The sequence below is a fragment of the Nonomuraea sp. PA05 genome (assembly GCF_008086045.1).
Lineage (GTDB): Bacteria > Actinomycetota > Actinomycetes > Streptosporangiales > Streptosporangiaceae > Nonomuraea > Nonomuraea monospora.
In genome coordinates, this window is record NZ_VSEY01000007.1 from 221022 (window position 1) to 278184 (window position 57163).

General features: G+C 72.0%; 56 protein-coding genes and 1 riboswitch (2 of these 57 only partly in view). Of the genes, 47 read left to right on the plus strand and 9 right to left on the minus strand.

The genetic code is table 11. The annotated features are described in order from the left end of the window. A protein-coding gene (gene arcC, locus FXF51_RS13685; RefSeq protein ID WP_148434769.1) for a carbamate kinase crosses the window boundary here: on the minus strand, positions 1–523 show its 5' portion. The gene continues 413 nt to the left of window position 1, outside the view; only the first 523 of its 936 coding nucleotides appear in the window; it begins with the start codon at positions 521–523; its stop codon lies beyond the left edge, outside the window. 25 nt (positions 524–548) lie between these two features. Further along, the gene (locus FXF51_RS13690) at positions 549–1793 is read right to left on the minus strand and encodes an arginine deiminase (RefSeq protein WP_148434771.1); all 1245 of its coding nucleotides are present in this window, start codon (positions 1791–1793) and stop codon (positions 549–551) included. A 250-nt stretch (positions 1794–2043) separates the two neighbouring features. Here FXF51_RS13690 and pyrR point away from each other — a divergent pair, with 250 nt between their 5' ends. From pyrR to FXF51_RS13835, 29 genes are all read left to right on the plus strand, one after another. Continuing rightward, a complete protein-coding gene (pyrR, locus tag FXF51_RS13695; RefSeq protein ID WP_148434773.1) occupies positions 2044–2601 on the plus strand; it encodes a bifunctional pyr operon transcriptional regulator/uracil phosphoribosyltransferase PyrR in 558 nt (185 codons plus the stop codon). Then, positions 2598–3515: an aspartate carbamoyltransferase catalytic subunit gene (locus FXF51_RS13700; RefSeq protein WP_148434776.1), complete on the plus strand. Its 918-nt coding sequence runs from the start codon at positions 2598–2600 to the stop codon at positions 3513–3515. The genes pyrR and FXF51_RS13700 overlap by 4 nt, the downstream gene beginning before the upstream one ends. After that, positions 3512–4798 (plus strand): dihydroorotase, encoded by a 1287-nt coding sequence (locus FXF51_RS13705; protein WP_148434778.1) that lies wholly within the window; start codon positions 3512–3514, stop codon positions 4796–4798. The genes FXF51_RS13700 and FXF51_RS13705 overlap by 4 nt, the downstream gene beginning before the upstream one ends. Next, on the plus strand, positions 4795–5901 hold the full coding sequence (carA, locus tag FXF51_RS13710; protein WP_148434780.1) for a glutamine-hydrolyzing carbamoyl-phosphate synthase small subunit: 1107 nt from the start codon (positions 4795–4797) through the stop codon (positions 5899–5901). The genes FXF51_RS13705 and carA overlap by 4 nt, the downstream gene beginning before the upstream one ends. Beyond that, complete coding sequence (gene carB, locus FXF51_RS13715; RefSeq protein ID WP_148434781.1) at positions 5888–9175, plus strand: carbamoyl-phosphate synthase large subunit; 3288 nt, start codon at positions 5888–5890, stop codon at positions 9173–9175. The genes carA and carB overlap by 14 nt, the downstream gene beginning before the upstream one ends. A gap of 23 nt (positions 9176–9198) precedes the next feature. Beyond that, positions 9199–10065: a dihydroorotate dehydrogenase electron transfer subunit gene (locus tag FXF51_RS13720; protein WP_148434783.1), complete on the plus strand. Its 867-nt coding sequence runs from the start codon at positions 9199–9201 to the stop codon at positions 10063–10065. After that, complete coding sequence (locus FXF51_RS13725; RefSeq protein WP_148434785.1) at positions 10055–11032, plus strand: dihydroorotate dehydrogenase; 978 nt, start codon at positions 10055–10057, stop codon at positions 11030–11032. The genes FXF51_RS13720 and FXF51_RS13725 overlap by 11 nt, the downstream gene beginning before the upstream one ends. Before the next feature lie 25 nt (positions 11033–11057). Continuing rightward, a complete protein-coding gene (gene pyrF / locus FXF51_RS13730; RefSeq protein ID WP_148434787.1) occupies positions 11058–11750 on the plus strand; it encodes an orotidine-5'-phosphate decarboxylase in 693 nt (230 codons plus the stop codon). Between the two features lie 454 nt (positions 11751–12204). Further along, entirely contained in the window at positions 12205–12528 is a 324-nt protein-coding gene (gene mihF, locus FXF51_RS13735; protein ID WP_020541698.1) for an integration host factor, actinobacterial type, read from the plus strand. Between the two features lie 100 nt (positions 12529–12628). Beyond that, entirely contained in the window at positions 12629–13237 is a 609-nt protein-coding gene (gene gmk, locus FXF51_RS13740; protein ID WP_148434922.1) for a guanylate kinase, read from the plus strand. A 4-nt stretch (positions 13238–13241) separates the two neighbouring features. Beyond that, positions 13242–13511: a DNA-directed RNA polymerase subunit omega gene (rpoZ, locus tag FXF51_RS13745; protein WP_080041099.1), complete on the plus strand. Its 270-nt coding sequence runs from the start codon at positions 13242–13244 to the stop codon at positions 13509–13511. An 8-nt stretch (positions 13512–13519) separates the two neighbouring features. Continuing rightward, positions 13520–14710 (plus strand): bifunctional phosphopantothenoylcysteine decarboxylase/phosphopantothenate--cysteine ligase CoaBC, encoded by a 1191-nt coding sequence (coaBC, locus tag FXF51_RS13750; protein ID WP_148434789.1) that lies wholly within the window; start codon positions 13520–13522, stop codon positions 14708–14710. Between the two features lie 98 nt (positions 14711–14808). Beyond that, positions 14809–15171, plus strand: a complete 363-nt coding sequence (locus FXF51_RS13755; RefSeq protein ID WP_187414357.1) for a hypothetical protein — start codon at positions 14809–14811, stop codon at positions 15169–15171. Positions 15172–15299: 128 nt separating this feature from the next. Beyond that, positions 15300–16487 (plus strand): methionine adenosyltransferase, encoded by a 1188-nt coding sequence (metK, locus tag FXF51_RS13760; RefSeq protein WP_148434793.1) that lies wholly within the window; start codon positions 15300–15302, stop codon positions 16485–16487. A 274-nt stretch (positions 16488–16761) separates the two neighbouring features. After that, positions 16762–19191, plus strand: coding sequence for a primosomal protein N' (locus FXF51_RS13765; RefSeq protein WP_148434795.1), 2430 nt, complete (start codon positions 16762–16764; stop codon positions 19189–19191). Positions 19192–19240: 49 nt separating this feature from the next. Then, positions 19241–20710, plus strand: a complete 1470-nt coding sequence (locus FXF51_RS13770; RefSeq protein WP_148434797.1) for a hypothetical protein — start codon at positions 19241–19243, stop codon at positions 20708–20710. Positions 20711–20747: 37 nt separating this feature from the next. After that, positions 20748–22085, plus strand: coding sequence for a hypothetical protein (locus FXF51_RS13775; RefSeq protein ID WP_148434799.1), 1338 nt, complete (start codon positions 20748–20750; stop codon positions 22083–22085). Positions 22086–22167: 82 nt separating this feature from the next. After that, positions 22168–22716, plus strand: coding sequence for a peptide deformylase (gene def, locus FXF51_RS13780; RefSeq protein ID WP_148434800.1), 549 nt, complete (start codon positions 22168–22170; stop codon positions 22714–22716). A gap of 4 nt (positions 22717–22720) precedes the next feature. Beyond that, complete coding sequence (fmt, locus tag FXF51_RS13785) at positions 22721–23647, plus strand: methionyl-tRNA formyltransferase (protein ID WP_148434802.1); 927 nt, start codon at positions 22721–22723, stop codon at positions 23645–23647. Positions 23648–23677: 30 nt separating this feature from the next. Further along, positions 23678–25168, plus strand: coding sequence for an RsmB/NOP family class I SAM-dependent RNA methyltransferase (locus FXF51_RS13790; protein WP_148434805.1), 1491 nt, complete (start codon positions 23678–23680; stop codon positions 25166–25168). A gap of 33 nt (positions 25169–25201) precedes the next feature. Then, complete coding sequence (locus tag FXF51_RS13795) at positions 25202–26194, plus strand: phosphatase PAP2 family protein (protein WP_187414358.1); 993 nt, start codon at positions 25202–25204, stop codon at positions 26192–26194. A gap of 20 nt (positions 26195–26214) precedes the next feature. Then, positions 26215–26877, plus strand: a complete 663-nt coding sequence (gene rpe / locus FXF51_RS13800) for a ribulose-phosphate 3-epimerase (protein WP_148434809.1) — start codon at positions 26215–26217, stop codon at positions 26875–26877. 58 nt (positions 26878–26935) lie between these two features. Continuing rightward, positions 26936–27745 carry an oxygenase MpaB family protein gene (locus FXF51_RS13805; RefSeq protein ID WP_148434810.1) on the plus strand — a complete coding sequence of 270 codons (810 nt, stop codon included), beginning with the start codon at positions 26936–26938 and terminating at the stop codon, positions 27743–27745. 77 nt (positions 27746–27822) lie between these two features. Then, positions 27823–27953, plus strand: a riboswitch (FMN riboswitch). A 119-nt stretch (positions 27954–28072) separates the two neighbouring features. Continuing rightward, positions 28073–29332 (plus strand): bifunctional diaminohydroxyphosphoribosylaminopyrimidine deaminase/5-amino-6-(5-phosphoribosylamino)uracil reductase RibD, encoded by a 1260-nt coding sequence (gene ribD / locus FXF51_RS13810; RefSeq protein ID WP_148434812.1) that lies wholly within the window; start codon positions 28073–28075, stop codon positions 29330–29332. Beyond that, complete coding sequence (locus FXF51_RS13815) at positions 29332–29922, plus strand: riboflavin synthase (RefSeq protein ID WP_148434814.1); 591 nt, start codon at positions 29332–29334, stop codon at positions 29920–29922. The genes ribD and FXF51_RS13815 overlap by 1 nt, the downstream gene beginning before the upstream one ends. After that, on the plus strand, positions 29919–30581 hold the full coding sequence (locus FXF51_RS13820) for a nicotinamide riboside transporter PnuC (protein ID WP_148434816.1): 663 nt from the start codon (positions 29919–29921) through the stop codon (positions 30579–30581). The genes FXF51_RS13815 and FXF51_RS13820 overlap by 4 nt, the downstream gene beginning before the upstream one ends. Then, positions 30578–31795, plus strand: a complete 1218-nt coding sequence (locus FXF51_RS13825) for a bifunctional 3,4-dihydroxy-2-butanone-4-phosphate synthase/GTP cyclohydrolase II (protein WP_148434818.1) — start codon at positions 30578–30580, stop codon at positions 31793–31795. The genes FXF51_RS13820 and FXF51_RS13825 overlap by 4 nt, the downstream gene beginning before the upstream one ends. A gap of 94 nt (positions 31796–31889) precedes the next feature. After that, entirely contained in the window at positions 31890–32357 is a 468-nt protein-coding gene (gene ribH / locus FXF51_RS13830) for a 6,7-dimethyl-8-ribityllumazine synthase (protein WP_148434820.1), read from the plus strand. A 19-nt stretch (positions 32358–32376) separates the two neighbouring features. Further along, the gene (locus FXF51_RS13835; RefSeq protein ID WP_262379503.1) at positions 32377–32829 is read left to right on the plus strand and encodes a PH domain-containing protein; all 453 of its coding nucleotides are present in this window, start codon (positions 32377–32379) and stop codon (positions 32827–32829) included. On the opposite strand, the gene FXF51_RS13840 is transcribed toward FXF51_RS13835, so the two are convergent. After that, positions 32826–33074, minus strand: coding sequence for a hypothetical protein (locus FXF51_RS13840; RefSeq protein ID WP_148434822.1), 249 nt, complete (start codon positions 33072–33074; stop codon positions 32826–32828). The two genes, FXF51_RS13835 and FXF51_RS13840, sit on opposite strands and share 4 nt — an antisense overlap. A 122-nt stretch (positions 33075–33196) precedes the next feature. Between FXF51_RS13840 and FXF51_RS13845 the strand changes: the two genes are divergently transcribed. From FXF51_RS13845 to FXF51_RS13860, 4 genes are read left to right on the plus strand one after another with little or no spacing between them, the layout of a single operon-like run. Then, entirely contained in the window at positions 33197–34063 is an 867-nt protein-coding gene (locus FXF51_RS13845; protein ID WP_148434824.1) for an AAA family ATPase, read from the plus strand. Next, positions 34056–35138: a vWA domain-containing protein gene (locus FXF51_RS13850; RefSeq protein ID WP_148434825.1), complete on the plus strand. Its 1083-nt coding sequence runs from the start codon at positions 34056–34058 to the stop codon at positions 35136–35138. The genes FXF51_RS13845 and FXF51_RS13850 overlap by 8 nt, the downstream gene beginning before the upstream one ends. After that, positions 35131–36222 carry an XdhC family protein gene (locus FXF51_RS13855; RefSeq protein WP_148434826.1) on the plus strand — a complete coding sequence of 364 codons (1092 nt, stop codon included), beginning with the start codon at positions 35131–35133 and terminating at the stop codon, positions 36220–36222. The genes FXF51_RS13850 and FXF51_RS13855 overlap by 8 nt, the downstream gene beginning before the upstream one ends. Then, entirely contained in the window at positions 36219–36815 is a 597-nt protein-coding gene (locus FXF51_RS13860) for an NTP transferase domain-containing protein (protein ID WP_148434827.1), read from the plus strand. The genes FXF51_RS13855 and FXF51_RS13860 overlap by 4 nt, the downstream gene beginning before the upstream one ends. On the opposite strand, the gene FXF51_RS13865 is transcribed toward FXF51_RS13860, so the two are convergent. Beyond that, complete coding sequence (locus tag FXF51_RS13865; RefSeq protein ID WP_262379504.1) at positions 36801–37688, minus strand: endonuclease/exonuclease/phosphatase family protein; 888 nt, start codon at positions 37686–37688, stop codon at positions 36801–36803. The two genes, FXF51_RS13860 and FXF51_RS13865, sit on opposite strands and share 15 nt — an antisense overlap. Before the next feature lie 93 nt (positions 37689–37781). Between FXF51_RS13865 and FXF51_RS13870 the strand changes: the two genes are divergently transcribed. The 3 genes from FXF51_RS13870 (at position 37782) to FXF51_RS13875 (ending at position 40324) form a co-directional block, all read left to right on the plus strand. After that, the gene (locus FXF51_RS13870) at positions 37782–38822 is read left to right on the plus strand and encodes an LLM class F420-dependent oxidoreductase (protein ID WP_148434828.1); all 1041 of its coding nucleotides are present in this window, start codon (positions 37782–37784) and stop codon (positions 38820–38822) included. Between the two features lie 81 nt (positions 38823–38903). Next, positions 38904–38966 carry a putative leader peptide gene (locus FXF51_RS63745; RefSeq protein ID WP_350729229.1) on the plus strand — a complete coding sequence of 21 codons (63 nt, stop codon included), beginning with the start codon at positions 38904–38906 and terminating at the stop codon, positions 38964–38966. A 77-nt stretch (positions 38967–39043) separates the two neighbouring features. Next, a complete protein-coding gene (locus FXF51_RS13875) occupies positions 39044–40324 on the plus strand; it encodes a dicarboxylate/amino acid:cation symporter (protein ID WP_148434829.1) in 1281 nt (426 codons plus the stop codon). Positions 40325–40364: 40 nt separating this feature from the next. Here FXF51_RS13875 and FXF51_RS13880 read toward each other — a convergent pair whose 3' ends face one another. Both FXF51_RS13880 and FXF51_RS13885 read right to left on the minus strand, forming a co-directional pair. Further along, positions 40365–40574 carry a helix-turn-helix domain-containing protein gene (locus FXF51_RS13880; RefSeq protein ID WP_080041076.1) on the minus strand — a complete coding sequence of 70 codons (210 nt, stop codon included), beginning with the start codon at positions 40572–40574 and terminating at the stop codon, positions 40365–40367. Beyond that, positions 40574–41179 (minus strand): DUF2975 domain-containing protein, encoded by a 606-nt coding sequence (locus tag FXF51_RS13885; protein WP_148434830.1) that lies wholly within the window; start codon positions 41177–41179, stop codon positions 40574–40576. The genes FXF51_RS13880 and FXF51_RS13885 overlap by 1 nt, the downstream gene beginning before the upstream one ends. 124 nt (positions 41180–41303) lie before the next feature. On the opposite strand from FXF51_RS13885, the gene FXF51_RS13890 reads away from it, so the two are divergent. The 7 genes from FXF51_RS13890 to FXF51_RS13920 all read left to right on the plus strand — a co-directional run bounded on the left by FXF51_RS13890 (position 41304) and on the right by FXF51_RS13920 (position 48117). Continuing rightward, positions 41304–42926: a serine/threonine-protein kinase gene (locus FXF51_RS13890; protein WP_148434831.1), complete on the plus strand. Its 1623-nt coding sequence runs from the start codon at positions 41304–41306 to the stop codon at positions 42924–42926. A 59-nt stretch (positions 42927–42985) separates the two neighbouring features. After that, positions 42986–44035, plus strand: a complete 1050-nt coding sequence (locus FXF51_RS13895; RefSeq protein ID WP_148434832.1) for a M24 family metallopeptidase — start codon at positions 42986–42988, stop codon at positions 44033–44035. 26 nt (positions 44036–44061) lie between these two features. After that, a complete protein-coding gene (efp, locus tag FXF51_RS13900; RefSeq protein ID WP_148434833.1) occupies positions 44062–44622 on the plus strand; it encodes an elongation factor P in 561 nt (186 codons plus the stop codon). A gap of 1 nt (position 44623) precedes the next feature. After that, positions 44624–45034, plus strand: coding sequence for a transcription antitermination factor NusB (gene nusB / locus FXF51_RS13905; protein ID WP_148434834.1), 411 nt, complete (start codon positions 44624–44626; stop codon positions 45032–45034). Between the two features lie 432 nt (positions 45035–45466). Further along, positions 45467–46186, plus strand: coding sequence for a methyltransferase domain-containing protein (locus FXF51_RS13910; protein ID WP_187414359.1), 720 nt, complete (start codon positions 45467–45469; stop codon positions 46184–46186). 60 nt (positions 46187–46246) lie between these two features. Next, positions 46247–47488: a DNA polymerase IV gene (locus FXF51_RS13915; RefSeq protein ID WP_148434835.1), complete on the plus strand. Its 1242-nt coding sequence runs from the start codon at positions 46247–46249 to the stop codon at positions 47486–47488. Positions 47489–47718: 230 nt separating this feature from the next. After that, entirely contained in the window at positions 47719–48117 is a 399-nt protein-coding gene (locus FXF51_RS13920; protein ID WP_148434836.1) for a DUF3040 domain-containing protein, read from the plus strand. A 224-nt stretch (positions 48118–48341) separates the two neighbouring features. Here the strand turns inward: FXF51_RS13920 and FXF51_RS13925 are convergent, their stop codons facing one another. From FXF51_RS13925 to FXF51_RS13935, 3 genes are read right to left on the minus strand one after another with little or no spacing between them, the layout of a single operon-like run. Next, positions 48342–50789: a transglutaminaseTgpA domain-containing protein gene (locus tag FXF51_RS13925; protein WP_148434837.1), complete on the minus strand. Its 2448-nt coding sequence runs from the start codon at positions 50787–50789 to the stop codon at positions 48342–48344. Further along, complete coding sequence (locus FXF51_RS13930) at positions 50786–52048, minus strand: DUF58 domain-containing protein (protein WP_148434838.1); 1263 nt, start codon at positions 52046–52048, stop codon at positions 50786–50788. Before FXF51_RS13930 ends, FXF51_RS13925 begins: the two co-directional genes overlap by 4 nt. Continuing rightward, positions 52045–53076, minus strand: coding sequence for an AAA family ATPase (locus tag FXF51_RS13935; protein ID WP_411268357.1), 1032 nt, complete (start codon positions 53074–53076; stop codon positions 52045–52047). The genes FXF51_RS13930 and FXF51_RS13935 overlap by 4 nt, the downstream gene beginning before the upstream one ends. Before the next feature lie 415 nt (positions 53077–53491). Between FXF51_RS13935 and mraZ the strand changes: the two genes are divergently transcribed. The 4 genes from mraZ to FXF51_RS13955 all read left to right on the plus strand — a co-directional run. After that, positions 53492–53923, plus strand: coding sequence for a division/cell wall cluster transcriptional repressor MraZ (gene mraZ / locus FXF51_RS13940; RefSeq protein ID WP_148434840.1), 432 nt, complete (start codon positions 53492–53494; stop codon positions 53921–53923). 222 nt (positions 53924–54145) lie between these two features. Then, positions 54146–55111 carry a 16S rRNA (cytosine(1402)-N(4))-methyltransferase RsmH gene (gene rsmH, locus FXF51_RS13945; protein ID WP_148434841.1) on the plus strand — a complete coding sequence of 322 codons (966 nt, stop codon included), beginning with the start codon at positions 54146–54148 and terminating at the stop codon, positions 55109–55111. Next, positions 55101–55922: a hypothetical protein gene (locus FXF51_RS13950; RefSeq protein WP_148434842.1), complete on the plus strand. Its 822-nt coding sequence runs from the start codon at positions 55101–55103 to the stop codon at positions 55920–55922. Before rsmH ends, FXF51_RS13950 begins: the two co-directional genes overlap by 11 nt. An 887-nt stretch (positions 55923–56809) precedes the next feature. Further along, a protein-coding gene (locus FXF51_RS13955) for a peptidoglycan D,D-transpeptidase FtsI family protein (RefSeq protein WP_262379506.1) crosses the window boundary here: on the plus strand, positions 56810–57163 show its 5' portion. The gene runs 1434 nt beyond the window's last position; the window shows 354 of its 1788 coding nt (coding positions 1–354); it begins with the start codon at positions 56810–56812; the stop codon falls past the right edge of the window.

Consider the following 57163-nt stretch of genomic DNA (forward strand, 5'->3'; position numbering starts at 1 on the left):
CGGCCACCATCCGCCGGATCAGCCGGGTCTCGACGACGCGCTGCGGGGTGGGAGAGGGCACGACGCGCCGCCAGTGCGGGCCGTCCTGCCGCACCGTCCAGCCGTGCTCGGCGGCCAGCTTCTCGGCCTCCTCCTGCTCGTAGACCCGGCCGACGAACTTGGCGGGGTCGGCGAAGGCCGGGTCGACGGCCGACACGAGCGTCTGCGTGACCATGGCCAGCACCTGCCTGCCGGGCAGCGCGTTCTGCAGGGCCTGCTGCATCCAGTAGCCGATCAGGCCCTGCGTCTGCGCGCCGAGCGCGTCGAACGGGTACGGCCCGCTCAGGCCGGGGTCGGCGGCGCTCTGCAGGGCCAGCATGCCGACCTGCGGGCCGTTCCCGTGGGTGATGACCAGCTCGTGCTCGCCGGCCAGGCCGGCCAGCGCCCTGGCGGCGGCGCGCACGTTGACGAGCTGCGCGTCGGCGTCGGGCCGCTGCCCGCGCCGCAGCACCGCGTTGCCGCCCAGCGCCACGATGACCCGCATGCCGATCCTCCTTCGGAACCGCCCGTCAGACGGCGTCGCGCTCCAGCGGGCAGCTCATGCAGCGCGGCCCGCCGCGCCCCCTGCCGAGCTCGCTGCCCCTGATCGTGATCACCTCGATGCCGTTGTCGCGCAGGTAGTGGTTGGTGGTGGCGTTGCGCTCGTAGGCCACGACCACGCCTGGCTCCAGCGCCAGCCCGTTGCAGCCGTCGTCCCACTGCTCCCGCTCGGCGGCGTAGACGTCCTGGCTGGGCGTCAGGACCTTGATGCCGGGCAGGTCGAGGGCGCGCGCGATGGCCTTGTGCATGTCCTCGGGCGGGTGGTCGGTGACCTTCAGCTCCTTGGACGTCTCACCGGGCTCGATCGTGTACGCCGGCAGCATGCCCAGGCCGGCGTACTTGGTGAACACGCCCACGTCGAGCATGGTCATCACGGTGTCGAGGTGCATGAACGCCCGCGCCTTCGGCATGTCGAGCGCCACGATCCGCCGCGCGGAACCGGCCGTGAACAGCCGCTGCGCCAGCATCTCGACGGCCTGGGGCTGGGTGCGCTCGCTCATCCCCACCAGCACCGCGCCCCGGCCGATGACCAGCACGTCGCCGCCCTCCATGGTGGCGGGGGCCACCGACTGGCCGGGCATCCAGCAGTGGTAGCCGCCCTGCCCGGGCCGGTCGAAGCCGCCGGCGAACGTCGGGTGGTACATGTAGACGGCCTCCATGTTGACCGTCTCCCGCATGCGGGCCTTCTTCTTCATCGCGTTGATCGACACGCCGTCGTAGATCCAGCACGAGGTGTCCCGCGTGAACAGGTGGTTGGGCAGGGGCGGCAGGATGAAGCCGTCCTCGCCGGTGGCGTGGAAGGTCACCGACTTGGGGTCGCAGCCCATGGAGACGAGCTCGCGCTTGGTGATGCCGCCGGTCAGGTAGACCTGGAGGGTGGCCGCGTCCATCCCGTCGAGGGTGTTGCGGATGTCGTCGATGGCGACCGGGCCGAGCCAGCGCTCGTCGATGACCGCGTCCAGGATGTGCTTGCGCGCCTCGGGGATGTCGACGGTCTCCCTGAGCAGGTCGGCCAGCAGGTGGACGCGGATGCCGCGGCTCGTCAGCACCTGCTGGAACTCCTCGTGCTCCTCGACCGCGCGCTGCACCCACAGCACGTCGTCGAAGAGGAAGGCGTCCTTGCTGGTGGGCGTCAGCCGTTTCAGTGCCAGGTCGGGCTTGTGCAGCAGGACCTGCCGCAGGTGCCCGACCTCGGAATCGACATGGAACGTCATCTGTGCTGTATCCCCCTCAAAAGAGCGGAAGTCACGCTCGACCGCCGCCCCGCGCGCCGGGTGATCGTGCCCGGCGCGAACCGCGCCGACACCGCGCGGCGCGGGAAATTACCTGATCAGGAAGGTCCCCGATCCGCGGACGCCGGCGGGAGGCGCTCGCGTTGTACCTGGTAGCCCCTGGTACTGTGTGTCCCGACCAACACCCTTTTAAGACCCGTCCCGTGAGGCGGGAAAGGTGGTGAGCTTCGCCATGTCCACATCCATGGATGACTCCAGGGCCGTGCTGGAGGCCCCGGACATCCACCGGGCGCTGACTCGGATCGCGCACGAGATCCTCGAGCGCACCAAGGGCGCGGGCGACGTCGTCCTCCTCGGCATCCCGACCCGCGGCGCCACGCTGGCGCGCCGGCTCGGCGACCGCATCGAGCAGTTCGAAGGCGTCAAGATCCCCGTCGGCTCCATCGACATCACCATGTACCGCGACGACCTGCGCAGCGGGCCCGTGCGGCCGCTCGGCCCCACCGAGCTGCCCCCCGACGGCATCGACGGCAAGGTCGTCGTGCTCGTCGACGACGTCCTCTACTCCGGCCGCACCGTGCGCGCCGCGCTCGACGCGCTCAACGACCTCGGCCGCCCCACCGCCGTGCAGCTCGCCACGCTGGTCGACCGCGGCCACCGCGAGCTGCCCATCCGCGCCGACTACGTCGGCAAGAACCTGCCGACCGCCAAGAGCGAGAAGGTCAAGGTCTACCTCCAGGAGATCGACGGCCGCGACGCCGTCCTGCTGATGAAGGGGGGCGCCCGGTGAACCGCCACCTGATCTCGGCCGGAGACCTGGCCAAGGACGACGCGCTGCTCATCCTCGACACCGCCGAGGAGCTGGCGAGGGTCTCGGAACGTTCCATCAAGAAGCTGCCCACGCTGCGCGGGCGCACCGTGGTCAACCTGTTCTTCGAGGACTCCACGCGCACCCGGATCTCGTTCGAGGCGGCGGCCAAGCGGCTGTCCGCCGACGTGATCAACTTCTCCGCCAAGGGGTCGAGCGTGTCCAAGGGCGAGTCGCTCAAGGACACCGCGCTGACCCTGGAGGCCATGGGCGCCGACGCGGTCGTCATCCGCCACGGCGCCTCCGGCGCGCCGCACCGCCTGGCCAACTGGGTGCGCGGCAGCGTCGTCAACGCCGGCGACGGCACCCACGAGCACCCCACGCAGGCGCTGCTCGACGCCTTCTCCATGCGCCGCCGCCTGGGCAGCCTGGAGGGCCGCAGGGTCACCATCGTCGGCGACGTGCTGCACAGCCGCGTCGCCCGCTCCAACGTGCTGCTGCTGCACACGCTCGGCGCCGAGGTCACCCTGGTCGCGCCGCCCACGCTGCTGCCCGTCTCCGTCGGCACCTGGCCGTGCGAGGTCTCCTACGACCTCGACGCGGTGCTGCCGAAGTCCGACGCGGTGATGATGCTGCGGGTGCAGAAGGAGCGGATGAACGCCGCGTACTTCCCGAGCGAGCGCGAGTACTCCCGCCGCTACGGCCTCGACAGGGACCGGTTCGCGAAGATGCCCGACGAGGCGATCGTCATGCACCCGGGGCCGATGAACCGGGGCATGGAGATCGCGGCCGAGGTGGCCGACTCGGCGCGATCCACGATCGTCGAACAGGTCGCCAACGGTGTGACCATCCGCATGGCCGTCCTGTACCTGCTGCTCGGGGGAGAAACCGCATGATCATTCGCAACGTGAGGATCCTGGGCGGCGAGCCCGTGGACATCCGCGTCGCCGACGGGGCGATCGCCGAGATCGGCCCCGGCCTGGCGGGCGAGAACACCGTCGACGGCGCGGGCGCGATCGCGCTGCCCGGCCTCGTCGACCTGCACACGCACCTGCGCGAGCCGGGCCGCGAGGACGCCGAGACCGTGCAGACCGGCACCCAGTCGGCCGCCCGCGGCGGCTACACCGCCGTGCACGCCATGGCCAACACCTCGCCCGTCGCCGACACCGCCGGCGTGGTCGAGCAGGTGTGGCGGCTGGGCCGCGAGTTCGCCCACTGCGACGTGCACCCCGTCGGCGCCGTCACCGTCGGCCTGGAGGGCAGGCAGCTCGCCGAGCTGGGCGCGATGGCCGACTCCGCCGCCCGCGTGCGGGTCTTCTCCGACGACGGCAGGTGCGTGGACGACGCGGTGCTGATGCGCCGCGCCCTGGAGTACGTCAAGGCGTTCGACGGCGTCGTCGCCCAGCACGCCCAGGAGCCCAGGCTCACCGCCGGCGCCCAGATGAACGAGGGCGTCGTCTCCGGCAGGCTCGGCCTGACCGGCTGGCCCGCCGTCGCGGAGGAGGCGATCATCGCCCGCGACTGCCTGCTGGCCGCGCACGTCGGCTCCCGGCTGCACGTCTGCCACGTCTCCACGGCCGGCTCGGTCGAGATCATCCGCTGGGCCAAGTCCAAGGGCTGGAACGTCACCGCGGAGGTGACCCCCCACCACCTGCTGCTCACCGACGACCTCGTGGAGGAGTCGCCGGTGGGCGCCTACAACCCCATCTACAAGGTCAACCCGCCGCTGCGCACCCGCGCGGACGTCGAGGCGCTGCGTGCCGCGCTGGCCGACGGCACGATCGACATCGTGGCCACCGACCACGCGCCCCACCCGGTCGAGGACAAGGAGACCGAGTGGTCGGCCGCCGCCATGGGCATGGTCGGCCTGGAGACCGCGCTCAGCGTGGTCCAGGAGGCCATGGTCGAGACCGGGCTGCTCGACTGGGCCGGCCTCGCCCAGCGCATGTCCGTCGTGCCCGCCCGCATCGGGCGCCTGGCCGGGCAGGGGCAGCCGATCGAGGTGGGCGCCCCGGCCAACATCACGCTGTACGACCCGTCCGCGCGCACGAAGGTCGATCCGTCCGCCTTCGCGTCCAAGAGCAGGAACACCCCCTACGAGGGGATGACGCTGCCCGGCAGGGTAGTGGCCACGTTCCTGCGCGGCAGGCCGACCGTTCTCGAAGGGAAGCTGGTTTGAACACTGCGGTGCTCGTGCTGGAAGACGGCCGCGTCTTCCACGGAACCCCATACGGCGCCGAAGGCGAGACGTTCGGCGAAATGGTCTTCAACACCGGCATGACCGGCTATCAGGAGACCCTCACGGATCCGTCCTACCACCGGCAGATCGTCGCCATGACGGCGCCGCACATCGGCAACACCGGCGTCAACGACGAGGACCCCGAGTCCAGGCGCGTCTGGGTGGCCGGCTACGTCGTGCGCGAGCCGTCCAGGGTGGTCTCCAACTGGCGGGCCAACCGCTCGCTCGACGACTACCTCAAGGAGCAGGGCGTGGTCGGGATCGCCATCCCGGGCACCCGCGCGCTCACCCGCCACCTGCGCGAGCGCGGCGCGATGCGCGCCGGCATCTTCAGCGCGCCCGAGGCGCCGGTCGGGGAGCTCGTCGAGCGCGTACGGCAGTCGCCCCGCATGGAGGGCGCCGACCTGGCGGGCGAGGTCGCCACCGGGCAGACCTACGTGGTGCCCCCCGTCGGCCCCAAGCGCTACACGGTCGCGGCCGTCGACCTGGGCATCAAGGGCATGACCCCGCACCGGATGGCCGAGCGCGGCTGCGAGGTGCACGTGCTGCCCGCCGACGCCACCTACGAGCAGATCATGGCGGTCGAGCCCGACGGCGTGTTCTTCTCCAACGGGCCCGGCGACCCCGCCACCGCCGACGTGTCGGCGCTGCGGGGAGTGCTGGAGTCCAAGGTGCCGTTCTTCGGCATCTGCTTCGGCAACCAGCTCTTCGGGCGAGCGCTCGGGCTGTCCACGTACAAGCTGCGTTACGGCCACCGGGGCGTCAACCAGCCGGTTCAGGACGTGCGCACCGGCAAGGTGGAGATCTCCGCGCACAACCACGGGTTCGCGGTGGAGGCGCCGCTCGACGGGCCGTTCGAGACCCCGTACGGGCAGGCCGAGGTGAGCCACGTCAACCTCAACGACCGCTGTGTGGAGGGGCTGCGGCTGCTCGACGGCCGCGCCTTCAGCGTCCAGTACCACCCGGAGGCCGCCGCCGGCCCGCACGACGCCGCCTATCTTTTCGACGAGTTCTGCGAGGTCATGACCCGTGCCAAAGCGTGAGGACATCCAGTCGGTCCTGGTGATCGGCTCGGGGCCGATCGTGATCGGCCAGGCGTGCGAGTTCGACTACTCGGGCACCCAGGCGTGCCGCGTGCTGCGGGCCGAGGGCTTCCGCGTGATCCTGGTCAACAGCAACCCCGCCACGATCATGACGGACCCGGAGTTCGCCGACGCCACGTACGTCGAGCCGATCACCCCCGAGTTCGTCGAGAAGATCATCGCCAAGGAGCGGCCCGACGCGCTGCTGCCCACGCTGGGCGGCCAGACCGCGCTCAACACCGCCGTGGCGCTGCACGAGTCGGGCGTGCTCGACAAGTACGAGGTCGAGCTGATCGGCGCCGACTTCGACGCGATCCAGTCGGGCGAGAACCGCGAGAAGTTCAAGGAGATCGTCGCCAAGGTCGCCCGCGAGCACGGCCTGAACGCCGAGTCGGCCAGGTCGGCCATCTGCCACACCATGGACGAGTGCCTGGCCGCCGCGAACGAGCTGGGCTACCCCGTCGTCGTGCGGCCCTCGTTCACGATGGGCGGCGCCGGCTCCGGCTTCGCGTACACGGAGGAGGACCTGCGCCGCATCGCCGGCGCCGGGCTCGACGCCTCCCCGACCACCGAGGTGCTCCTGGAGGAGTCCATCCTCGGCTGGAAGGAGTACGAGCTGGAGGTCATGCGCGACAAGGCCGACAACGTCGTCATCGTCTGTTCCATCGAGAACATCGACCCGATGGGCGTGCACACCGGCGACAGCGTCACCGTGGCGCCCGCGCTGACCCTGACCGACCGCGAGTACCAGAACATGCGCGACGTCGCCATCGCGGTCATCCGCGAGGTCGGCGTCGACACCGGCGGCTGCAACATCCAGTTCGCGGTGGACCCGCGCACCGGCCGCATGATCGTCATCGAGATGAACCCGCGCGTGTCGCGCTCCTCGGCGCTGGCCTCCAAGGCCACCGGCTTCCCGATCGCCAAGATCGCGGCCAAGCTGGCCATCGGCTACACGCTCGACGAGATCCCCAACGACATCACCAAGGAGACCCCGGCCTCCTTCGAGCCGACGCTCGACTACATCGTGGTGAAGGTCCCGCGCTTCGCGTTCGAGAAGTTCAGGGGCGCCGACCAGACCCTCACCACGCACATGAAGTCGGTGGGCGAGGCCATGGCCATCGGCCGCTCGTTCCCCGAGGCGCTGCAGAAGGCGCTGCGCTCGCTGGAGAAGAAGGAGTCCTCCTTCACCTGGGCGGGCGACGTCGTGTCCAAGGACGAGCTGCTCGACGCCTGCCGCACCCCGCACGACGGCAGACTGCGCACGATGCAGCAGGCCATCAGGGCCGGCGCGACGCCCGATGAGCTGTACGAGGCCACCAGCGTCGACCCGTGGTTCATCGACCAGCTCTTCCTGCTGCACGAGGAGGCCCAGGCGGTCGGCGCGGCCGACGACCTGACCGCCGAGGTGCTCGGCCGGGCCAAGCACCTGGGCTTCAGCGACCTGCAGATCGGCGAGATCCGCGGCATCGACGAGGCCAGGGTCCGCGACCTGCGGCACGCGCTCGGGCTGCGGCCGGTCTACAACACGGTCGACACCTGCGCCGCCGAGTTCGCCGCCAAGACGCCCTACCTCTACTCGACCTACGACGAGGAGACCGAGGTCCCCGTAGGGGAGCGCCAGAAGGTCATCATCCTCGGCTCCGGGCCCAACCGCATCGGGCAGGGCATCGAGTTCGACTACGCGTGCGTGCACGCCTCGTTCGAGCTGTCGCGGGCCGGGTTCGAGACCGTCATGGTCAACTGCAACCCCGAGACCGTCTCGACCGACTACGACACCTCCGATCGGCTCTACTTCGAGCCGCTCACCCTGGAGGACGTCCTGGAGGTCGTGCACGCCGAGCAGCAGACCGGGCCGGTCGCGGGCGTGATCGTGCAGCTCGGCGGCCAGACGCCGCTCGGCCTCGCGCAGGCGCTCAAGGACGCGGGCGTGCCCGTCGTCGGCACCTCGCCCGAGTCCATTCACCTGGCCGAGGAGCGCGGCGCGTTCGGGCGGGTGCTGGCCGAGGCCGGGCTGCCCGCGCCCAAGCACGGCACCGCGCTGACCGTGGCCGAGGCGCTGGAGATCGCCGAGGAGATCGGCTACCCGGTGCTCGTGCGGCCCTCGTACGTGCTCGGCGGGGCCGGCATGGCCATCGTGTACGACGAGCAGACGCTCAGCACGTACATGGCGGCCCAGGAGGGCGGCCACCCGGTGCTCGTCGACAAGTTCCTCGACGAGGCCATCGAGATCGACGTGGACGCGCTCTACGACGGCGAGGAGCTGTTCCTGGGCGGCGTCATGGAGCACATCGAGGAGGCCGGCATCCACTCCGGCGACTCGGCGTGCGCCCTGCCGCCGATCACGCTCGGCGGCGCCGACATCAAGGCCATCCGCGCCGCCACCGAGGCCATCGCCTCAGGGGTGGGCGTGCGCGGGCTGCTGAACGTCCAGTACGCCATGCACGCCGGGATCCTGTACGTGCTGGAGGCCAACCCGCGCGCCAGCCGCACCGTGCCGTTCGTGTCCAAGGCCACCGGCACCCCGCTGGCCAAGGCGGCGGCCAGGGTGATGCTCGGCGCGTCGATCGCGTCGCTGCGTGAGGAGGGCATGCTGCCCGCCGAGGGCGACGGCGGCACGCTTCCGCTCGACGCCTCGATCGCGGTCAAGGAGGCGGTGCTGCCGTTCAACCGCTTCCGCGGCGTGGACATCGTCCTCGGGCCCGAGATGCGCTCCACGGGCGAGGTCATGGGCATCGACGAGTTCTTCGGCATCGCCTTCGCCAAGTCGCAGGCGGGCGCGTACGGGCAGCTCCCGACCAAGGGACGCGCGTTCGTATCCGTGGCCAACAGGGACAAGCGTGCGATGATCTTCCCTGTGAAGGCGCTCGCGGATCTCGGATTCGAGATCCTGGCCACCGAGGGGACCGCCGAGGTGCTGCGCCGCAACGGTGTCCATGCCAAGATCGTGCGAAAGCACAGCGAGGGGACGGGTCCCGGAGGTGAGCCCACGAGCGTGCAGGCCATTCTCGACGGCGAGGTCGACCTGATCGTCAACACGCCCTTCGGCAGCCCTGGCCAGTCGGGGCCGCGGCTCGACGGCTACGAGATCCGCACGGCCGCCGTGCTGCGCGGCATCCCGTGCATCACCACGGTCTCGGGCCTCGCGGCGGCGGCGGCGGGCATCCAGGCGATCGTGCGCGGCGACGTCGGCGTACGGTCTCTCCAGGAGCACGCACAGGCACTCCGGGGCTGACCCCGCACGGGAGGTGAAGACGACTGGCCGGCACACCGGTGCAGGTGACGGGCACGGTGCTGACGACGCGCCGGGTCGACGCCTACCATGCGCTGACGGTGGTGGCGCCCGGCATCGCCGAGCGTTACCGGCCCGGCCACTTCGTCTCCGTGGCGGTCGGCGGGCCGTACTCGTCGATGGTGACGCGCCGCGCGCTGTCCATCCACGACGTGAAGTCCGACTACGGCGGCACGGTGGAGCTGGTCTTCACCGTGCGCGGCTCAGGCACGGCCTGGCTGGCCGAGCGGCGCGCCCGTGACACGCTCGACCTGGTGGGGCCGCTAGGGCGGCCCTTCCCGCTGCCGCGCGACCCGGTCCACTGCGTGCTGGTCGGCTCCGAGTACGGCTCCGCCGTGCTGTTCCCGCTGGCCGACGCGCTGCTGGAGCGGGGCTGCCGGGTGGACTTCGTGCTCGGCGGCGCCGGGGCGGAGCGGGTCTTCGGCGCGATGCGGGCCCGCAGGATGGCCGAGACGACCACGCTGACCACCGAGGACGGCTCGCTGGGCCTGCGCGGCAAGGTCACCGACGCGCTGCCCTCGGTGATCGCCGACACGCGGGCCGACGTCGTGTACGCCTGCGCGCCCATGGAGACGCTGCGGGCGGTGACGGCGGTGGCGATGGAGTTCGACATCCCGGTGCAGGTGGCGGTCGAGGAGGCCATGGCCTGCGGGATCGGGGTGTGCATGACGTGCGTGCTGCCCGTCATCGGTGACGACGGGGCGACCAGGATGGTCAGGGCGTGTGCGGAGGGGCCGGTGTTCCGGGGGGAGCGGGTGCGTTTCGAGGACGTGGGAACGATCCCGTTCGACGCGCTCGGCGCCCCCGGAGGCGGTGCTCGACATGTCGGTTGATATGCGGACATTCCTGGCGCACGTGGAGCTGGCCAACCCCATCACCACCGCCGCCGGCTGCGCCTCCTCGGGCCGCGAGCTGGCCCAGTTCTTCGACCTGCACCGGCTCGGCGCGCTGACCACCCGCTCGATCACCATGGCCCCGCGCGCCGGCCGGCCCACGCCGCGCATGGCCGAGACGCCCTCCGGCATGCTCAACGCCGTCGGCCTCCAGGGGCCTGGCATCGACGCGTTCCTGGAGCGCGAGCTGCCCTGGCTGGCCCAGCGGGGCATCAAGACCATCGTCTCGATCGGCGGCGGCACCGTCGCCGAGTACTCGGAGCTGGCCCGCAGGCTCGCCGACGCGCCCGGGGTGACCGCGCTGGAGGTCAACCTCTCCTGCCCGAACATGGAGGACAGGGGGCGCGTCTTCGCCCGCGAGGGCAGCGCCGCCGCCGAGGTGATCGCCTCCGTGCGCTCCATCATGCGCTACGACGTGCCCGTCGTCGGCAAGCTCGCGCCCGACGTGGCCGACATCGTCTCCGTCGCCCGCGCCTGCGTGGACGCCGGGGCCGACGCGCTGTCCATGATCAACAATCCGCTGGGCATGGCCATCGACACCGAGGCGCTGCGGCCCTCGCTCGCCGCCGTCACCGGCGGGCTGTCGGGGCCGGCCATCCTGCCGCTGGCCGTACGGTGTGTCTGGCAGGTGCACGCCGCCCTGCCCGGGGTGCCGCTGATCGGCGTCGGCGGCGTCATGACCGGCAAGGACGCCTTCCAGCTCGTCCTGGCGGGCGCCTGCGTCGTCGGAGTGGGCACGGCGCTGTTCCACGACCCCTACGCCTGCCTGCGCATCGAACGCGAGCTTGAGGAGCTCCTGAGGGCCCGCGGCTTCCAGCGGCTGGCCGACGCCGTCGGCCTGGCGCACCGCCCGCCGGGGAGCGCACCCCGGCACCTGCTAGTCGATACCGAGGAGAGCACGCCTTGACTCCCGAACCTCTGGAGAGCACGTCTTGACCCCCGCACCCATCGCCGTCGCTCTCGACGCTCCCGACCTGGAGACCGCCGCCCGATGGGCCGCCCTGGTCACGCCCCATGTCAGCACGGTCAAGGTGGGCCTGGAGCTCTACCTGCGCTACGGGCCCGACGTGATCGCCTCCGTGCGGGGGGCCAGCGGCGTGCGCGTGTTCCTCGACCTCAAGCTGCACGACATCCCCAACACCGTCGCGGGCGCCGCGCGGGCGGTGGCGCGGCTGCGTCCCTCGATCCTGACCGTGCACGCCGCCGGCGGGCCCGCCATGATCAGGGCGGCCGTGGAGGCCGCGCCGCACACCCAGATCGCCGCCGTCACCATCCTGACCTCGCTCACCGAGGGCGACCTGGAGCGCATCGGGGTCGCCGGGCCCGCCGACGACGCCGTGCGCCGCCTGGCAGCGCTGTCGGTCGAGGCGGGCGCCACCGCGCTGGTGTGCTCGCCCAACGAGGTCTCGGCGGTGCGGGCCGAGGTGGGCGGCGAGATCACGCTCATCACGCCGGGCGTGCGGCCCACCGGGGCCGCCACCCAGGACCAGAAGCGGGTCGCCACGCCCGAGCAGGCGCTGGCGGACGGCGCCGACCTGCTGGTGATCGGCCGGCCCATCACGGGGTCGCCCGATCCGGGAGCGGCGGCGGCCGCCATCGCCGCCTCGCTCCGCCGCGCCTCCTGATCGCGCGCGCCTCACGGCTCCTGGCGCGTGCCGCGTTTCGAGACGCGTACGGATTTCGAGACGCGTCCGGTTCGAGGCGCGTACGGGAGGCACGCGTACGGCAAGATCGTCGCCGTCACGCCCGCCGGGCCCTGCTCACAAGATCATAAGGCATCCGTGCGCCCGTCCGCACAAGATCGCTGAACGGGTTTCGGCCCTGGTGCGGGCAGGGTTTCGGACATCGGCGTCCGGGAGGACGGCCGGCGCCCTTGCGTTTCGCGACACCGGCGCGAGCCGACGCGCGAAGGGGGAAGTGAGGGCGATTTGATCAGCACAATGTGATTTTACGATCACGCAGAGTGATGAAGTGGATTTTGTGGCGAGAGAAACCGCTCTTGACGTTGCTTAGGGGGCGATGACCAGCTAGTTTCCCTTCCCGTCCGAGTACATCGACAGAAATTCGAGGTGACCCGGCGTGGCTCTTCCTCCCCTGACCCCTGAGCAGCGCGCCGCAGCTTTGGAAAAGGCTGCCAAGGCCCGTAAAGAGCGTGCCGAGGTCAAGAACCGGCTCAAGCATGGCGCGGTTTCTCTGGCTGAGGTGCTCAAGGATGGGCAGACCGACGACGTCATCGGCAAGATGAAGGTGTCGGCATTGTTGGAATCGCTCCCCGGCGTGGGCAAGGTCCGCGCCAAGCAGCTCATGGAGCGGCTCGCCATCGCCGAGTCCCGCCGCGTGCGGGGTCTCGGCGCGAACCAGAGGGCCTCCCTCGAGCGCGAGTTCGGTGGCAACGAGAGCTAGTCTCTGTTCCACACGAAAGCGCAGGTTCAACGGGGGGTAGGAAGTGACCGACAGGTCCTGGTCCGGCGATGTCAGTGCCTACGAGGCGGTCGGACCGGAAGTGGAAGTCGACTTCCCGCCCCTGAGCGAACGGCGGCTGACGGTCCTGTCCGGGCCGTCGGGCGTCGGCAAGTCCACGGTCGTCGCCGAGCTCCGGCGGGCACACCCCGAGGTGTGGCTGTCGGTCTCGGTGACCACCAGGAGGCCCCGGCCCGGCGAGGTCAACGGGGTCCACTACTTCTTCGTCGACGGCGAGGAGTTCGACCGGCTCGTGGAGTCGGGAGAGCTGCTGGAGTGGGCGGAGTTCGCGGGCAACCGCTACGGCACGCCGCGCGAGCCGGTGCTGAAGAAGCTCGCCGACGGCGTGCCCACGCTGCTCGAGATCGACCTCGAAGGCGCCAGGCAGGTGCGCGGCAGCATGCCGGAGGCGCTGCTGGTGTTCCTGGCCCCGCCCACCTGGGAGGAGCTGGAGAAGCGGCTGCGCGGCCGCGGCACCGAGCCCGAGGACGTCATCGCGCGCCGGCTGCAGGCCGGGCGGGTCGAGATGGCCGCCGAGTCGGAGTTCGACCTGACACTGGTGAACACGAGTGTCCAAGACGTGTGCCACCGGCTGATAGCCTTGATGACTGACCCTCAGGGGGTCACGACAACCACCAACCGAGAGGTCTGACATCGTGGCAGGCACCACCCCGGCCGCGGAGGGCATCACCAACCCGCCGATCGACGCGCTGCTCGACATCGTCGACAGCAAGTACTCCCTGGTGATCATGGGCGCCAAGCGCGCTCGCCAGATCAACGCCTACTACTCCCAGCTCGGCGAGGGCCTGCTGGAGTACGTCGGCCCGCTGGTCGAGACGCACGCCCAGGAGAAGCCGCTGTCCATCGCGCTGCGCGAGGTCTCCGAGGGCCTGCTCAACGCCGAGCCCATCGAAGGCGCGGCCTGACCCCTTCGATGCAGGTCGTCCTGGGTGTCAGCGGCGGCATCGCCGCGTACAAGGCGTGTGAGCTGCTGCGGTTGTTCACCGAGTCGGGGCACGAGGTGCGGGTCGTGCCGACCCGCGAGGCCCTGAAGTTCGTGGGCGCGCCCACCTGGGCCGCCCTCTCGGGCAACCCCGTGTCCCCCGAGGTGTGGGACGACGTGCACGAGGTGCCGCACGTGCGCATCGGCAAGCGCGCCGACCTCGTCGTGGTGGCGCCGGCGACCGCCGACGTGCTGGCCAAGGCCGCGCACGGGCTGGCGGGCGACCTGCTCACCAACACGCTGCTCACGGCGACGTGCCCGGTGGTCTTCGCGCCCGCGATGCACACCGAGATGTGGCAGCACCCCGCCACGCGGGCCAACGTCGCGACGCTGCGCGAGCGGGGCGCCGTCGTGATCGACCCGGCCGTCGGCCGGCTCACCGGCGCCGACACCGGCCCCGGGAGGCTGCCCGACCCCGCCGAGATCTTCCAGACCTGCCTGCGCGTGCTCCGCGGCAGGCCCCGCGACCTGACCGGGCGCAAGGTCGTCGTCTCCGCCGGCGGCACCCGCGAGGCCATCGACCCGGTGCGCTTCATCGGCAACCGTTCCTCGGGGCTGCAGGGTTACGCCCTGGCCCGCACGGCCGCCGCCCGCGGCGCCGAGGTCACGCTCGTGGCGGCCAACGTCACGCTCCCCGACCCCGCGGGCGCGAAGGTGGTGCGGGTGGAGTCCACGGCCGAGCTGCGCGACGCCGTGCTGGCCGCCTCCGCCGGCGCCGACGTGGTCGTCATGGCCGCCGCGGTGGCCGACTTCCGCCCCGCGACCCGGGCCGACGTCAAGATCAAGAAGACGGACGGCGAGCCCGAGGCCATCCACCTCGTCAAGAACCCCGACATCCTCGCCGAGCTGGGTGAGCGCCGCCGCGTGGAGCCCGGCCCCCGGGTGATCGTGGGCTTCGCGGCCGAGACGCACGACGTGCTGGCCAACGGGCAGGCCAAGCTCGCCCGCAAGGGCTGCGACCTGCTGGTCGTCAACCAGGTGGGCGAGGGGCTGGCGTTCGGCACGCCCGACAACGCGGCCACCGTGCTGGTGGCGGGCGGCGATCCGGTCGAGGTGCCGTTCGGGCCCAAGGAAGACCTGGCCGACGCCGTGTGGGACCTGGTGGGCGCACGCCTCACCTGAAGGGGCGGAAATCGTACAAAGCGTACAGATCTGATTACTCGATCACCTGTTGCAACATTCCTCCTTGCCTGCGGATACTTGGGGCGAAGGGGGATGGAATGCCGGTGGGTTCTGCTGTCAGGGAACGTTGTAGAACATTGCTCGGCGATCAAGGGGAGATCCACTACGTCTTTCCCGCGTTCTCCGAGGGGCCCGCGGGGACGGGCAACTTCTTGATCGTGGTGACCGACACGGCCATATCCGTTCTGGCCACGAGGACGCTCAGGACCGACCGGCCGGTGTCGGTGTTCGCCGAGTTCCCGCGCCGCACCAGAATCGGGCCCATCATGCCTGGATGCGTCGTCGAGCTCGGCTCGATCGTGTTCGAGTTCGATGAGGAGTACGCCGCTGTGGTGTCGGCCGCGGACGCCGAGATCTTCCACCCGGAGATCTTGCCGGCCGATCCACTCCCCGAGCTCTGATGGGAGACATATGGTGGACACTTTCGCGACCTGGCGCCAGGTAGGGCTAGACTTCCCCGAGGCCCAGCCGCGCCCCAGGGTGCCGGGCATCACATCCGTCAGCAGCCGCTGCATGAGGAGCCACTGAGTTGTCACGTCGCCTGTTCACATCCGAGTCGGTCACCGAGGGCCACCCGGACAAGATCGCCGACCAGATCAGTGACGCGATTCTCGACACCATGCTCAAGGACGACCCCAAGAGCCGGGTCGCCGTCGAGACGCTGATCACTACCGGCCAGGTTCACGTCGCAGGCGAGGTCACGACCGAGACCTACGTCGACATCCCCGGCGTCATCCGCGAGAAGATCCTGGAGATCGGCTACGACGCCTCCCACAAGGGCTTCGACGGCGCCTCCTGCGGCGTGTCGGTGTCCATCGGCGCGCAGTCGCCCGACATCGCCCAGGGCGTCGACGACGCCTACGAGCACCGCGTCGACGGTGACGGCGACGAGCTCGACCGCCAGGGCGCCGGTGACCAGGGCCTCATGTTCGGCTACGCCTGCCGCGAGACCCCCGAGCTGATGCCGCTGCCGATCACGCTCGCCCACCGGCTGGCCCAGCGCCTGTCCGAGGTGCGCAAGAGCGGCACCGTGCCCTACCTGCGCCCCGACGGCAAGACGCAGGTCACCATCGAGTACGACGGCGACACGCCCGTCCGCCTCGACACCGTCGTGGTCTCCACCCAGCACGCCGCGGAGATCGACCTCAAGGAGATGCTGACGCCCGACATCAAGGAGCACGTGGTCGACCCCGTGCTCCAGGACATCGGCATCGACACCGAGGGCTACCGCCTGCTGGTGAACCCGACCGGCCGCTTCGAGATCGGCGGCCCCATGGGCGACGCCGGCCTCACGGGCCGCAAGATCATCATCGACACCTACGGCGGCATGGCCCGCCACGGTGGCGGCGCCTTCTCCGGCAAGGACCCGTCCAAGGTCGACCGCTCGGCCGCCTACGCCATGCGCTGGGTCGCCAAGAACGTCGTCGCCGCCGGGCTCGCCGACCGGTGCGAGGTGCAGGTGGCGTACGCCATCGGCAAGGCGCAGCCGGTGGGCCTGTTCGTCGAGTGCTTCGGCACCGAGAAGGTGGCCGTGGAGAAGATCCAGGAGGCCGTGCTGCAGGTGTTCGACCTGCGGCCCGCCGCGATCATCCGCGACCTCGACCTGCTGCGGCCGATCTACTCCGAGACCGCCGCCTACGGGCACTTCGGGCGGGAGGGCTTCTCCTGGGAGTCCACCGACCGCGCCGAGGCTCTGCGGACCGCCGCGGGGTTGTGACGGCTCTCGCTCGATGACCGGTGCCGCTGCCCTTCGAGGGGCGGCACCGGTTTTTCTTGTGCTGTGCTGTTTACGGGTGTGCCCGAAGGGTGTTTCCGGGCCACCTGCGTACGACTTCCAGCGTGCGCACTATCCGGCACGCGAGCGGTTGCCCAGCGGGACGCGAGCGGTTCTCTGCCGCCGCGCGGGGCGGTCGCCCGGCGGAGCGCCGTCACAGCCGCTCGGGGGCACGTCATGGGCGTGGACGCGGGCGGAGGTCTGGTAGACCTTTTGCGTGACCCCTTCCTCCGACGACGCCCTCCTGCCGCTCGAAGCCGTGCGGCCCGCGCAGTCGTCGAAGGACACCAAGGGCGCGCCCGTCCCCGCCCCCGACAAGCCCGTGGCCAGGGTCGTCGTGGACAGCCCGCTGCCGCACCTCGACCGGCCCTTCGACTACCTCATCCCCGAGCCCCTGCACGCCGTCGCCGAGCCGGGGGTGCGGGTGCGGGTGCGGTTCGCGGGCAAGCTCGTGGACGGGTTCCTGCTGGAGCGGGTGGGTGAGAGCGAGCACGAGGGCAAGCTGACGCCGCTCGAACGGGTGGTGTCGCCCGAGCGGGTGCTCACGCCCGAGATCGCGGGGCTGGCCAGGGCGGTCGCCGATCGGTATGCGGGGACGCTGACGGACGTGCTGCGGCTGGCCATCCCGCCACGCCACGCCAAGGCCGAGGCTGAGGGCCGGCCCACGCCACCCGCGAGCCCGCCGTCCACCGCGCCCGCGCTCACGCCGGCGCCGCCCACGTCGCCCGCCCCGGCGCCGCCCACGCCAGCGGCGCCCATGCCCGCCCCCACGCCAGCGGCGCCCATGCCCGCCCCCACGCCAGCGGCGCCCACGCCCGCCCCCGCGCCGCCTGCGCCATCGGCGAGCACGTCGCCCACCGCGCCCGTGCCCGGCGCGCCCACGACAGCCCGGCCGGCAGCCTCGGGCGCGGCGGCTCGAAGCGCTGCGGGTGCCAGCGCCGTGCCTCCCAGTGCCGTGCCTCCCAGCGCCGCGGCCGACGGAGCCGCGTCCCAGCCCGCGAGCGCCTGGGACGCGTACGCCACCGGCCCGTCCTTCCTCGACGCCCTGCGCAACGGCCGCACCCCCCGGGCCGTCTGGTCGGCGCTCCCCGGCGCGAGGGGTTGGGCGGGCGCGATCGCCGAGGCCGTGCGGGCCACGCTGGACGGCGGCAGAGGCGCGGTCGTCGTGGTCCCCGACGGCAAGGACGTGGCGCTGGCCGACGCCGAGTTCACCCGCCTGCTGGGGCCGGGCAGGCACGTGGCGCTCACCGCCGACCTGGGCCCAGCGGAACGGTACAGGCGGTGGCTGAAGGTCCTGAGAGGCCAGGTGAAGGCTGTAGTCGGCACGCGGGCCGCCATGTTCGCCCCCGTCGCCGAGCTGGGCCTGGTGGCCATCTGGGACGACGGCGACGACCTGCACGCCGAGCGCCTGGCCCCCTACCCGCACGCCCGCGAGGTGCTGGGCCTGCGCGCCCACCGGACCGGCGCCGGCCTGCTCATCGGCGGTTACGCCCGCACGGCCGAGGCCACGCAGCTCGTGGCGAGCGGCTGGGCACGGCCGATCGTGGCGGCGCGTACGACGATCAGGAGCCTGGCCCCCCGGGTGCACCCGGCGGGGGAGGACGCCGAGCTGGCCAAGGACCAGGCCGCCCGCCAGGCCCGTCTGCCCAGCATCGCCTGGCGCGCCCTGCGCGTCGGCCTGGACAGCGGCCCCGTGCTGGTGCAGGTGCCCAGGCGCGGCTACCTGCCCGCGCTGGCCTGTCAGCACTGCCGCATGCCGGCCCGCTGCGTTCTGCCGCCCACCCGCACCGCCTTGGGGGAACCGCCCCAGACGGCCGTGCCTCCAGGAGGACAGGGGCCGTCCCAAACGGTGGTGCCGCTGGGTGAGCAGGGAGGGCCGCTGTGCCATGGCCCGCTGGCCCTGAGGGGCGGCCACGCGGCCCCGTACTGCCGCTGGTGCGGCCGGGTGGACGCCGCCTGGCGCTGCCCGTCCTGCGGCAGCCCGCGCCTGCGCGCCGTGGTGACCGGCGCCAGGCGGACGGCGGAGGAGCTCGGCAGGGCCTTCCCGTCGGTGCCGGTGCGGACGTCGGGCCGTGACGGCGTCCTGGCCTCGGTGCCCGCCGCCCGCGCGCTGGTGGTCGCCACGCCGGGCGCCGAGCCGGTGGCGGAGGGCGGCTACGCGGCGGCGGTGCTGCTGGACGGGTGGGCGCTGCTCGGGCGGGCCGACCTGCGGGCGGCGGAGGAGACGGTGCGCCGGTGGATGAACGCCGCCGCGCTGCTGCGTCCCGCCGCCGAGCTGGTGGTGCTCGGGGACGCGGCGCTGCCGTCCGTACAGGCGCTGCTGCGGTGGGATCCGATCACTCACGCCGAGCGTGAGCTCGGCGACCGGGCCGAGCTGGGGTTCCCGCCGGCGGTGCGGATGGCGACGCTGACCGGCGCGGCCGGCGCGGTCAGGCAGATGCTCGAAGAGGTACGCCTTCCGCCGGACGCTCAGGTGCTCGGCCCCGTGCCGGTGGACGAGTCCGGTCAGGAACGCGTCATGATCCGGGTTCGCCGGGCAGGTGGAGCGGCGTTGGCGGCTGCGCTGAAGGGGGCCAGTGGGGTGCGTGCGGCCAGAAAGACGCCAGATGTCGTGAGGGTGAGTGTCGACCCTCTCGACCTTATTTAGACCATTTCCCCGATTCGCTCATCCGTGGGTCACCCGTTAGCGTGCCCCTGTGTCGATCGAATGGGTGAACCAGGCCATCGACGACCTGCGCGCTTGGGGGCGCGCGCGGGAAGTCGAGGTGGACTCGGACGAGGTCCGCCTGCTCTGCGACTACGCCAGCGACTACCTCAACGTCAACGAACTGGGTGATTTCACCCCCGAGACCTTCGACGAGCTGCTGCTGTCCATCTATCCGCGCAAGGTCATCGCCCCTCCGGAGAGCGCCCCGGAGACCGTCGCCGCCGCCCGCACCCTCGTCGACTACCTCGCCGAGGCGGCCCAGGTGAGCGGCGACACGGCCACGCGGATGCGCGAGCGGCTCGACGACATCGCCACCCGCATGCCCGGCGCGCTCGCCGACCCGGCGAACTTCGGCATGGCCAAGAGCCTGTTCAGCTCCATCGGCCCCGATTCGCTGGAGCAGTCGATCGCCATCCCCTCCGGCGAGCTGCCCGACCTGGGGGAGGCGCCGTGCGACTGCCCCGGCTGCACGCCGCTGCCCGCCGTCCGGCTGGCCGCGCCGGAGGAGCTGCGTGCCGCGCTCCAGGGCGTCCCGATGCTGGCGGAGGAGCCGCTGCCCGCCGGCGGCGACCCGCTGACGGCGTGGGCGCAGCGCGTCTCCCACCTGCTGGAGCAGGACACCGGCGGCGCCGTCACCGGCTCCGCCGAGCTCGACGAGGGCCTTTACGACCTGTTCGACATGATCTACCGGCTCCAGGTGCGGGTGCCCGTCACGGTGATCGGCGACTACCTCGACGAGCTCTCCGGCGAGGGTGAGGCCGATCTGGCCGCCGTGCTGGGCCGGCTGGAGCGTACGGGCATGCTGCGCGTCGCAGGCGACAGCGCGGAGCTGACGCCCCTCGCGGTCTGGGCGCTGCGCGAGCACTACCTCTCCCTCGGCATCGACGCGCCGGAGGCGCCCGACCTGGCCGAGGCCGACGCGCGCGGGCTCATCGAGGGGTTGCTCGAAGGCGTGCCCACCGAGCTCGCCGAGGACGACATCAGCCGCTGGCTGTCCGGCAGGGTGCCTGTGGAGGCCGCCGCCGAGCTGCTGTCCGCCGCCTCGGGCGCGCCCGCGGTGGCCCGCGGCATCGCCATCACCATCGTCGACCGTCTCGGCGCCGAGGCCGAGCCCGCCGTCCGCGACCGCCTGGACGACCAGGAGCTGCGCCCGCACGCCATTCACTGGCTGGCCGCCAGGAAGCTGCCCGCGCCGCCGCTCACCCAGGACGAGCTGCTCTGGGTCAGCGTCGACATGCTGGCCCTGGCCATGCCCGCCGCCGAGGAGGACCCGGAGATCTTCTCCGAGAACATGGCGGCCTCCGGCCCGCCCGCCCACCTCATCGAGGAGATGTGGCGCGTCGACCACCCCGACGTCGTCGAGGTGCTGGAGCTGCTCGGACGGTCCATCACCGACGGTACGGTGGCCAAGGCGGCACGCAAGGCCGCCTTCAAAGCCCGCTCCCGAGGCATCCGTTGAGTACGCTCATGTGACCGGTGTGCAGTAAGTTTCGTGGGTGGCAAACAACGTCTTCGACCTCGCCGAGCTGCGTAAGCTGATCGATGAGCAGGCCGCCGTGCCTCCACGGCCCCCTGAGGAGACTCACGTGGAGCATGAGGCGCTGACGTTCCCGCCGGTCCTGCTGGTGCCCGACGCCGAGCTGGCCAGGGCGGTGCCCACGGTGCCGCTGGTGGCCGACGCCATCCGGCTCACCACGTGGACGGGCGAGCGCCAGGTCACGCCCTCCGGCCACCTGACCGAGCCCGACGCCGAGACCGCGGCGCGGGAGCTCGGCCTGCCCGCCGCCCGCCTGCGCCTGATCTGGGTCGTCGCGGTCAACACCGGCCTGCTGCAGATCCTCGGCGGCAAGGCCTCGCGCGGGCCGCTGTCGATGCAGCTCACGGTCGAGGCCACGCTGGAGTTCTGGGACGGCGTGGTCATGGACGTGCTCGACCGCGCCGACGAGGGCCTGACCGGTTCGGCCGTGGTCGACGGGCACCTCGCCGAGATGCTGGCCACGATCTACTCCGTGCGGTCGGGGGTGGCCACCGCCAACCTGGCCCGCGGCATCCTGCAGTCCCACGAGGTCGCCTGCGCGCCGGGCGCGGCCGAGATGCGCAAGATCGCCGCCGCGCTGCCCGCGGAGCTGCTGGAGGCGCTGTCGCTGCTGGCGTACTGCGGGCTGGTCGAGCAGACCGCCGCGGGCCGCACCGCGCTCACCCCGCTCGGCGTCTGGGCCATCCGCCGCGACCTGCTGCGCGAGGGCCACGACGCGCCGACCGCCGCCGAGGTGGAGGTGTTCGCCGACCTGTCGGCGGCCGAGCTGGTCGACGCGCTGGTCAAGGGCAGCGCCACGCAGAGCGCGGTGGCCGGGTGGCTGGAGCGCCGCTCGCCCGAGTCGGCCGCCCGCGACCTGATCGAGATCGCGGCCTCCGGCACGGCCGGGCAGCGCGGCGCCGTCGGCGCGATCCTGGAGGAGCTGGGGCCGGAGGCCGAGGCCCCGGTCAGGCAGGCCCTGGAACATCCGCTGATGCGCCGCTACGCCGCGTCCTGGCTGCACATCCGCGACCTCCCGGCCCCCACGCTCAGCCCCGAGGACCACACCTGGATCGCCGTCGACGGGCTGGCGGCCCTCATGCACCTGTCGGGCCCCGCCGCCGGCCGCATCGACCCGCCCGAGCCGGGCGAGGACCTGATCAAGCTCGTCGGCGAGATGCCCACGGTCGGCCACCCCGACACGATCGCCGTCCTCGACATGCTCGCCGGCGCCCACGACGACAAGGCCGTGGTCAAGGCGGCGCGCAAGGCCGCGATGAAGGCCCGTTCGCTGGAGCACGCGCGCCGGAGCGGTTAGCGGCCGGCTGGCTGGGCCACCTGGCCGCGCCCGCACCTGCACTAAACTGGGCTGATCCACGCTTGAGAACGGAGTCACCCCCTTGGCGATCCAGTCGATCCGGCTGTTCGGAGATCCGGTGCTGCGCACCGCGGCGGCCCCCGTCGTCGACTTCGACAAGGAGCTGCGCAAGCTGGTCAAGGACCTGACGGACACGATGATGGACGCCCCTGGCGCCGGCCTGGCGGCCCCGCAGATCGGCGTCGGGCTGCGGGTGTTCACCTACTACGTCGACGACCGGCTGGGCCACCTGGTCAACCCCGACCTCGACCTGTCCGACGACCTCGACGAGGAGGGCGAGGAGGGCTGTCTGTCCTTCCCCGGCCTGTCGTTCCCGACGCCGCGCGCCATCCGCGCCGTCGCCAAGGGCTTCGACATGCACGGCGAGCCGGTCACGCTGGAGGGCACCGACCTCATGGCCAGGTGCTTCCAGCACGAGACCGACCACCTCGACGGCATCCTGTTCATCGACCGCATGGACCCCAAGCAGCGCAAGCTGGCCATGAAGGCCGTGCGCGAGGCGGAGTGGAGCGGCCTGTCCGCCCCGGTCATCAAGGTCTCGCCGCACGCCACCGGCGGAAGGGCACTCTGACAGCATGCGTCTGGTCTTCGCGGGCACGCCTGAGACGGCACTCCCGTCACTGCGCACCCTGATCGACTCGCCCCGCCACGAGGTCGTCGCGGTCGTCACCCGCCCCGACGCCCAGTCGGGCCGCGGCCGCAAGGTCCACCCCTCGCCGGTGGCCGAGCTCGCGGAGGAGGCCGGCATCGAGGTGCTGCGCCCGCCCAAGGCCGGCGACCCCGCCTTCCTCGACCGGCTCAGGGAGCTGGAGCCCGACTGCTGCCCCGTGGTCGCCTACGGCGCCCTGCTGCCGCAGCCGGCGCTCGACGTGCCCCGGCACGGCTGGATCAACCTGCACTTCTCGATCCTGCCCGCCTGGCGCGGCGCGGCGCCCGTCCAGCACGCGGTCCTGCACGGCGACGAGATCACCGGCGCGACCACGTTCCAGATCGTCAAGGAGCTCGACGCCGGCCCGGTCTACGGCGTGGTCACCGAGGAGGTCCGCGACTCCGACACGAGCGGGGCGCTGCTGGAGCGGCTGTCGGTCTCCGGCGCGGGCCTGCTCGCCGCCACCCTCGACGGCGTCGAGGACGGCACCCTGGAGGCCCGCCCGCAGCCCGCCGACGGCGTCACGATCGCCCCCAAGATCTCCGTCACCGACGCCCGCGTCGACTGGGCCAAGCCCGCCATGCACGTCGACCGGCTGATCAGGGCCTGCACGCCCAACCCGGGGGCGTGGAGCGAGTTCCGCGGGCAGCGGGTCAAGCTGGGGCCCGTGCGGGTGGTGCCAGGCGAACGGCTGGCGGCCGGCGAGATCGTCGCGTCCAAGACGTCCGTGCTGGTCGGGACGGCCAGCGACGCCGTCGAGCTGGGCGAGGTGCAGCCGCAGGGCAAGCGCCTGATGGGTGCCGTCGAATGGGCCCGCGGGGTTCGCCCGGAGGGCAAGGAGCTCTTCGGGTGACCGAGCGTGCCGCGAGTGAGAGTTGAGCGGATGAAGACCAGGGGGCAGCAGGGGTCCGGCGGCAGGGGCGGCGACGACCGCTCGGGCAGGCCCCGCAGACCGTCGCGCGATCCGGCCCGCAACGCCGCCTTCGACGTGGTGCGCGCGGTGGACGAGCGCGACGCGTACGCCAACCTGCTGCTGCCGCGCCTGCTGCGTGAGCGCGGCATCAAGGGGCGCGACGCCGCGCTGGCCACCGAGCTGACGTACGGGACGCTGCGCGGGCTCGGCACCTACGACGCCATCATCGAGATGTGCAGCGACCGCGCGCCCGACCCCGACGTGCGCGACGCGCTGCGGCTCGGCGCCCACCAGCTCCTGCGCATGCGCGTCCCGCCGCACGCCGCCGTCGGCACCACCGTCGATCTGGTACGGCTGCGCATCGGCCAGGGGGCCGCCAAGTTCGTGAACGCGGTGCTGCGCAAGATCGGCTCCAGGACGTTGGAGGAGTGGGTGCCCATCGTGGCGCCCGACCCCGCCGACGACCCCGTCGGGCACCTCGCGGTCGCCTACGGGCATCCGCGCTGGATCGTCTCCGCGTTCCGCGACGCGCTGGGCTCGTCCGACGAGATGGCCGAGCTGCTCGACGCCGACAACGCCCGGCCGCTGGTGACGCTCGTCTCGCGGCCTGGGCGCAGCTCGGTGGAGGAGCTGCTGGACGCCGGCGCCCTTCCTGGACGGTACTCACCGTATGCCGCCTATCTGCGTGAAGGCGACCCCGGGCAGATCGAGGCCGTGGCCGAGACCCGGGCGGCGGTGCAGGACGAGGCCAGCCAGCTGGTGGCATTGGCGCTCACCCGGGTGCCGGTCGGCGGGGACGGCGACGAGCTGTGGCTCGACATGTGCGCGGGGCCCGGGGGCAAGGCCGGGCTGCTGGACGCGATCGCCGACCACGGGGATGTGGCCGGATTGCGGAACGAGGCCGATCGGCGCGACGGCGTCTCGCTGCCGGACACGTCAGGTGATGACGTCTCCGGGGCTTTTCCTGGTGGGGCGCGGGTGCTCGCCGCCGACGTGCAGTACCACCGGGCGCGGCTGGTCTGGGAGACCACCAGGAGCGCGTCCGTGGTCACCGCCGACGGCACCGAGCCCGCCTGGCGGCCGGGCGTCTTCGACCGGGTGATGCTCGATGCCCCCTGCACCGGCCTCGGCGCCCTGCGGCGGCGGCCGGAGGCGCGCTGGCGGCGCGACCCGGCGGGCATCGCCGACCTCGGCAAGCTGCAGCGGCGGCTGCTGGAGACGGCGCTCGACGCCGTGCGCCCCGGCGGCGTCGTGGCGTACGTGACGTGCTCGCCCCACCTGGCCGAGACCAAGGTCGTGGTGGGCGACGTCCTGGCCCGCAGGAAGGACGCCGAGCAGCTCGACGCCCGCGCCTACCTGCCCGAGGTCGAGGCGCTGGGCGACGGGCCGCACGCCCAGTTCTGGCCGCATCGGCACGGCACCGACGCGATGTTCCTGGCGCTGCTGCGCAAGGCCTCCTGACGCCGCCCCCGGCCGTGTGATCCGATCGACGACGTGGATCTCCTGGACGACCTTCACCTGGCGGAGCTGGCACCCATCGTGTGGCTCCAGAGCTGGCCCGACGCCGTCCGGCCGGTGCTGGAGCTGGTGTCGGTGCTCGGCACGGACACGTTCTTCCTGCTCTGCCTGCCGCTGCTCTACTGGTGCGTCAACCCGGGGCTCGCGCTGCGGCTGGGGCTCGCCGTCCTGGTGGCGGCCGCCTCCAACGCGGTCGGCAAGCTCGCCGCTCATCAGCCCAGGCCGTACTGGATCGACGCCAGGATCCACCCGTACTCCATCGAGGAGACCTTCGGGCTGCCCTCGGGGCACGCCCAGATCGGCACCGTGGGGCTGGGCTGGATCGCCGCGACGGTGGCCAGGCCATGGGCGTGGCAGGGGGCCGCGGTGGTCGTCGGGCTGGTGTGCCTGAGCAGGGTGTACCTCGGGGTGCACTTCATCTCGGACGTGGTCGCCGGCGTGCTGCTCGGCATCGTGGTGCTGCTGCTCGTCCGGCGGCTGGAGCGGCCGGTCACGGTGTGGTGGCGCGGGCAGGCGCTGTGGGTGCAGCTCGCCGCGTCCGCGGTGCTGTCCGGGGCGCTGCTGGGTTGTGCGGCGCTGGCCAACGTGCCGTACGGCGGGTGGGCGGTGCCGCCGGGGTGGAGCTCGGCGGGGGCGATCGACCCCGAAGGGCTGGAGACCGTCGTCACCATGGCGGGGGTGCTGCTGGGCACGCTCGCCGGGGCGTCCTTGATGTACCGGCTGGGGTGGTTCGACGCGGGCGGCACGCTCAGGGCGCGGGCTGGGCGGTGGGTGATCGGGACCGTGGTGGCGGTGCTCATCTGGTACGTCGAGCGCCAGGTGCTGCCGGAGGGCGCGGTGGGGACGTACGTGGCGTATGCGGTGCTGACGTTGTGGGTGCAGGCGGGGGCGCCGCTGCTGTTCATCAGGCTCGGGCTGATGGCCGGGGGCCGGGAGAGCGGAGGCGTCCGGCGGGCCGGCGCGGCGTGAGTCACTAGACTAGGGGGATCATGGCCGTACAGATCTCGCCCAGCATCCTCGCCGCCGACTTCGCCAGGCTCGCCGACGAGGCCGCCGCCGTGCCCAACGCCGATTGGCTGCACGTCGACGTCATGGACTACCACTTCGTGCCCAACCTGACCCTCGGGCTGCCCGTGGTCGAGGCGTTGCACAAGGCGACCGCCACGCCGCTCGACTGCCACCTGATGATCGCCGACCCCGACCGCTGGGCTCCGCAGTACGCGGAGGCGGGGGCGGGCAGCGTGACCATTCACGCCGAAGCGGCCAAGGCGCCCATCCGCACGCTGCGCGAGATCCGCTCGCTCGGCGCCAGGGCGGGGCTCGCGCTCAACCCGGCCACCGCCGTCGATCCGTACGAGGATCTGCTCGGCGAGGTCGACATGCTGCTGCTGATGACCGTGGAGCCGGGGTTCGGGGGGCAGAAGTTCCTCGACGTGGTGCTGCCCAAGGTGCGGCGGGCCCGTGAGCTGATCGGGCGGCACGGGGGGCGGGTCTGGCTGCAGGTCGATGGGGGAGTGGACGCCGGCACCATCGAGCGGTGCGCGGAGGCGGGGGCCGACGTGTTCGTGGCGGGCAGTGCCGTCTACGGGGCGTCCGACCCGGTGGCGGCGATCGACGAGCTGCGCGCCGCCGCCAGCCGCGCCGTCTCCTGATCGGGCCGTTGCCCGTTTTCTGACATGAAGGTCGCCCTACCTGGGTAACTATCCACTTATGAGCGACCATGGGATCTTCGGGCCCCGCTCGGTGACGTGGCGGGTGATGGGTGAGCCGATCCTGCTCGTGGGCGGTTTCCGCGCGTTGCTGATGCAGGGGCTGCACCCGAGGGCGATGCGCGGCGTGCTGCAGAACTCGGCGCTGATGGATCCGCAGGAGGCCTGGTCCCGGTTCGTACGGACCACCGAGTTCGTCCGCGTCCGCACCTACGGCACGCACGCCGAGGTCGAGCGCGCCGGCCGCCGCGTCCGCAAGATCCACGCCAAGCTGACCGCGCACGACCCCGACACCGGGGCCACCTTCCGCCTCGACGATCCGGAGGCGCTGCGCTGGGTGCACGTGGGCGAGGTCGACTCGTACCTGTCGGTCGCCCGCCGCGCCGGGGTGCGGTTGTCGGACGCGGAGGCCGACTCGTTCGTGGCCGAGTGGCGGCGGGCCGCCGAGGTCGTCGGCCTGGCGCGGGAGGACGTGCCCGGCTCGGTGGCGGAATTGCGCGACTACATCGAGGCCGAACGTCCCGGGCTGCGCTTCGTGCCCGAGGCCGCCCACCCGCTGCGCCTGTCGCTGAACGCCCCGCTGCCGCGCCTGCTCACCCCGCTCAAGCCGGCGATGCCCGCGCTGACGCTGCTGGCGTTCGCGACGCTGCCGCGCTGGGCCAGGCGGTTGTACGGGCTGCCCGCCACCCCGGTCGAGGACCTGTGGGCCACCGCCACCCTGCGCACCCTGCACACGGGGCTCGGACTGGTCCCCGGGCACGTGCGCTACAGCCCGGCGGCGCGCCGCGCCCACCGGTTGATGGCCGCCTGAAGCGAGCGCTTGGTTGTTTTTCGGGGGGTGGTCGCGTGCTCGGTCATCGGCATGGCAAACTGATAGCAGAAGAGAGCTAGCGTGCTCCGGGGTCGGTGAAATTCCGAACCGGCGGTGACAGTCCGCGACCCGGCCGATGCCATCGGCCGGTTGACTCGGTGAAATTCCGGGACCGACGGTTAAAGTCCGGATGGGAGGAAGCGCGCGAGGTTGTCCGGCGTCCCAGCCGGGCCGCCTGCCATGGGTGCACCTGTCGTACTCATGGCGAAATATCCCCCGGGGCCCGCCGTGGCTTGAAGCTACTGGCGAGTAGGAGACCCGGGGTTGATGACACCCGTACAGGACGCCGCCCACATGGCGCGCGCCATCGAGCTGGCCGCGCACGGTCACGGCACCACCAGCCCCAACCCCGTCGTGGGCTGCGTCGTGCTCGATGCCGCAGGGCAGGTCGCCGGTGAGGGCTTCCACGCGTACGCCGGCGGGCCGCACGCCGAGGTCGTCGCGCTCGCGCAGGCCGGGGAGCGGGCCCGGGGCGGCACCGCGTACGTGACGCTGGAGCCCTGCGACCACACCGGGCGCACCGGGCCTTGCAGCCGCGCGTTGCTGGCGGCGGGGGTGGCGCGGGTGGTGATCGCCGTGTCCGATCCCCATCCCAGGGCGGCCGGTGGGGCCGCGCGGCTGCGGGGGCACGGGGTGGCTGTCACGGCCGGGGTGCTGGCCGAGGCGGCTGAGCGGGGGAACGAGGAGTGGCTGACGTATGTGCGGCTCGGGCGGGCCCATGTGACGTGGAAGTTCGCGGCGACGCTGGACGGGCGGTCGGCGGCTGAGGATGGGACCAGTAAGTGGATCACCTCGGCTGAGGCCAGGGAGGATGTGCATCGGCTGCGGGGGGCCGCTGACGCGATCGTCGCCGGGATCGGCACGGTGCTGGCCGACGACCCGCAGCTCACCGTCCGCACGGGTGGGCGGCTCGACGGTGCGCTGAGTGGCGGTGCCCTGGACGGCGGTGTCTCGGTGGACGGCGCCGGCGGGCGTGAGGGCGCTGCGGGCGCTGGAGCGGACGCAGGCGAGGGCGCGGGTGTGGGCCAGGGCGCGGGTGTGGGCCAGGGCGTGGGGGCGGGGGCTGGGCGGCGGATGCCGTTGCGGGTCGTGGTCGATCCCGACGCCCGCACACCCCCGTCCGCCCGCGTCCTGGACGACCAGGCCCCCACGCTCATCGCCGTAGCCGACGACGCGGACACCGACCTCAAGGCCGACCTCCTGCGCCTGCCCCGCCACGACCAGGGTCTCGACCTGGAAGCCCTCCTGCGCGAGCTGGCCGCGCGCGACGTGGTGAGCGTGTTCCTGGAGGGCGGCCCGACGCTGGCCGGTTCGTTCGTGCGGCATGGGCTGGTCGACCGGGTGGTGGCGTATCTGGCGCCGGCGTTGCTGGGTACAGGGCGGGCGGCGCTGGGCGCGGCAGGGGTGGGGACGATCGGCGAGCTCCACCGCCTGAAATTTGACGAAATTTCCCCTATTGGGCCGGATCTGCGGCTTGTTGCCCGGCCCTCCCCCACACCAGGCACTCAACCAGGCAGGGAGAAGTGATGTTCACCGGAATCATTGAGGAAAAGGGCGAAGTGGTGGCCATCGAGCAGGCGGGCGGCGGCGCCCTGCTGTCGGTGCGCGGCCCGATCGTCACCTCCGACGCCAAGCACGGCGACTCGATCGCCGTCAACGGCGTGTGCCTCACGGTCGTCGAGGTCAAGGACGACGTGTTCACCGTGGACGTGATCAGGGAGTCGCTGGACCGCAGCTCGCTGGGCGGCCTCGCCGAGGGCTCCGCCGTGAACCTGGAGCGCGCCGTGCGCGCCGACCAGCGGCTCGGCGGCCACATCGTGCAGGGCCACGTGGACGGCACGGCGGTCCTGCTGTCCCGCGACCCCGGCGAGAGCTGGGACGACCTGCGCTTCTCCCTGCCGGGGCCGATCGCCCCCTACGTGGCGGAGAAGGGGTCGATCGCCATCGACGGAATCAGCCTGACGGTGACGACGGTTGACGACGACAGCTTCGGCGTGAGTCTCATCCCGACGACGCTGAAGCTCACCACGATGGGCGAGCGGCAGGTGGGTGACGTGGTCAACATCGAGGTGGACGTGATCGCGAAGTATGTGGAGAGGCTGGTGGTCAGGCAATGAACTGGCTCAATGCCGGGTTCGACGTTTTCGACACGCATGTCCTGTGGACCGACCTGGTGGGCAACATCCTCGCCCTGGCCACGGTCCTGTTCGCCATGCGCAAGTCGATGTGGACGTGGCCGGTGCAGTTCGCCGGGGCGGTGCTGCTGTTCGCCGCTTCGATCAACGCGCACGTCACGGGTAACGCGCTGAAGCAGGTGCTGTTCGCGGGCCTGGCGGTCTACGGCTGGTGGGCGTGGCGGCGCGGCACGCAGGACGGCAAGCAACTGGCCGTAAGGCCCGCCCAGTGGTGGGAACGGTCGATGCTGGTCGGCGTCATGCTGGTGGGCACGGTCGTGATCGGGGCGCTGTTCTACGTGACGGGCCTGTCGTGGGGCGCCGCGGTGCCGGGCGTCAAGGGCATGCTGCTGGTGGCGGCCGACGCCTACATCTTCGTCGGCAGCGCGGCCGCGACCTGGGCGCAGGGCAGGGCGCTGGTGGACTTCTGGATCGTGTGGGTGGCGGTGGACCTGGTCGGGGTGCCGCTGGCGTTCAGTTCGGGATTGGTGGTGTCCGGAGCCGTGTACGGAGTCTTCTTCGTCCTGGTCTTGGTTGGTTTCGTGAAATGGCTGCGTGAGTACCGCACGGGGCCCCTGGCGGTGCCGGCGGTGGCGCGGTGAGCGACATCAAGCTCGACCCGATCGAGCGCGCGATCGAGGACATCCGCAACGGCAAGCCCGTGGTCGTGGTGGACGACGCCAACCGGGAGAACGAGGGCGACCTCATCTTCGCCGCGGCGAAGGCCACGCCGGAGCTGTGCACGTTCACCATCAGGCACACCAGCGGCATGATCTGCGTGGCCATGGAGGGCAAGGAGCTCGACCGGCTGGGCCTGCCGCTGATGGTGTTCCACAACAAGGAGCGCATGCGCACGGCGTACACGATCACCGTGGACGCCCGCGACGGCGTCAGCACGGGCATCTCGGCGGCCGACCGGGCCAGGACCATCCGCACGCTCGCCGACTCGGCGACCGAGCCGAACGAGCTGGTCCGCCCCGGTCACGTCTTCCCGCTGCGTTACCACGAGGGCGGCGTGCTGGCCCGGCGCGGCCACACCGAGGCGGCGGTCGACCTGTCCAGGCTGGCCGGGCTGTCGGCGGCCGGCGCGCTGGCCGAGGTGGTGAACGACGACGGCACCATGGCCAGGCTGCCGGAGCTGCGCCGCTTCGCCGACGAGCACGATCTGGCGCTCGTCTCCATCGAGCAGCTCGTCGACTACCGGCGGCGGGCCGAGAGCATGGTCACCAGGGTAGCCGAGACGCGGCTGCCGAACACGTACGGGATGTGGCGGGCGTTCGGTTACGCCAGCGCGCTCGACGGCGGCGAGCACGTCGCGCTCGTCTTCGGTGACCTGGACGACGGCGAGAACGTGCTGGTCAGGGCGCACTCGGAGTGCCTGACGGGCGACGTGTTCGGGTCGATGCGCTGCGACTGCGGGGTGCAGCTCGACAACGCCATGTCGGCCATCGCGCAGGAGGGCCGCGGTGTGGTCGTGTACCTGCGCGGGCACGAGGGCAGGGGGATCGGCCTGCTGGCCAAGCTGAAGGCCTACAGCCTCCAGGACAACGGCAGCGACACCGTGGACGCCAACCTGGAGCTGGGGCTGCCGGTGGACGCGCGGGAGTTCTCCAACGCGGGGCAGATCCTGGCCGATCTCGGGGTGAAGTCGATCCGGCTGCTCACCAACAACCCGGCCAAGCTCAAGGGCATGGACGGGTACGGCATCAAGGTTCTGGGCCGCGAGCCCATGCCCGTGGCGATGAACCCGTACAACGAGCGGTACTTGCAGGCCAAGCGCGAACGCCTCGGCCACGACATCTCTGAGGCTTCATGAACGAGGAGCCGAATGAGCGAGGAGCCGGATGAGCGAGGAGCCGGATGAGCGAGGAGCCGGATGAGCGAGGAGAGCGAATGAGAGGGGAGTGCGCATGAGCGGGGAAGGACGGCCGGGCGTCGCGGCGCCCGACGCGTCGGGGCTGACGGTGGGCGTGGTGGCGGCGAGCTGGCACGCCAAGATCACCGACCAGCTCGTCTCGCGGGCCGTGCAGGCCTGCGACGACAGCGGCGCCAGCGCGACCGTGGTGCGGGTGGCGGGCTCGCTGGAGATCCCGGTGGTGGCCCAGGCCCTGGCCCGCCGCTGCGACGCGGTGGTGGCGCTGGGCGCGGTCATCCGCGGCGAGACGGCCCACTTCGAGTACGTGTGCGACTCCGTGACGTCGGGTCTGACCAGGATCTCGCTGGACGAGGAGACGCCGATCGGCAACGGCGTGCTCACCTGCGAGAACCTGGACCAGGCGGTCGATCGCTCCGGCCTGCCGGGCAGCAAGGAGGACAAGGGGTACGAGTCGACCATCGCCGCGCTCGAGACCGCCCTCCTCCTGAGGACCCTGGCCTGACCTACGGTAGGTTCTCCTCGTGCCAGAGCCCGTATCCCCTCCGCCCCTGCCCGTCACCTGGCGTCCGCGCCGGGGCCGCGTCGTCGCCTACGGCTTCGCGGTCGTGATCGTGCTGGGGGCGGTGGTGATGGCGGTCCTCATCGCGCAGCCGTTCAAGCTGCCCGACCGGGTGGCGATCGTGGCGTTCGGCTGCGCGGTGGCCTGGGTGCTGCATCTGCTGGGGCGGGTGCGGGTGGAGGCCGACGACGAGGGCCTCACGATCGTCAACGCGATGCGTACGCAGCGGGTGACGTGGCCGGAGGTGCTGGAGGTCACGATGGTGACGGGTGATCCGTGGCCGCGGCTCGACCTGTCCGACGGGCGTACGGTCAGCGCCATGGGGATCCAGGGCTCGGAGAAGGCCTTCGCCCGTCAGGCCACGGCCGAGCTGCGGGCGCTGATCAGGGAGCGCGGCGAGGCGCGGGAGAGCTAGCCCGGCTCGGCGAACAGCTCCTCGACCGTGTCGACGGTGAGGATGCGGATCAGCCATTGCTGCAGGAGCTCGAGGTCCTCGCAGGCGGCGATGGCCTCCCACTTCTCCTGGCTGATCCACAGGAAGCGCGTCTGCAGGGCGACGTCGATCGCTCTGCGGGCCGCGGTGATCTTCCGCTGCTCTCTCGTTGCCGGGGATACGTGGTGGTCGTCCCACGACTCCGGCATGCCTGGGGGTACGGGCACGCCTTGTCGTCCTCTCGCTCGGTGATCAGGAGCTTACCTGGTGTGATGGTCGCTTCGGGCGAATATCGCCGAAGCGGGTGTCGACGTAGCCTGGGAGCGTGCTGCGGCGGACAATCAGGGCAATGGACATCGAGTCGCCGGAGAAGCTCATCGAGCTTCTCGACCGGCACGCCTACCTGGCCGACGAGGGCCTGGCCACGGCCGCCTTCCTCGCGCTGCGGATGGGGCGGCCGCTCTTCCTCGAAGGGGAGGCGGGGGTCGGCAAGACAGAGCTGGCCAAGACGCTCGCCGCGCTGCTGAAGGCGCCCCTCATCAGACTGCAGTGCTACGAGGGACTGGACGCCGCCCAGGCGCTGTACGACTGGGACTTCGCCCGCCAGCTCCTGCATCTCAAGGCCGCGGAGGCGGCCGGGATCACGGACGTGAGCAGGCTGGAGGGGGAGATCTACGACCGCAGGTTCCTCATCGCCAGGCCGCTGCTGAAGGCGATCGAGACGCAGCCGAGCGTGCTGCTGGTGGACGAGATCGACCGGGCCGACGACGAGTTCGAGGCGTTCCTGCTGGAGGTGCTGTCGGACTTCACCATCTCGATCCCCGAGCTGGGCACGGTCAAGGCCAGGACGCCGCCGGTGGTCGTGGTCACCTCGAACAGGACGCGCGAGGTGCACGACGCGCTCAAGCGGCGCTGCCTCTACCACTGGCTGGAGCACCCCGACTTCGACCGAGAGGTGGCCATCCTGCTGCGGCGGCTGCCCGGCTGCACCGAGACGCTGGCCACACAGGTGGCGCGGGCGGCCGAGCGGCTGCGGCAGGCCGACCTGGTCAAGCCGCCCGGCGTGGCCGAGACGCTCGACTGGACGGAGGCGCTGCTGACGCTGGGCGCCACGGAGCTCGACCCCGGCCGGGCCGCCGCCACGCTGGGCGCGGCGCTGAAGTACCGGGAGGACGTGGCGGCGGTGATCGGCAACGGGCTGCTGTCCCATGGATGAGCTCGCCGCCACCATGACGGGGTTCGCCAGGACGCTGCGCGCGGCGGGCGTCGCGGCCGACCACGAGCGTACGCAGAACCTGCTCAGGGCGCTCGACCACCTCGACGTGACCGATCAGCGCGAGGTGTACTGGGCCGGGCGGCTGACGTTGTGCGCCACCCCCGACGACCTGCCCCGCTACGACCGCTGCTTCGCCGCGTACTTCGGCGGCAGGAAGGCGGTGCTGTCGCGGACGGCGACCACGAGCGTCACCAGGCACCTGGCCGAGCGGCAGGGCGACGACGGCGACGAGGGCGGCGACGACGACGGCACGGCGGCCCCCGCGACCGCCAGCCGGATCGAGGTGCTGCGGCACCGGGACGTCGCCAGGCTCACCGAGGCCGAGCGGGCGGAGGTGCACCGCATGATGGCGCTGCTGAAGGGCGGCCGGGCGCGCCGGCGGTCGCGGCGCTTCGAGAGCGCCCACCGGGGCGCCCTGGACCAGCGCCGCACCATCCGCGACGCGCTCAGGAAGGGCGAGGTGGCCAGGCTCCGCCACCGCAGGCACACCACCAGGCCGCGCACGGTGGTGATGTTCGTGGACGTCAGCGGCTCGATGGCCCCCTACGCCGAGACCCTGCTGCGCTTCGCCCACGCCCTGGTCAGGAGCGAGCCGAGGGCCACCAGGGTCTACTCGGTCGGCACCCGGCTGACCCCGATCACCGCCGAGCTGCGCCACCGCGACCCGGGCACCGCGCTGAACGAGGTGTCCAAGGTCGTGCCCGACTGGAGCGGCGGCACCCGGCTGGGTGAGGAGCTCAAGGAGTTCCTCGCCCGGTTCAGCGCGCGGGGCGCGATAGCGTTGATCGCCTCGGACGGGTGGGAACGCGGCGACCCCGGGCTGCTGGGCGCCCAGATGGCCAGGCTGGCCAGGCAGGCGTACCGGGTGATCTGGGTCAACCCGCACAAGGGGTATGCGGACTACCAGCCGCTCACGGGCGGCATGCGGGCCGCCCTGCCCCATCTCGACGATCTGGTGGCCGGGCACAGCCTGGCCGCCTTCGAGCGACTAAGCGAAAGGCTCGCCCATGCGTGATGTGCTCCCGGAGATCATGAAGTGGTGGCGGTCGGGGCTCAGGTTCGGGCTGGCCACGGTGGTCGGCACGTGGAGCAGCGCGCCCAGGCCGCCGGGCGCGGCGATGGCGGTGCGCGGCGACGAGGTGGTCGGCAGCGTCTCGGGCGGCTGCGTGGAGGGCGCCGTGTTCGAGCTGGCCGCCGAGGTCGAGACGCCCGTCCTGCAGCGGTACGGCGTGAGCGACGACGACGCCTTCGCCGTCGGGCTCACCTGCGGCGGCATCATCGACATCCTGGTGGAGCCCATCTCGATCGAGACCTTCCCCGAGCTGGGCGAGATCGCGAGGTCGGTGGACGCGCACGAGCCGGTCGCCGTGGCCACCGTCGTCTCAGGCCCCGGCCGGGTCGGCTCCCGCCGCGTCATCTGGCCGGACCGCGCGAGCGGCTCGCTCGGCCTGGAGCGCCTCGACGACGCCGTGGACGACGACGCCCGCGGCATGCTCGCCCAGGGCCTGACCGGCCTGCGGCACTACGGTGGGCAGGGGGAGCGGCGGCTGGACGACCTGGCGGTGTTCGTGCAGTCGTTCGCGCCGCCGCCGCGGATGCTGGTGTTCGGCGCGATCGACTTCGCCGCCGCGGTGGCCAGGGTGGGCAAGTTCCTCGGCTACCACGTCACGGTGTGCGACGCGCGGCCGATCTTCGCCACCGCCAAGCGTTTCCCCGACGCCGACGAGGTGGTGGTCAAGTGGCCGCACGACTACCTGTCGTCCGTGCAGGTGGACGAGCGCACGGTGATCTGCGTGCTGACCCACGACCCCAAGTTCGACGTGCCGCTGCTGGAGGTGGCGTTGCGCACCGGCGCCGGGTACGTCGGCGCCATGGGCTCGCGCCGCACCCACGACGACCGCCTCGCCCGGCTGCGCGAGGCCGGGCTCGGCGAGGAGGAGCTGGCCAGGCTGAGATCGCCGATCGGGCTCGACCTGGGGGCGCGGACGCCCGAGGAGACGGCCGTGTCGATCGCCGCCGAGCTGATCCAGCTCCGGTGGGGCGGTTCGGGACGGCCGCTGTCCGCCACCGAGGGCCGCATTCACCATGAGGCGCCATGAGGTCGTCCAGGACGGCCGGGCTGCTGCTCGCGGCCGGTGAGGGCACCAGGCTGGGCCGGCCCAAGGCGATGGTCGAGTTCGGCGGCGAGCGGCTGGTGGACCGGGGGGTGCGGCTGCTGGAGGAGGGCGGCTGCCATCCGGTGGTGGTCGTGCTGGGCGCGGCCACGGTGCAGGTGCGCGGGGCTGTCACCGTGCGCAATCCGGACTGGGCGTCCGGCATGGGGTCGTCGCTGCGGGTCGGGCTGGCCGCGCTGCCAGGGGAGGCGGAGTCGGTGGTGGTCGCGCTGATCGACCAGCCGCTGATCGGGGCCGGCGCGGTGCGCGCGCTGATCGCCTCGGACGCCGGCGGGCTGGCGGTCGCGACCTACGGCGGGCGGCGCAGGAACCCCGTGCTGATCGCCCGCGAGCACTGGGCAGGGGTGGCCGAGCTGGCCGTGGGCGACGTCGGGGCGCGGCCGTTCATGAAGGCGCATCCCGGGCTGGTGACCGAGGTGCCGTGCGACGAGCACGGCGACCCGGCCGACATCGACACGCCGGAGGACCTGGCCCGCCTGGAGGCCCGGCTCACGGGCGCGCGCTCAGAACCGCAGTGACGCGATGGCGGCCCGGTGGTCGCTGCCGGTGGCCGGGGCCACCCCCGCCTGGGTCGCCGTCATCCCCTTGAACAGGATGTGGTCCGGCCGGGTGACCGGGAACTCGGCCGGCCAGGTGAACCCGAACCCGTCGCCCGCCACGCTCTGCGCGTCGGTCAGCGGCGGGGTCAGGCCGCGCATGCCGCGGTCGGTGGTGGCGGTGTTGAGGTCGCCGAGCAGCAGGATGCGCTTGCTGCGGTCGGCGTCGATGAGCTTGCGCGCCTGCGTCAGGGAGGCGTCGCGGGAGGTGGTGTGGCCGGGCCTGGCGGAGGCGAGGTGCATGACGTACACGGTGACCTTGCCCTTGGGGGTGGTGATGACCGCGCGCAGGGCGCGCGGCCAGCCGAGGCCGACGTCGAGCGGCTTGGTCTCGCTGATCGGGTAGCGGCTCCACAGGCCGACCGTGCTGACCGGGTAGTGGTACTTGAACATCTTGTTGAGCTGCTTGGCCGCGGGGCCGCCCTTGGTCAGCTCCTGGGCGGCCAGCACGTCGAGGTCCTTGGCGATCACGCGGACGGCCTCGCCCGACGCGCTGTTGCGCACGCCCACGTTGACGGTGCCGACGGCCAGGTCGCTGGGCCCGCCCGGCGGCGTGCGCAAGAGCGTGGAGCCGAACATGACGGCCCACACCAGGCCCGGCACCAGCGCCGCGGCGGCGGCAGCGGTGGACCGTGCCACCGCGGCGCCCGCGAGCAGCACGGGAACGGCCACGCCGATCCAGGGCAGCAGGCTCTCGAGGACGGGCGTGAACCCGCCGAGAGCGGGGATCAGCCCGTGCCCCGCCAGGGCCGCGGCCACGACGACGGACGCGATGATGACGACCCGACTCAGCACCCGAACCAGGCTAGCCGCTCCCACCCCGCCACACCGTCGCGATACGATGTCCGAGTCGCAACAGAACATCATTCGGTCCAGCGGGAGCCCGGCATGCGCATCGGTATGGCACTCAAGTACTCCGGCGGTTTCAAGGAATCGGTGGCCGAGCTGGCCGACTACGAGAAGGCCGGGCTCGACATCGTGTTCGTGGCCGAGGCCTACTCCTTCGACGCGGTCAGCCAGATGGGTTACATCGCGGCCAAGACCGAGCGGGTGCAGATCGCCTCGGGCATCCTGCCGATCTACTCGCGCACGCCGACGCTGATGGCCATGACGGCGGCCGGGCTCGACTACGTCTCCGACGGGCGGTTCACGCTCGGCATCGGCGCCTCGGGGCCGCAGGTGATCGAGGGCTTCCACGGGGTGCCGTACACCGCGCCGCTGGGGCGTACGCGCGAGGTCATCGAGATCTGCCGCCAGGTCTGGCGGCGCGAGCGCGTGCAGTACGAGGGCAGGCACTACACCGTGCCGCTGCCCGCCGGCCAGGGCACCGGCCTGGGCAAGCCCCTGAAGATCATCAACCACCCGGTGCGCTCCCGCATCCCCATCGTGGTGGCGGCCATCGGACCGAAGAACGTCGAGCTGACCGCCGAGCTGGCCGAGGGCTGGGAGCCGATCTTCTACGTCCCGGAGAAGGCCGGCGAGGTGTGGGGGCCGTCGGTGGCCGCCGGGAAGGCCAAGCGGGACCCCGAGCTGGGCGAGCTCGACGTGATCGCGCAGGCCAGCCTGGCGATCGGCGACGACGTGGCCGGGCTGCTGGAGTTCGGGCGGCCGATGGCGGCCCTGTACATCGGCGGCATGGGCGCCAAGGGCAGGAACTTCTACAACGACCTCGCCCGGCGTTACGGCTACGAGAAGGAGGCCGAGCAGATCCAGGACCTCTACCTGGAGGGCAAGAAGGACGAGGCGGCGGCGCTGGTGCCGGCCGAGCTGCTGGAGAAGATGTCGCTGGTCGGCAGTGAGGGCTTCGTGCGCGAGCGGCTGCAGGCGATGAAGGAGTCCGGCGTGACGACCCTGAACGTGACGCCGCTCGCCGGGACGCACGAGGAGCGGGTGCGCCTCATCGAGACGATCAAGGAGTGGGCCGCCTAGTGAGGTAGATCACCCCATTTGGGGGGAATGCTCCGCTTTTCACGGGTGTTGTGAGCCCTCGTGAGGTTTTCCCTGGTGTTCGTGTGGCTCGTAGAGCGGCTGCACATCGACCTGTGCCGGTTGCACGGGTCGCTCTGTCGCTGACGGCTGTCCTCGTCCGTCCACACCCCTCACCAGGCGTGCCGCCGCGGCATGCCCTTCTCGCGAAGGCTTCCTCATCCGTGAAGAGATTCTCCTTCTCCCTGCAGCTCCTGCTGGGCCTGGCCGCCGGCGTCGCACTCGGCTTCGCCGCGAAGATCTGGGACGTGGCCTGGCTCAGTGAGACGCTGAAGCAGGTCGGCTCGATCTTCGTCCAGCTCCTCAAGCTGGCCGTGCCGCCGCTGGTGTTCACCGCCGTGCTGGTCAGCGTGGCCAACCTGCGCAACGTCAACGGCGCGGCCAGGCTCGCCTCCAAGACGCTGCTGTGGTTCCTGATCACGGCGTTCGTGTCGGTCTCCCTGGCGATCGGGCTCGGCCTGCTCATCAACCCCGGCCAGGGCGTCACCCTCGACACCGCCGCCGCCAAGCCCGCCGACACCCAGGGCACCTGGCTCGACTTCGTCACCGGCATCCTGCCGACCAACGTCGTGACCGCCTTCACCGAGGTGAACGTCCTCCAGATCGTGTTTCTGGGAGTCGTCCTCGGTGCGGCGGCGATGGCCGTCGGCGAGAAGGCCGAGCCGTTCCTGAACCTCGCCCGCTCCGTGCTGGAGCTGGTGCAGAAGGCGCTGTGGTGGGTGCTGCGGCTGGCGCCCATCGGCACCGCGGGCCTGATCGGCAAGGCCGTGTCCACGTACGGCTGGGAGCTGCTGGCGCCGCTGGCCAAGTTCAGCGCCGGCGTCTACATCGGCTGCTTCGTGGTGCTGCTGGCCGTCTACCCGACGCTGCTGGCCGTCTGGGGCAAGGTCAGCCCCATCACGTTCTTCCGCAACGCCTGGCCCGCCATCGAGCTGGCCTTCGTCTCCCGCTCCTCGGTCGGGACGCTGCCGCTGACGCAGCGGGTCACGGTCGAGCGCAACGGCGTGGACCGCGACTACGCCTCCTTCGCGGTGCCGTTCGGCGCCACCACCAAGATGGACGGCTGCGCCTCGGTGTACCCGGCGCTGGCCGCGATCTTCGTGGCCCAGGTGTTCGGGGTGCAGCTCGGGTTCGGCGACTACCTGCTGATCGCGTTCGTCTCGGTGGTCGGCTCGGCCGCCACGGCGGGCCTGACCGGCGCCACCGTCATGCTGACCCTCACGCTCAGCACCCTGGGCCTGCCGCTGGAGGGCGTCGGCCTGCTGCTGGCGATCGACCCGATCCTCGACATGATCCGCACCGCGACCAACGTGGCAGGGCAGCTCGTCGTGCCGGTGCTCGTGGCCCGCTCCGAGGGACGCCTGGACACGGCGGTCTTCAACGCGCCGCCGCAGTCGCTCGACCGCGCGCCCGGGGCGCGCGTGCCGGAGCCCGCCGCGGCCTGATCGGATCCGCGGGACGAGGGGGTGGCCCATGGCCGCCCCCTCATTCGTACGTCAGGAGGTCCCCCGGCTGGCACCCCAGCGCCTCGCACAGGCGCGCCAGCGTCGAGAAGCGCACGGCCTTGGCGTGGCCGTTCTTCAGGATCGACAGGTTGACCACGGTGATCTCCACGCGGTGCGACAGCTCGGTGAGCGTCATGCCGCGCTCCTTGAGCAGCTCGTCCAGCCGCACCCTGATGACCGGCTCGGCCATCAGATCGTGGCCTCGACCTCTTCGAGCAGGGCCAGGCCCCGGCGGACGATCTCGGACACGCCGAGCGCGGTCATCCCCGCCACGACGCCGCTGATCATCGCGGGCGGCGGCGGATAGAACGGGTAGCTCTCGGCCAGCAGCATGGGAGAGAGTATGGCCTGCGCCACGGAGCCGAGCACGCCCGACACGATGGAACCGGCGATCAGGATCCAGCCCAGCCTGCGCAGGTGGCCGGCCGTGACCGAGGAGAACAGGGCGCGATCGCCCGACCTGGCCCTGCGCAGCGCCCGGACGACCGTGAACAGCGCCAGCAGGCCCGTCACCGTGCCGGGCGCCCACATCAGCAGGTAGAGCAGGCCCGCGAGCGGCGAGGCCCCCCGCGGGCGGACCGTCACCTCGGCGGAGACGTTCTCCACCGTGGCGCCGCCCACGGTGATCCCCGCGGTCGGGACGTCGAAGACGTGCAGGGGGATGCCGATGCCGGGTGAGGTGCCGGAGAACGCGATCGCGACGGTGCCGGCGAGACCGGCCAGGGCGGCAAGGACGCCCAGGATCAGGGCGATGCTCAGCAGTATCTCGAGTCTGATGATCCAGCGGGTTGGCATAACGATAATCGTAAATAACGAAAGTCGTTATGTCGAGGCGGCCGGGGTCGAAGGTGGGGCGGGTGGGGGCGTGTGGGCCCTATGGTGGGGTCGAAAATCGTGATGTTCGAGATTTGGCGGGGATATGTCCGAGCGTGTGCCGTCATTGGTCGCCGACCGGTACCGGCTTGACGAGCGCATCGGCGGCGGGCCGATGGGCGAGGTGTGGCGGGGCTACGACACGCGGGCCGACTGGGTCGTGGCCGTGAAGGTGCTCGGCGCCAGGGCGGCCGGGGCCGCCACCCGGGAGGTGCTCAGGCAGCACGCCCAGGCCGTGGCCCGGGTGATCCATCCGAACGTGGCCATGGTCCTGGACGTCGGCGAGCACGACGGGGCGCCGTTCCTCGTCATGGAGTTCCTCACCGGGCTCAGCCTCGGCGAGGAGCTGGCGGCGCGCGGGCCGATGAAGATCGTCGAGGTGTGCGACCTGGTCGGGCAGGCGGCGGCCGGGCTGGACGCCGCGCACCGGGCCGGGGTCGTGCACGGGCGGGTGGGTCCCGACAGCTTCCGCCAGGCCGGCAGCGGGGTGCTCAAGGTCGTCGGGTTCGGGATGGACGAGCGGGCCCCCGTGGCCGCCGGGAGCCGGTACGTGGCGCCCGAGCGGGCCGCGGGAGAGGCGGCGCAGGCGCCGGGGGACGTGTTCGCGCTCGGGTGCGTGTGTTACGAGCTGCTGTGCGGGCGGCCGGCCTTCGGGGACGGGGCCGCTTCAGAGGTGGGGCGACCGGAGGCGGGGCAAGCGGGGCAACCGGAGGCCGGGCAATCGGAGGCCGGGCGTGCGGAGGCCGCTGGTGCGGGAGCCGCCGGTGCGCGGCCCGTGCCGCCCAGCGCGATCAGGAGTGAGGTGCCGGCCGAGCTGGACCGGCTGGTGCTGGCCATGCTCGCCGAGGACCCCGCGCGGCGGCCCGCCAGCGGTGAGGCCATCCGGCGGGCGCTGGCGGCCATCGCGCGGCCCAAGCCGGGGCCGGCCGGACCGCCGGTGACCGGGATCTCCCTGCGCGACCCCGGCCTGCGGCCCGGAGCCGCGGGCGCGACCGGCGCCGGAGCGGGCGCCGTGGGCGCGGACACGGGGGCGACGGAGATCTTCCAGGCCGCGGGCGGGCCGCCGCCCAGGGCCGGGGACACGGCGGTCTACCAGGCGGGCGACCTGGAGCCCGAGCGGCCCTCGTCCCCGAACCGCAAGCTGATCCTCCAGCTCGGCATAGCCGTCGTCGTCATCGCGGCCGTGACCATCGGCATGGTGATGTGGGCGGGCGCGCGCCAGGAGCCGCCCGTCGCGGTGAACACCCCCGAACCCACCACGCAGACCCCCAGCAGCCTGCCGCCCACGCCCGACCCGTCCCCGAGCTTCGCGGTCACCGCCGGCCCCGGCGAGGAAGAGGAGCCCGACCACCTGCGCGAGACCTCGGAACCGAAGGCCACGCTGGGCGAGGCGATCCCGCCCGGCGGGTACGCCACGTGGCTGCGGAGGTTCGACGAGGCGCTGATGGCCCAGCAGAGCATGGGCGGCATCGACCCGAAGGTCGCGGAGAAGGCCAGCGACAAGATCCGCAAGGCGGCCGGGAAGTACGAGCAGGGTCAGATCGACGCCACGCTCGACCAGATCGCCGACGTCTACCGCGACCTGGCCAGGGCTCAGGCCAAGGGCGACATGGAGGGGTCGGGCCCGGCCTCGGACTTCATGCGGGACTGGCAGGTCCCCGCCGAATAGGCGAATTGGGACTTGGCGGGCAATAGTGACAAGAGGGGCGTGACACGTACATTGGGCGGATGACCTTCGACTACGCGGCGCGCCGGGCGCGGCTCGCGGAGCTGCTGCCCGCCTGCGAGGTCCACGCCCTGCTCGTCACCTCCCCCGTCAACGTCCGCTACCTCACCGGCCTGGCCAGCTCCAACGCCGCCGTCCTGGTCAGGATGGACGGCACCGCGATGCTGGCCACCGACAACCGCTACATCGAGGCGGCACGCACCCTGGACGTGCCGTCGGTCGAGGTCTCGGACGTGGCGGGCAGGCTCGCGGCGCCGGGCGTCGGCATCGAGGCCGCGAGCATGAGCGTGGCCGCCTACCGCCGCCTGGGGGACGGCCTCGGGGACGGGCTCGTGCCGCTGGGGCCGACGGTCGAGCTGCTGCGATCGGTCAAGGACGAGGACGAGCTGGAGCTGATCCGCACCGCCTGCGCCATCACCGACGAAGCCTTCGCCGACGTCTGCCCGCGCATCGCCCCCGGGATGACCGAGCGCGAGCTGGCCGGGCTGCTCGAACGCCGCATGGCCGAGCTGGGCGCCGACAAGCCCGCGTTCGACACGATCGTGGCGGCGGGCGAGCACGGCGCGATCCCGCACCACGCCCCCACCTCGCGGGAGCTGCGCGCCGGCGACCTGGTCACCATGGACTTCGGCGCCCGCTACCAGGGCTACCACGCCGACATGACCAGGACGGTCAGCCTCGGCCCGCCCGCCGCCTGGCAGCGGGAGCTCTACGAGCTGGTCGCCGCCGCCCAGCGGGCCGGCAGGCGGGCGCTCGCGCCGGGCGCGCGGGCCGGTGAGGTGGACGAGGCGGCCCGCTCTGTCATCGAGGACGCCGGCCACGGCGGGCACTTCAGGCACGGTCTCGGCCACGGGGTGGGGCTGGAGATCCACGAGGAGCCGTTCCTGGGCCCCTCGCGGACCGGTAGACTAGAGGATCGAGTTCCGATCACCGTCGAGCCTGGGGTGTACCTACCGGGCCGGGGCGGCGTCCGGATCGAGGACACCCTCGTGGCACGTGCGGGCGGGCCGGAACTTTTCACCAAGACGACCAAGGAGCTGCTCGTCCTTTAGAGCGGCCACACGCGGGAGAAGAACGAGTGGCGACGACCAACGACCTCAAGAACGGCATGGTGCTGAAGCTCGACGGCGGTGAGCTGTGGGCCGTTGTGGAGTTCCAGCACGTCAAGCCGGGCAAGGGCGGCGCGTTCGTGCGCACCAAGCTCAAGAACGTCCTCTCCGGCAAGGTCGTCGACAAGACCTTCAACGCCGGGGTGAAGGTCGAGGTGGCCAACGTCGACAAGCGCGAGATGCAGTACTCGTACAAGGACGGCGACGACTTCGTCTTCATGGACACCGAGACCTACGACATGGTCAACGTGCCCAGCGGCACGGTCGGCACCGCCGCCAACTACATGCTGGAGAACACCCTGGCCACGGTGGCCTTCAACGAGGGCTCCGCGCTCTACGTCGACCTGCCCGCCGCCGCCGAGCTGACCATCGCCGAGACCGAGCCCGGCCTCCAGGGCGACCGCTCCACCGGCGGCACCAAGCCCGCCAAGCTGGAGACCGGCGCCGAGATCAAGGTGCCGCTGTTCATCACCACCGGCGAGAAGGTCAAGGTCGACACCCGCAGCGGCGAATACCTCGGCCGGGCCTGAGGTGTCGGCGCGGGGCAAAGCACGCAGGCGGGCGCTCGACATCCTGTTCGAGGCCGAGCTGCGCGGCGAGGATCCGCTGAAGATCCTCGCCGAGCGCGTGGAGCGGCAGGAGCCGCCGGTCAACGAGTACACCTCGGCCATCGTCGAGGGTGTCGCCAGGCACCACGCGCGCATCGACGAGCTGATCACCACCTACGCCGAGGGCTGGACACTCGACCGGATGCCCGCGGTCGACCGTAACCTGCTGCGCGGCGGCACGTACGAGCTGCTCTGGATGCCCGGCGTGCCCGAGGGCGTGGTCATCAGCGAGTGGGTGCACCTGGCGGGGGAGCTGTCGACCGACGAGTCCCCGCAGTTCGTCAACGGGCTGCTGGCCCGCTTCAAGCAGCTCAAGCCAAGCCTCACCCTTTAGACACCCCCTTTGCTCGCGACTTCGCGGGCCGGGGTCGCGCGTTCGGGGTACGTTCCAACCACGCCGGCCTGCACCATGGCTCGCGAGGCGAGGGGCGTGCAACTGCCGCGCGGTCAGGCGTCGCTCCCGTCAGCCCGGGGCGGGGGCCTGACCGTGTGGCCGTGGCGAGACCGTACGGGAAATGGCGCGTCACCAGCCGCGACGCGCCCTTTTCCATGTCCGCCCGCTTTTCCGCGGCGTTGCGGAGGCCGTCCGGCGACCGGGCGCAACGGGTATCGGCGGCGGGGAGCGGGAGCTCCCGCGTACGGCGTAGGCTGGGGCCGACCACGAAGAAAGCCGTTCGCGACGTGCACCTTCGCGGCGTGCGTAGTTCTGCGGGAGAGAGGCGAGCCGACGTTGCGTGCTGAAGGCGTCACCACGAGGACCCCGGCGGTGCGGACCGCCGTCGTCTGGGACGCGTTGCGGTCCATGCTTGCCGAGCGCACGGCGGCCACCGGCCGGGAGTCGCTCGACATCGTCGACGCCGGCGGCGGCACCGGCGGGTTCGCCGTCCCGCTGGCCGCGCTGGGCCACGCGGTCACCGTCGTCGACCCGAGCCCCGACTCGCTGGCCGCGCTGGAGCGCCGCGCCAAGGAGAAGGGCGTCAGCGTGCGCGGTCTCCAGGGCGACGCCGCCGACCTGGGCGAGCTGCTCCACCGCGACGCCGCCGACCTGGTCCTGTGCCACAGCGTGCTGGAGTACGTGGAAGACCCGATCAGCGCGCTGACCGCGGTCGCGGGCCTGCTGCGCAGGGGCGGCGCCGTCAGCGTGCTGGCCGCCAACCCCGTCGCCAGCGCGATCCACCGGGCGCTGTCGGGGCAGTTCGACGAGGCCAAGGCGGTGCTCGACGACCCGAGCGGCACCTGGGGCGACCGCGACCCCACCCCCCGGCGCTTCGCCGCCGACACGCTCGTGGAGCTGCTGAGCGCGACCGGGTTCGCGGTCGGCCCGATCCACGGCGTGCGCGTCTTCGCCGACCTGGTGCCCAGCCGGCTGGTGGACGGCGAGCCCGGCGCCGCGCAGGCGCTGGTGGAGCTGGAGCAGGCCGCCGCCACCCATCCCGTGCTGCGTGACATCGCGACGCAGCTCCACGTGCTCGGCCACCGCAACTGAAAGAAGCTCGCATGCCTGCGCCCCTCGGTGTAGAACGCCTGTTCGGATAGACTGGTCGGCGTGTCTCGCAAGCAGATCACCGGCATCGGCCCCGCTCCGCGGACCGGGGTCGATGACAGCGGCTGCCCGATCCTCCACGTCGACATGGACGCGTTCTTCGCCAGCGTCGAGCTGCTCGACCGTCCCGAGCTGCGCGGCCGCCCGGTGATCGTGGGCTCGCCCGCCGGGCGCGGCGTCGTGCTCAGCGCCACCTACGAGGCCAGGGCCTTCGGCGTGCACTCGGCGATGCCGATGAGCAGGGCGCGCAGGCTCTGCCCGCAGGCCACGATCATCCCGCCCAGCCACGGCAAGTACTCCGAGGTCTCCAAGGGCGTCATGGAGATCTTCCACGCGATCACCCCGCTGGTGGAGCCGATCGCGTCCGACGAGGCGTTCCTCGACGTCGGCGGGGCGCGGCGGCGGCTCGGCGCGCCCGCCGCCGTGGCCGCGATGATCAGGGAGCAGGTCCTCGACCGCTACGGGATCACGTGCTCGGTGGGCGTGGCGAGCAGCAAATTCGTGGCAAAGCTGGCCTCCAAGCAGTGCAAGCCCGACGGGCTGCTGGTGGTGCCCGCCGACCAGGTGGTCGACTTCCTCCATCCGCTGCCCGTGTCCGCCCTGTGGGGGGTCGGTGAGCGCACCGAGCAGTCCCTCGTACGCCTGGGCATCCGGACGGTCGGAGATCTGGCCAGAGTGCCGCCCAGCACGCTCCAGCGGGAGCTGGGGCAGGCCGCGGGGGGCCACCTGGCGGCACTGGCCTGGGGGCGTGACGAACGGCCCGTGACCGCGCACGTGCCCGACAAGAGCATCGGCAACGAGGAGACGTTCGCGGCGGACGTCGACGACCCCGAAGTGATCAAGCGGGAACTGCTGCGCCTGTCGGAGCGGGTGGCGGCCCGCATGCGTAAGGCCGGTCACGTGGGAAGAACTGTAAGTGTGAAGCTACGCCGAGCCGATTTCACCACGATCAGTCGCTCGCGCACGCTGCGCGAGCCGACCGACGTGGCCCAGGTGATTTACGCCACCGCCTGCGAGCTGTTCGAGGCGGCCGGGCTCGACCGGGTGCGGTTGCGCCTGGTGGGGGTCCGGATGGAGAACCTTCGGCCGGCCGATGAGGCCACCCGCCAGCTCACTCTGGGGGAGAAGGAGACGGGATGGCGCGAGGCGGAGCAGGCCATGGACAAGGCGATCCGAAGATTCGGGCCCGATGCGGTGCTCCCGGCGTCGCTTGTACGTGGCAAGCTTGATGAAATAGAGACATGACGTTCGATGTCCGGACATGCTGGGGGCGCCCGTGTCAGGATTTTGGGGTAAGGGGGGCGAGATGGGCCACAATAGAGCCATGACGTCACCTCCGGTTTGGTCTGCGTTGGACGTTTGCTTTCGCCTACGTCTACAGCCTCGTATTCTGGGGATAACCGACCGCGAGGTTCGGACACCCCGTGTCGTCCGTTGCCGTCTTCCCCGTCCTGGGGCCGTCCTTGGGAGGCGCCGTGCCGCTCTCTGAGCACGAGCAGCGCTTGCTCGACCAGATCGAGCAGGCCCTCTACGCCGAGGACCCGAAGTGGGCCAACACCGTAAGGATCAGTGACCCGCGCAGCCATTACAAGCGTCGCCTCATCAAAGCCTCCATCGGCTTTGCCCTGGGCGTCGTCATCATGATGGTCGGCGTGGTGATGAGTCTGATCCCGCTCGGCGTCGGCGGTTTCGTGGTCATGCTCGCCGCGTGTCTGTGGGGCCTGTCCAGTTGGAAAAAGATGAATGGGTTCGGTGACACCGCCCCCGCCTCAGGCACGGCGCCTCCTCCGGGCAAGCAGGCCCGCAGGGGAAACCGGGGCAGTTTCATGGAGCGCATGGAAGAGCGCTGGCGCCGTCGTCACGACGAGCGCTGATCGATAGACCGACGGTGTGCGGCCGCCCCCTGTCCGGGGACGGCCGCACGACGTGCGGTCGGTGTGAACGCGGTGCTCGACGGCGCCGCCAGGTGGTGACCGCCGGGGAGATACGGGGCCCCGGCAGCCACACCTGAGGCCGCCGGCCCGCCCGCGCGCCTCAGGCCGCCGTGATCCTCCTCGTGTGCGGATGATCCCTCACCCGCACACGAGGCCTGAATCTTTCAGCCGCCCTTCTGGGCCGCCGTCCGCCGCAACCTGATCGTCTCCAGCAGATCGAACCCGTCCAGCAGACGCTCGCCCAGCAACCGCAGCCGGCGCAGCGTGGAAGGCGGCAGCAGCACCGCCCGCACCCGCCTGCCCCGTGTCACCGTGATCGCCAGGGCCTGCCGCACCTTGCGCAGGTCCTTGCTCATGGGCTCGATCCGTCCCGGGTCCCTGGCGAACAGCACCCGCTCGACCGCCGAGGCGATGGCCGTGACGGCCGCCGCCGAGCCGGCGTCGAACTCGTACTGCTGGATCAGCCGCCGGGCCAGCGCCCGCGGCGTCTCGCTGGGCTCGCGGGCCATGCCGTAGTCGTACAGCACGTCGTCCAGTTCGGCCCACGCGGCGGCGACCGTGAGCTGGTTGCGGCCCGACACCATCCGGGCCGTCAGCTCGTCGGCGGGCTGTGACACCTTCCAGCCGAGGCTGCGCACCCGCCGGTTCCTGGTGATCAGTCGCAGCCCGGCCGGGATCAGCAGGACCAGCAGCAGCGCGGCCGCCCCGATGCCGATCTTGCCGATCAGCGGCATCGAGTCGTCGGGGGGCAGGGTGCCGGTCGCGACCGTGCCCTCGCGGTCCAGCTCGCGGGGGTTGCGCCGGGTCGCCGGGTTCTGCGGCTCGTCGGCGGAGGAGCTGCTCGCCCCCGGCGTCGGCGTGCTGCTCGTCCCGGGCGTCGACGTCGGCCGCGGCTGCGCGTAGGCGGGCACCCGCGCGCTGCCCTGCCCGGCCGCGCCCGACGGGGTCGGCTCGAACGGCAGCCAGCCCACACCCTCGAAGTACAGCTCAGGCCACGAGTGGGAGTCGTTCGTGCCGACCTCCCACCGGTCGCCGACCTGCATGCCGCCGGTGTAGCCGATCGCCACTCGCGACGGGATGCCCACCATCCTGGCCAGCACCGCCATCGCCGAGGCGAACTGCTCGCAGTAGCCGACCCGGTCACGGATCAGGAAGTCCCGCAGCGCCGAGCCGCTGTGCCCCTGCGTGCGCAGGTCGTACTGGAAGTTGCCCGGCTTGGTGAAGAACTCCTGCAGCTTCAGCGCCGCGTCGTAGGTGGTCTTGGCGTCCGCCGTGATCTTGGTGGCCAGGTCCCCGACCTCCGGCGGCAGGTCGCCGGGCAGGGCGAGGAAGCGCCGGTCCACCTCGGGCCTGATGCCGTCGAGGGAGTCGAGCAGGTCGGCGGTCGGCTCGGGCTCGCTGGTCGAGACGTCGTACTGGATGCCGGCGGCCTCCTCGCGGGTGGAGAAGACCATCAGCGTGTCCACGTCGGCCCGCCAGTCGCCGTCCACTCTGATCTCCCGCGGCGGGTACGGCAGCGGCAGGAACTGCAACTGCTCGATCTCGTCGCTGATCTGGATGTTGCTGACGACGTTGTTGACCTTCACCTCGGGGCCGAGCCCCGGCGGCTCGGGCAGCGGGCCGTTCTCCGTCCTGTTCTGCGGCGCGCCCTTGGGCTGCGTCATGCCGAACTGCTGGCCGTCGAACGTGTCCAACGCGTAGATGCGCAGGTAGTGCGGTTTCTGGTCGTCGTTGGCGTAGGTCAGGACCACCCGCCGCTCCGGCAGGTCGAGCTGGCCCTTGAGGCTGGCGATCGGGTTCGCGATGCTGATCGAGTTGCCAGGCCCCGAGCCGCGCCCGCCCACGCCGAACGTGAAGAAGGACACCGGCTCCATCGCCGGCAGTGCCGCGGGCAGCAGCACCGCCAGCAGGATCGCGGCGAACCCGATGCGCTTGCCCGACAGCCGCATGGCGGTGGTGTCGGCGGAACCGCCGCCCGCCGCCGTCCCGGAGGTGGCCGGGGGGGTGGAGGTGGCCTGGCGGGTGCGGCGCACCAGCACCGCCCTGCCCCAGTGGCCCACTCGCTCGCGCCCGTCGGCGAGCAGCAGGCTGACGAAGCCGAGCGCCGCCACGATGAACGCCCACCAGCTGATCGGCTCGGTGAGGATCGTGGCCGGCACCGTGGCCAGCGCCAGCAGCGGCAGCCCCGACAGAGCTGCTCGCCGCACCCGCGCGGCGAGCAGGTCCACGGTGATCGCGATGATCGCGACGCCGCCGGCGGTCAGCAGCGTGATCCCCTCGGTCTCCGGTACGGGGGCCGCGAAGCGCTGGATGTCGGCCCAGCCGACGCCCAGCAGCCTGGCCAGCTCCAGCACCGACCCCTTGGTGGGGACCACCAGCGCCCACGCCTCCTCCGAGGCGAAGACCGCGGTCAGGTACATCCACGTCGCGGCCAGGCCGACCAGCGGCGCCGCCCAGGCGGGCAGGGACAGGCGGCTGCTCAGCAGGCCCGCCGCCACCACGGCCAGCACCGCGCCGAGCGACGTCCAGAACCAGCCGCCGCCCTGGAAGAGCGGGGAGAGCAGGAAGGCCGCGGTGAACGCGGACACCCCCGAGGCGATCGTCAGTCTCATGCCGCTCCTCCCGTCGGGCCGAGCGCGTACCTGCCGCGGTTGGCGGCGTCCTGCCACACCGAGGCGATCGAGGTGCCCGCGGGCAGCCGGACGATGCGCCAGCCGTACCCGGCCAGCACGGTCTGCACGGCCTGGTGGTTCTCCTCGGCGGCCCGGTCGCGGCCCTCCCACGTGCTCACGTCGAGCAGGACGGCCACGCCGGTGATGCCGCTGTGCCGCAGCCTGGCCAGCTCCCTGGCCTCGTCGGCGTCCATCGCGCCCAGCACCGCCACGATCAGCCCGTCGCCGCCGCCGGAGCGCAGCGCCGAGATGCCCATCTCCAGGGAGCGGGCCGGGCTGTGCCGTACCACGGCCAGGGTGTCGAGCAGCGAGTAGCTCAGGCCCGAGTCGGTCAGGTGCTCGGCGCCCTGGTCGGTGACCAGCCGCAGGCCGAGGCCCTCGTGGGCGAGGTGCACGCCGATGGAGGCCGCAGCCGAGACCGCCACCTCGAACGACGAGCGCGGGCCCTCGCCGCGGTGGGCGTGCCGGCGCGTGTCCAGCAGGAGCGCGCCGCGGCTCTGCCACTGCTGCTCCTCGCGGCGCACCATCAGCTCGCCGTAGCGGGCCGTCGAGCGCCAGTGCACCCGGCGCAGGTCGTCGCCCTGCCGGTACTCGCGGGGGGCCACGTCGTCGTCGCCGGCCGCCGCCACGCTCCTGGTCCTGCTGTCGCCGCCGCCCGTCCACTCACCCGACAGCCGGACGTGCGGCAGCGCCGCGACGTGCGGCGTCACCACCAGCGTGTCGCTGATCGTGAACGAGCGGGTCAGCTCCACCAGCCCGAACGGGTCGGCGATGCGGATGGACAGCGGCCCGATCGTGTACCGGCCGCGCAGGTCGGACCGGACCCGGTAGTCGATCTCGCGCACGCCGCGCGGCTCGACCCGGTCCAGCACGAAGCGGGGCCGCACGCCCAGCGCGTACGGGACCGTGTCCTCGATGAGCAGCAGGCCGGTGGGCAGTCTGGTGACGTTCTCCAGCCGCAGGGTCACGGTGGCCTCTCCGCCCACCTCGGCCCTCGGCGGGTCCAGCCGCCTGGCGCAGCTCAGCCGGTACCTGGTCCGCGCCACCACCATCGCGGCCAGCAGCGGCAGCGCCGTCACCAGGACGCCGATCCTGAACAGGTCGTTCTCGCCCAGGAGGAACGCCATCAGCAGGGCGGCGATCCCGGACGCCAGGAACGACCGCCCCCTGGAGGTCAGCGCCCGCATTCCCGCTCTCACGCGCGGGTCTCCGGCACAGGCACGCGCCTGATCAGGTCCGTCACCACCTGCTCGGGCAGGCGGCGCTGCCCCTGCGCCTCGACGCTGGGCAGGAGGCGGTGCGCCAGCACGGGGATGGCCAGGTCCTGAAGGTCGTCAGGGATGACGTAGTCGCGCCCGGCCAGCGCCGCGTGCGCCCGCGCGGCGCGCACGAGCTGCAGCGTGGACCGGGGAGAGGCGCCCAGCCGCAGGTCGGGGGAGTGGCGGGTGGCCACGACGAGGTCGATGGCGTACTTCTTGACCGCCTGGGAGACGTAGACGCCGCGGACGGCCTCGATGAGCGCGCGCACCTCCGCCGTCGTCGCCACCGGCTCCAGCTTGTCGAGCGGCGAGGTGCCGCCGTGCACGTCGAGCATCTCCAGCTCGGCGGTCGGCTCCGGGTACCCCATCGCGACGCGCGCGGTGAAGCGGTCGCGCTGCGCCTCGGGCAGGGGATAGGTGCCCTCCATCTCGATCGGGTTCTGGGTGGCGATCACCATGAACGGCGCGTCGAGCTGGTACGTGTGCCCGTCCACCGTCACCTGGTGCTCCTCCATGCACTCCAGCAACGCGGACTGCGTCTTGGGGGAGGCACGGTTGATCTCGTCACCCACCACGATGTTGGCGAAGACGGGCCCCGGCTTGAATTCGAACTCTCTGGTCTGCTGGTTGTAGGCGCTCACTCCGGTGATGTCGCTGGGCAACAGGTCGGGGGTGAACTGCACGCGGCGCACCGGGCAGTCGATGGAGCGAGCGAGCGCCTTGGCCAGCATCGTCTTGCCGACACCCGGCACGTCTTCTATCAGTAGGTGGCCCTCTGCGAGCAAGACGGTCAGCGTGAGGCGCACGGCGTCGCTCTTGCCCTCGATCACCGATTCGATGGCCTGCCGAATCCGGTGGGCTGTGGAGACCAGCTCGTCGAGCTGGGGAGGGACGTCATGGGTTACTGCCACCAGGCCTCCATGAGAAGTGCGACGGCTGTCCCGGTACGGTGCCTTTGCGGGAGCCATGCCATTCCTTTTCCATTGTCTGTACGACCCTACGACGCTGCGGGTTCTTGAGCGACATTTGCGGATATTCCAGCGAACACCGGCAAAGTTCCTGTTCTTGTGGCATAGCAGTGCGAATCCAGTGACACACCGGACCCCGCGGGGCGCCCCACTTTCCTCCACCCGGAGCCCCCCTCGCCCCCGCAGCCCCTGTTTCCACGGCGTTCCGAACCCTCGACACGCCCATGAGGGTTGACCCCCGGCTGCCCGCCCCCCACCCCGCCCCATCGCTCTGACCTGCGGTAACGCAACGGAAACCGATGATGAAGACGGTTCGAATCAGTTGACGGTGGGGAGAAGTGGAGTATGGTGGTGCGCAGTGGAGAGCCCGGTGCACCAGCGCTGAGCGCTTCACGAGGCACGGGAGGTGGGGCCGATGTTCCTCGGCACCCATCAACCGCGTCTGGACGACAAGGGACGGCTGTTCCTGCCGGCTAAGTACCGTGAGGAGCTGGCGGAGGGTCTTGTGATCACCAAAGGCCAGGAGCGATGCCTCTACGTGTTTCCCGTGGAGGAGTTCCAGCGCATAACCGAGGCTCTCAGCACCGCCCCGGTCACCGCCAAGGCGGTGCGTGACTACAGCCGCGTCTTCTTCGCCAGCGCGTCCGACGAGACACCAGACAAGCAAGGGCGCATCACGATCCCGCAGAGTCTCCGCCAGTACGCGGGGCTGGAGCGTGACTGCGTCGTCATCGGGGCCAACACCCGGCTGGAGATCTGGGACGCACAGGCCTGGGACACCTATCTCAGCGCGCAGGAGCAGGCGTTTTCCGAGCTGTCGGAGGAGGTGCTGCCAGGGATCTTGTAGTGACCACGGTCGATCCGTCGGCGATGTCGTTCGGCGAGGTCTCCACCCGCAACCACTGTCCGCCAACTGATGCACCTTCCCCGGTGTCAGATGGCGGGCGTCCACGAAGAGGGTGCGGATGGGGACCTGGCCGGGCGGCTCCGGGTGGGGACCCAGGAAGGACCGGCGAAACGATCGGTGAACGCGTCAACCGCGAGCAAGGACGCGAGAGGGGGGTTGGAGATGAGTGACGACGTCGGCACCGGCGGTCACGTTCCGGTGATGCTCGAACGCGTTCTGGAGCTGCTCGGCCCGGCGCTCTCCGGGCCCGCTCCCGTCGTCGTCGACGCCAACCTCGGCCTCGGCGGCCACTCGGAGGCCCTGCTCGCCGCCCACCCAGGGCTGCATCTGATCGGGATCGACCGCGACCCCTTCGCCATCGACTTCTCCACGCGCAGGCTGGCCCCCCATGCCGACAGGATCACCCTCGTCCACGCGTCCTCCGCCGACCTGGCCGACGTGCTCGCCCGCACGGGGCGCACCGCCATCGACGGGGCGCTGTTCGACCTGGGCGTCTCCTCGCCGCAGCTCGACGAGGCGGAGCGCGGGTTCGCCTATTCCTATGACGCGCCGCTCGACATGCGCATGGACACCTCGCAGGAGCTGACGGCCGAGCAGGTGGTCAACACCTACGACGCCGCCGACCTGACGCGCATCCTGCGCGTCTACGGCGAGGAGAGATTCGCTCCGCGTGTCGCGGGCCTCATCATCAAGGAACGGGCCAAAGAGGCAATAACGTCTACGAAGCGGCTGGCGGACATCGTCCGCGATGCGATCCCCGCCGCGACCCGGCGCACCGGGGGAAACCCGGCCAAACGGACTTTTCAGGCGCTGCGCATCGAGGTGAACGCGGAGCTGTCCGCCCTGGAGGCGGCGCTCCCCGCGGCACTCGACGCGCTGGTGCTCGGTGGGCGAGTCGTCGTGCTCTCCTACCACTCACTGGAGGACCGGCTCACCAAGCAGGCCCTCACGGCGCGAACCAGGGACACCAGCCCACCCGGGCTGCCCGTCCCGCTACCGGCTCACCAGCCGAGGTTCCGCCTGCTGACGAGGGGAGCGGAGCTCCCAAGCGACGAAGAGCTCGCCCGCAACCCGCGGGCGGCCTCGGCCCGGCTACGGGCGGCAGAGAGGATCCGTGTTGACGACTGAGCAGGAGACCGGCAAGGGTGCGCCCGGCCGCCGCGCCGTGCCCAAGACGGGCACCCGCCGCTCGGCGACCACGCACCAGCCCAAGCCGCGTCCCCGTCCCGACGCGCGGCGCGAGGCCGAGGCCAAGCGCTCGGCCGCCGAGCAGGCGCGCGCCGAGGCCGCCGGGAGGCGGCCGGCCGACGAGCGCGCGCGTGCCGACGCGGACGGCACGACGCCCGCCGCCGGACGCGCGCGGGGGGCCGCCGCCCGCGACGCCGCCGAGCGTGCTCGTGGCGCCGCTGGTCGTGAGGCGGGTTCGCGGGTGCGGGGTGCCGCCGGTCGGGAGACGGGCGAGCGGGCGCGTGAGGCCGCCGGTCGGGAGACGCCGGCCGCTGAGCGGTCGCGGGCCACGAGCCGCAGGACGCCGCTCGTCGAGCGGGTACGTGGCCAGGCCGCGGGCAAGCGGCCGGTCGGCGGTCGCCCGCGTGCCGAGGCCGGGCCGGGCCGTCCCGCGCCGCGGTCCCGTCCCGCGCGCCGGCAGCGGGCGCCGTTCGTGCTGCTCGTCGTCGGGCTGCTCTGCGGCGGCCTGGTGAGCCTGCTCCTGCTCAACACCATGCTCGCCCAGGACGCCATCACCGACGCCACCCTGCGCCAGGAGATCGCCGAGGCGCGCCTGCAGAACGAGCAGATCGACCAGAAGTACCAGCTCAAGACGCAGCCCGAGAACATCGCCGACCTGGCGGAGAAGCAGGGCTACGACCGCGACTGGGACGAGGTCAACAGCTGGAGCAGCGCCGGTGACCAGGCGAGCCGGGTGGACACGGAGCGGTGAGGGAATCAGGCGGCAAGGGGCAGGGTCCCGGCCGCGGCGCTGGCGGCGCCGGCTCTCAAGGAGGGCCCGGCGCCGCTCGTCGTACGCCGGGAGGTCCGGGGCGGGCGGGGCGCCAAGGCGGCGCCTCACGCTCCGACGGGGGGCGTTCGGACGGCACCGGCCGTCCCGCGTCGCCCGAGAACCCGCCGCGACGGCCGCGCGACCCCCTCGACCTGCCGTTCGGACGTGACACGTTCGGGCGCGACGACGAGCGTGACCGGCCTGGGCGTGACTCCGGGGACGAGGGGCGCGGGCGGTCCCGCCAGGATCCGGCGGACGACGCGCGCGGGCGGTCGCGTTCCCGCGACGAACGGTCCGGGGGCCGGTCGCGGGGGGACACCGGTGACGGCACCCGCAGGCGGCCCCAGGACGACGGTGAGCGCCCGAGGGGGCGTGATGAGGACGAGCGGCTCAGAGGGCGCGTGCAGGGGCGCGACGACCGCGGGCGCGGCCGGGCGGGCGACCGGGCCGACGACCGCACGCGTGGCCGCGCCGCCGAGCGGCCGGACGAGCGTGGGCGCAACCGCGAGGGCGAGCGGTCGGACGACCGTGCGCGCGGTCGCGCCGGTGAACGGCCCGGCGAGGGTGCGCGCGGTCGCGCCGGTGAACGGCCCGGCGACGGTGCGCGTGGTCGTGCGAGCGACAGGGCCGATGGGCGAGGTCGTGCGGGCGATCGGGCCGACGACCGGCAGGCCGGTTCGCGGAGTGCCGGGTCCGGTGGTGGCGCGGCTCGCGGGGCGGGAGCGCGGCGGGAGTCAGGGCCGCAGCGCCGTACCCCGTCAGGAAGCCCGCGACCGGAGCCGCACGAGCGGCCGGCGCGCGAGCGGGTGGCGCCCCGGGGCGGGGACGTGCCGCCGCCCAGAGGGCCGCGCAGGCCACCGCCCAGGCCGCCGCGCCCCCCGCTGGTGCTGCGGCTGGGCAGCCCGCGCAGGCGGATCAACTTCGGCCTGATCGGCATGACGTTCATCCTGTCGATCTTCGCCGGCAGGCTGATCCAGATGCAGGGCCTCGATTCGAAGGTGTACGAGGCCGCAGCCGCCGACCAGCGCCAGCACACCGAGACGATCCCCGCCAAGCGCGGCTCGATCACCGACGTCAACGGCCACGACCTGGCCGTCACCGTCGAGGCCCGCGAGGTGTCGATCGACCCGACCAAGGTGCCGGCCGACGTGCGCGCGAAGGCCGCCGCGATCCTGGCCCAG

What these genes read in the sequence shown, in the direction of transcription:
- FXF51_RS13885 (WP_148434830.1), bottom strand. Translation starts at nt 41,179, where the DNA reads ATGCCAACCCGCTGGATCATCAGACTCGAGATACTGCTGAGCATCGCC.
- FXF51_RS13870 (WP_148434828.1), top strand. Translation starts at nt 37,782, where the DNA reads ATGCGCATCGGTATGGCACTCAAGTACTCCGGCGGTTTCAAGGAATCG.
- FXF51_RS13790 (WP_148434805.1), top strand. Translation starts at nt 23,678, where the DNA reads ATGAAGACCAGGGGGCAGCAGGGGTCCGGCGGCAGGGGCGGCGACGAC.
- FXF51_RS13820 (WP_148434816.1), top strand. Translation starts at nt 29,919, where the DNA reads ATGAACTGGCTCAATGCCGGGTTCGACGTTTTCGACACGCATGTCCTG.
- FXF51_RS13690 (WP_148434771.1), bottom strand. Translation starts at nt 1,793, where the DNA reads ATGACGTTCCATGTCGATTCCGAGGTCGGGCACCTGCGGCAGGTCCTG.
- rsmH (WP_148434841.1), top strand. Translation starts at nt 54,146, where the DNA reads ATGAGTGACGACGTCGGCACCGGCGGTCACGTTCCGGTGATGCTCGAA.
- FXF51_RS13725 (WP_148434785.1), top strand. Translation starts at nt 10,055, where the DNA reads ATGTCGGTTGATATGCGGACATTCCTGGCGCACGTGGAGCTGGCCAAC.
- FXF51_RS13755 (WP_187414357.1), top strand. Translation starts at nt 14,809, where the DNA reads ATGCCGGTGGGTTCTGCTGTCAGGGAACGTTGTAGAACATTGCTCGGC.
- FXF51_RS13925 (WP_148434837.1), bottom strand. Translation starts at nt 50,789, where the DNA reads ATGAGACTGACGATCGCCTCGGGGGTGTCCGCGTTCACCGCGGCCTTC.
- coaBC (WP_148434789.1), top strand. Translation starts at nt 13,520, where the DNA reads ATGCAGGTCGTCCTGGGTGTCAGCGGCGGCATCGCCGCGTACAAGGCG.
- rpe (WP_148434809.1), top strand. Translation starts at nt 26,215, where the DNA reads ATGGCCGTACAGATCTCGCCCAGCATCCTCGCCGCCGACTTCGCCAGG.
- ribH (WP_148434820.1), top strand. Translation starts at nt 31,890, where the DNA reads ATGAGCGGGGAAGGACGGCCGGGCGTCGCGGCGCCCGACGCGTCGGGG.
- pyrR (WP_148434773.1), top strand. Translation starts at nt 2,044, where the DNA reads ATGTCCACATCCATGGATGACTCCAGGGCCGTGCTGGAGGCCCCGGAC.
- FXF51_RS13805 (WP_148434810.1), top strand. Translation starts at nt 26,936, where the DNA reads ATGAGCGACCATGGGATCTTCGGGCCCCGCTCGGTGACGTGGCGGGTG.
- FXF51_RS13890 (WP_148434831.1), top strand. Translation starts at nt 41,304, where the DNA reads ATGTCCGAGCGTGTGCCGTCATTGGTCGCCGACCGGTACCGGCTTGAC.
- FXF51_RS13880 (WP_080041076.1), bottom strand. Translation starts at nt 40,574, where the DNA reads ATGGCCGAGCCGGTCATCAGGGTGCGGCTGGACGAGCTGCTCAAGGAG.
- FXF51_RS13705 (WP_148434778.1), top strand. Translation starts at nt 3,512, where the DNA reads ATGATCATTCGCAACGTGAGGATCCTGGGCGGCGAGCCCGTGGACATC.
- FXF51_RS13860 (WP_148434827.1), top strand. Translation starts at nt 36,219, where the DNA reads ATGAGGTCGTCCAGGACGGCCGGGCTGCTGCTCGCGGCCGGTGAGGGC.
- FXF51_RS13845 (WP_148434824.1), top strand. Translation starts at nt 33,197, where the DNA reads ATGGACATCGAGTCGCCGGAGAAGCTCATCGAGCTTCTCGACCGGCAC.
- ribD (WP_148434812.1), top strand. Translation starts at nt 28,073, where the DNA reads ATGACACCCGTACAGGACGCCGCCCACATGGCGCGCGCCATCGAGCTG.
- FXF51_RS13815 (WP_148434814.1), top strand. Translation starts at nt 29,332, where the DNA reads ATGTTCACCGGAATCATTGAGGAAAAGGGCGAAGTGGTGGCCATCGAG.
- FXF51_RS13850 (WP_148434825.1), top strand. Translation starts at nt 34,056, where the DNA reads ATGGATGAGCTCGCCGCCACCATGACGGGGTTCGCCAGGACGCTGCGC.
- mraZ (WP_148434840.1), top strand. Translation starts at nt 53,492, where the DNA reads ATGTTCCTCGGCACCCATCAACCGCGTCTGGACGACAAGGGACGGCTG.
- fmt (WP_148434802.1), top strand. Translation starts at nt 22,721, where the DNA reads ATGCGTCTGGTCTTCGCGGGCACGCCTGAGACGGCACTCCCGTCACTG.
- FXF51_RS13855 (WP_148434826.1), top strand. Translation starts at nt 35,131, where the DNA reads ATGCGTGATGTGCTCCCGGAGATCATGAAGTGGTGGCGGTCGGGGCTC.
- FXF51_RS13895 (WP_148434832.1), top strand. Translation starts at nt 42,986, where the DNA reads ATGACCTTCGACTACGCGGCGCGCCGGGCGCGGCTCGCGGAGCTGCTG.
- FXF51_RS13935 (WP_411268357.1), bottom strand. Translation starts at nt 53,076, where the DNA reads ATGGCTCCCGCAAAGGCACCGTACCGGGACAGCCGTCGCACTTCTCAT.